Source organism: Maricaulis sp. (genome assembly GCF_048270265.1).
GTDB lineage: Bacteria > Pseudomonadota > Alphaproteobacteria > Caulobacterales > Maricaulaceae > Maricaulis.
In genome coordinates this window covers 53,698-102,411 of the sequence record NZ_JBLWTD010000006.1, presented here as the reverse complement: position 1 = coordinate 102,411, position 48,714 = coordinate 53,698, and the positions used below count along the sequence as shown (strand labels likewise).

The 48,714-nt window shown below is 63.3% G+C and carries 48 protein-coding genes and 1 pseudogene (1 of these 49 only partly in view); 27 read left to right on the top strand and 22 right to left on the bottom strand.

Features of this window, described 5'->3' with window-relative positions:
* Positions 1 to 50 precede the first annotated feature (50 nt).
* From fliE to flgB, 3 genes are read right to left on the bottom strand one after another with little or no spacing between them, the layout of a single operon-like run.
* The gene (gene fliE, locus ACN0YF_RS05100; RefSeq protein ID WP_417482150.1) at positions 51 to 362 is read right to left on the bottom strand and encodes a flagellar hook-basal body complex protein FliE; all 312 of its coding nucleotides are present in this window, start codon (positions 360 to 362) and stop codon (positions 51 to 53) included.
* A 37-nt stretch (positions 363 to 399) separates the two neighbouring features.
* On the bottom strand, positions 400 to 813 hold the full coding sequence (gene flgC, locus ACN0YF_RS05095) for a flagellar basal body rod protein FlgC (protein ID WP_417482151.1): 414 nt from the start codon (positions 811 to 813) through the stop codon (positions 400 to 402).
* Positions 814 to 828: 15 nt separating this feature from the next.
* Positions 829 to 1,245 (bottom strand): flagellar basal body rod protein FlgB, encoded by a 417-nt coding sequence (flgB, locus tag ACN0YF_RS05090; protein WP_417493576.1) that lies wholly within the window; start codon positions 1,243 to 1,245, stop codon positions 829 to 831.
* 104 nt (positions 1,246 to 1,349) lie between these two features.
* Here flgB and ACN0YF_RS05085 point away from each other — a divergent pair, with 104 nt between their 5' ends.
* On the top strand, positions 1,350 to 1,673 hold the full coding sequence (locus ACN0YF_RS05085) for a flagellar biosynthetic protein FliO (protein WP_417482153.1): 324 nt from the start codon (positions 1,350 to 1,352) through the stop codon (positions 1,671 to 1,673).
* Complete coding sequence (gene fliP / locus ACN0YF_RS05080) at positions 1,670 to 2,419, top strand: flagellar type III secretion system pore protein FliP (protein WP_417482154.1); 750 nt, start codon at positions 1,670 to 1,672, stop codon at positions 2,417 to 2,419. The genes ACN0YF_RS05085 and fliP overlap by 4 nt, the downstream gene beginning before the upstream one ends.
* 65 nt (positions 2,420 to 2,484) lie before the next feature.
* On the opposite strand, the gene ACN0YF_RS05075 is transcribed toward fliP, so the two are convergent.
* The 5 genes from ACN0YF_RS05075 to ACN0YF_RS05055 are packed head-to-tail and all read right to left on the bottom strand — an operon-like array spanning position 2,485 to position 8,783.
* The gene (locus tag ACN0YF_RS05075; protein WP_417493575.1) at positions 2,485 to 5,919 is read right to left on the bottom strand and encodes a tetratricopeptide repeat protein; all 3,435 of its coding nucleotides are present in this window, start codon (positions 5,917 to 5,919) and stop codon (positions 2,485 to 2,487) included.
* Positions 5,903 to 6,634, bottom strand: a complete 732-nt coding sequence (locus tag ACN0YF_RS05070; protein WP_417482156.1) for a MotE family protein — start codon at positions 6,632 to 6,634, stop codon at positions 5,903 to 5,905. Before ACN0YF_RS05070 ends, ACN0YF_RS05075 begins: the two co-directional genes overlap by 17 nt.
* 6 nt (positions 6,635 to 6,640) lie before the next feature.
* A complete protein-coding gene (locus ACN0YF_RS05065) occupies positions 6,641 to 7,030 on the bottom strand; it encodes a DUF6468 domain-containing protein (protein WP_417482157.1) in 390 nt (129 codons plus the stop codon).
* The gene (gene fliM / locus ACN0YF_RS05060; protein WP_417482158.1) at positions 7,027 to 8,157 is read right to left on the bottom strand and encodes a flagellar motor switch protein FliM; all 1,131 of its coding nucleotides are present in this window, start codon (positions 8,155 to 8,157) and stop codon (positions 7,027 to 7,029) included. Before fliM ends, ACN0YF_RS05065 begins: the two co-directional genes overlap by 4 nt.
* Positions 8,158 to 8,168: 11 nt before the next feature.
* Positions 8,169 to 8,783, bottom strand: a complete 615-nt coding sequence (locus ACN0YF_RS05055; protein WP_417482159.1) for a flagellar basal body-associated FliL family protein — start codon at positions 8,781 to 8,783, stop codon at positions 8,169 to 8,171.
* 255 nt (positions 8,784 to 9,038) lie between these two features.
* Here ACN0YF_RS05055 and flgF point away from each other — a divergent pair, with 255 nt between their 5' ends.
* From flgF to flgH, 4 genes are read left to right on the top strand one after another with little or no spacing between them, the layout of a single operon-like run.
* Entirely contained in the window at positions 9,039 to 9,788 is a 750-nt protein-coding gene (gene flgF, locus ACN0YF_RS05050; RefSeq protein WP_417482160.1) for a flagellar basal-body rod protein FlgF, read from the top strand.
* Between the two features lie 17 nt (positions 9,789 to 9,805).
* Entirely contained in the window at positions 9,806 to 10,591 is a 786-nt protein-coding gene (gene flgG, locus ACN0YF_RS05045; protein WP_417482161.1) for a flagellar basal-body rod protein FlgG, read from the top strand.
* Positions 10,592 to 10,603: 12 nt separating this feature from the next.
* Positions 10,604 to 11,533 (top strand): flagellar basal body P-ring formation chaperone FlgA, encoded by a 930-nt coding sequence (gene flgA / locus ACN0YF_RS05040; RefSeq protein WP_417493574.1) that lies wholly within the window; start codon positions 10,604 to 10,606, stop codon positions 11,531 to 11,533.
* A gap of 15 nt (positions 11,534 to 11,548) precedes the next feature.
* On the top strand, positions 11,549 to 12,289 hold the full coding sequence (gene flgH / locus ACN0YF_RS05035; RefSeq protein ID WP_417482163.1) for a flagellar basal body L-ring protein FlgH: 741 nt from the start codon (positions 11,549 to 11,551) through the stop codon (positions 12,287 to 12,289).
* A gap of 92 nt (positions 12,290 to 12,381) precedes the next feature.
* On the opposite strand, the gene dksA is transcribed toward flgH, so the two are convergent.
* Both dksA and ACN0YF_RS05025 read right to left on the bottom strand, forming a co-directional pair.
* Complete coding sequence (gene dksA, locus ACN0YF_RS05030) at positions 12,382 to 12,810, bottom strand: RNA polymerase-binding protein DksA (protein ID WP_417470038.1); 429 nt, start codon at positions 12,808 to 12,810, stop codon at positions 12,382 to 12,384.
* A 174-nt stretch (positions 12,811 to 12,984) separates the two neighbouring features.
* Complete coding sequence (locus ACN0YF_RS05025; protein ID WP_417493573.1) at positions 12,985 to 13,425, bottom strand: flagellar assembly protein FliX; 441 nt, start codon at positions 13,423 to 13,425, stop codon at positions 12,985 to 12,987.
* Positions 13,426 to 13,642: 217 nt separating this feature from the next.
* Between ACN0YF_RS05025 and ACN0YF_RS05020 the strand changes: the two genes are divergently transcribed.
* From ACN0YF_RS05020 to ACN0YF_RS05010, 3 genes are read left to right on the top strand one after another with little or no spacing between them, the layout of a single operon-like run.
* The gene (locus tag ACN0YF_RS05020) at positions 13,643 to 14,758 is read left to right on the top strand and encodes a flagellar basal body P-ring protein FlgI (protein WP_417482165.1); all 1,116 of its coding nucleotides are present in this window, start codon (positions 13,643 to 13,645) and stop codon (positions 14,756 to 14,758) included.
* Positions 14,758 to 15,114 carry a rod-binding protein gene (locus tag ACN0YF_RS05015; RefSeq protein ID WP_417493572.1) on the top strand — a complete coding sequence of 119 codons (357 nt, stop codon included), beginning with the start codon at positions 14,758 to 14,760 and terminating at the stop codon, positions 15,112 to 15,114. Before ACN0YF_RS05020 ends, ACN0YF_RS05015 begins: the two co-directional genes overlap by 1 nt.
* A complete protein-coding gene (locus ACN0YF_RS05010) occupies positions 15,111 to 15,560 on the top strand; it encodes a flagellar basal-body protein FlbY (protein WP_417482167.1) in 450 nt (149 codons plus the stop codon). The genes ACN0YF_RS05015 and ACN0YF_RS05010 overlap by 4 nt, the downstream gene beginning before the upstream one ends.
* Before the next feature lie 54 nt (positions 15,561 to 15,614).
* Here ACN0YF_RS05010 and ACN0YF_RS05005 read toward each other — a convergent pair whose 3' ends face one another.
* Together ACN0YF_RS05005 and ACN0YF_RS05000 are read right to left on the bottom strand one after the other, a co-directional pair.
* Positions 15,615 to 18,272 (bottom strand): hypothetical protein, encoded by a 2,658-nt coding sequence (locus ACN0YF_RS05005; RefSeq protein WP_417493571.1) that lies wholly within the window; start codon positions 18,270 to 18,272, stop codon positions 15,615 to 15,617.
* A 165-nt stretch (positions 18,273 to 18,437) separates the two neighbouring features.
* Positions 18,438 to 19,223: a cytidylyltransferase domain-containing protein gene (locus ACN0YF_RS05000; RefSeq protein ID WP_417493570.1), complete on the bottom strand. Its 786-nt coding sequence runs from the start codon at positions 19,221 to 19,223 to the stop codon at positions 18,438 to 18,440.
* A 125-nt stretch (positions 19,224 to 19,348) separates the two neighbouring features.
* Here ACN0YF_RS05000 and pseB point away from each other — a divergent pair, with 125 nt between their 5' ends.
* The 5 genes from pseB to ACN0YF_RS04975 all read left to right on the top strand — a co-directional run bounded on the left by pseB (position 19,349) and on the right by ACN0YF_RS04975 (position 23,975).
* Positions 19,349 to 20,422 (top strand): UDP-N-acetylglucosamine 4,6-dehydratase (inverting), encoded by a 1,074-nt coding sequence (gene pseB / locus ACN0YF_RS04995; protein WP_417493569.1) that lies wholly within the window; start codon positions 19,349 to 19,351, stop codon positions 20,420 to 20,422.
* On the top strand, positions 20,422 to 21,465 hold the full coding sequence (pseG, locus tag ACN0YF_RS04990; RefSeq protein ID WP_417493568.1) for a UDP-2,4-diacetamido-2,4,6-trideoxy-beta-L-altropyranose hydrolase: 1,044 nt from the start codon (positions 20,422 to 20,424) through the stop codon (positions 21,463 to 21,465). Before pseB ends, pseG begins: the two co-directional genes overlap by 1 nt.
* A gap of 50 nt (positions 21,466 to 21,515) precedes the next feature.
* On the top strand, positions 21,516 to 22,184 hold the full coding sequence (locus tag ACN0YF_RS04985) for a formyltransferase family protein (RefSeq protein WP_417493567.1): 669 nt from the start codon (positions 21,516 to 21,518) through the stop codon (positions 22,182 to 22,184).
* Positions 22,185 to 22,260: 76 nt separating this feature from the next.
* A complete protein-coding gene (pseI, locus tag ACN0YF_RS04980) occupies positions 22,261 to 23,346 on the top strand; it encodes a pseudaminic acid synthase (protein WP_417493566.1) in 1,086 nt (361 codons plus the stop codon).
* Positions 23,343 to 23,975: a pseudaminic acid biosynthesis-associated methylase gene (locus ACN0YF_RS04975; RefSeq protein ID WP_417493565.1), complete on the top strand. Its 633-nt coding sequence runs from the start codon at positions 23,343 to 23,345 to the stop codon at positions 23,973 to 23,975. Before pseI ends, ACN0YF_RS04975 begins: the two co-directional genes overlap by 4 nt.
* Here the strand turns inward: ACN0YF_RS04975 and pseC are convergent.
* The 7 genes and pseudogenes from pseC to flbT form a co-directional block, all read right to left on the bottom strand.
* Positions 23,972 to 25,138, bottom strand: coding sequence for a UDP-4-amino-4,6-dideoxy-N-acetyl-beta-L-altrosamine transaminase (gene pseC / locus ACN0YF_RS04970; protein WP_417493564.1), 1,167 nt, complete (start codon positions 25,136 to 25,138; stop codon positions 23,972 to 23,974). The two genes, ACN0YF_RS04975 and pseC, sit on opposite strands and share 4 nt — an antisense overlap.
* Before the next feature lie 112 nt (positions 25,139 to 25,250).
* Positions 25,251 to 26,081, bottom strand: a complete 831-nt coding sequence (locus tag ACN0YF_RS04965; RefSeq protein WP_417482176.1) for a flagellin — start codon at positions 26,079 to 26,081, stop codon at positions 25,251 to 25,253.
* 198 nt (positions 26,082 to 26,279) lie between these two features.
* Entirely contained in the window at positions 26,280 to 26,648 is a 369-nt protein-coding gene (locus tag ACN0YF_RS04960) for a flagellar protein FlaG (RefSeq protein WP_417493563.1), read from the bottom strand.
* Positions 26,649 to 26,753: 105 nt separating this feature from the next.
* Positions 26,754 to 27,578 carry a flagellin gene (locus ACN0YF_RS04955; protein ID WP_417482178.1) on the bottom strand — a complete coding sequence of 275 codons (825 nt, stop codon included), beginning with the start codon at positions 27,576 to 27,578 and terminating at the stop codon, positions 26,754 to 26,756.
* 344 nt (positions 27,579 to 27,922) lie between these two features.
* Positions 27,923 to 28,747, bottom strand: coding sequence for a flagellin (locus ACN0YF_RS04950; RefSeq protein WP_417482284.1), 825 nt, complete (start codon positions 28,745 to 28,747; stop codon positions 27,923 to 27,925).
* 357 nt (positions 28,748 to 29,104) lie between these two features.
* The gene (gene flaF, locus ACN0YF_RS04945; RefSeq protein WP_417482179.1) at positions 29,105 to 29,485 is read right to left on the bottom strand and encodes a flagellar biosynthesis regulator FlaF; all 381 of its coding nucleotides are present in this window, start codon (positions 29,483 to 29,485) and stop codon (positions 29,105 to 29,107) included.
* Positions 29,451 to 29,871 (bottom strand): annotated as a pseudogene (gene flbT / locus ACN0YF_RS04940) (flagellar biosynthesis repressor FlbT); the annotation flags it as partial. The gene flaF and the pseudogene flbT, both read right to left, overlap by 35 nt.
* Positions 29,872 to 30,062: 191 nt before the next feature.
* On the opposite strand from flbT, the gene ACN0YF_RS04935 reads away from it, so the two are divergent.
* The 6 genes from ACN0YF_RS04935 (at position 30,063) to ACN0YF_RS04910 (ending at position 36,572) form a co-directional block, all read left to right on the top strand.
* Positions 30,063 to 31,847, top strand: coding sequence for a tetratricopeptide repeat protein (locus ACN0YF_RS04935; RefSeq protein ID WP_417482181.1), 1,785 nt, complete (start codon positions 30,063 to 30,065; stop codon positions 31,845 to 31,847).
* Complete coding sequence (locus tag ACN0YF_RS04930; protein ID WP_417493562.1) at positions 31,844 to 32,860, top strand: hypothetical protein; 1,017 nt, start codon at positions 31,844 to 31,846, stop codon at positions 32,858 to 32,860. Before ACN0YF_RS04935 ends, ACN0YF_RS04930 begins: the two co-directional genes overlap by 4 nt.
* 61 nt (positions 32,861 to 32,921) lie before the next feature.
* On the top strand, positions 32,922 to 33,899 hold the full coding sequence (locus ACN0YF_RS04925) for a sulfotransferase family protein (protein WP_417493561.1): 978 nt from the start codon (positions 32,922 to 32,924) through the stop codon (positions 33,897 to 33,899).
* Positions 33,896 to 34,945 (top strand): hypothetical protein, encoded by a 1,050-nt coding sequence (locus tag ACN0YF_RS04920; protein WP_417493560.1) that lies wholly within the window; start codon positions 33,896 to 33,898, stop codon positions 34,943 to 34,945. The genes ACN0YF_RS04925 and ACN0YF_RS04920 overlap by 4 nt, the downstream gene beginning before the upstream one ends.
* Entirely contained in the window at positions 34,942 to 35,670 is a 729-nt protein-coding gene (locus ACN0YF_RS04915; protein ID WP_417493559.1) for a cytidylyltransferase domain-containing protein, read from the top strand. The genes ACN0YF_RS04920 and ACN0YF_RS04915 overlap by 4 nt, the downstream gene beginning before the upstream one ends.
* A complete protein-coding gene (locus tag ACN0YF_RS04910) occupies positions 35,667 to 36,572 on the top strand; it encodes an N-acetylneuraminate synthase family protein (protein ID WP_417493558.1) in 906 nt (301 codons plus the stop codon). The genes ACN0YF_RS04915 and ACN0YF_RS04910 overlap by 4 nt, the downstream gene beginning before the upstream one ends.
* Positions 36,573 to 36,578: 6 nt before the next feature.
* Here ACN0YF_RS04910 and ACN0YF_RS04905 read toward each other — a convergent pair whose 3' ends face one another.
* Positions 36,579 to 37,292, bottom strand: coding sequence for a cupin domain-containing protein (locus ACN0YF_RS04905; RefSeq protein ID WP_417482187.1), 714 nt, complete (start codon positions 37,290 to 37,292; stop codon positions 36,579 to 36,581).
* Positions 37,293 to 37,434: 142 nt separating this feature from the next.
* Between ACN0YF_RS04905 and ACN0YF_RS04900 the strand changes: the two genes are divergently transcribed.
* From ACN0YF_RS04900 to ACN0YF_RS04890, 3 genes are all read left to right on the top strand, one after another.
* Positions 37,435 to 38,322: an AAA family ATPase gene (locus tag ACN0YF_RS04900; protein ID WP_417493557.1), complete on the top strand. Its 888-nt coding sequence runs from the start codon at positions 37,435 to 37,437 to the stop codon at positions 38,320 to 38,322.
* Between the two features lie 109 nt (positions 38,323 to 38,431).
* On the top strand, positions 38,432 to 39,817 hold the full coding sequence (locus tag ACN0YF_RS04895) for a hypothetical protein (RefSeq protein WP_417493556.1): 1,386 nt from the start codon (positions 38,432 to 38,434) through the stop codon (positions 39,815 to 39,817).
* A gap of 212 nt (positions 39,818 to 40,029) precedes the next feature.
* A complete protein-coding gene (locus ACN0YF_RS04890) occupies positions 40,030 to 40,629 on the top strand; it encodes a CatB-related O-acetyltransferase (protein WP_417493596.1) in 600 nt (199 codons plus the stop codon).
* A gap of 4 nt (positions 40,630 to 40,633) precedes the next feature.
* Here the strand turns inward: ACN0YF_RS04890 and ACN0YF_RS04885 are convergent, their stop codons facing one another.
* Entirely contained in the window at positions 40,634 to 41,782 is a 1,149-nt protein-coding gene (locus ACN0YF_RS04885) for a hypothetical protein (RefSeq protein WP_417493555.1), read from the bottom strand.
* 306 nt (positions 41,783 to 42,088) lie between these two features.
* Here ACN0YF_RS04885 and ACN0YF_RS04880 point away from each other — a divergent pair, with 306 nt between their 5' ends.
* On the top strand, positions 42,089 to 43,318 hold the full coding sequence (locus tag ACN0YF_RS04880) for a parallel beta-helix domain-containing protein (RefSeq protein ID WP_417482285.1): 1,230 nt from the start codon (positions 42,089 to 42,091) through the stop codon (positions 43,316 to 43,318).
* A 10-nt stretch (positions 43,319 to 43,328) separates the two neighbouring features.
* The gene (locus ACN0YF_RS04875; RefSeq protein ID WP_417493554.1) at positions 43,329 to 44,456 is read left to right on the top strand and encodes an SO2930 family diheme c-type cytochrome; all 1,128 of its coding nucleotides are present in this window, start codon (positions 43,329 to 43,331) and stop codon (positions 44,454 to 44,456) included.
* Here ACN0YF_RS04875 and ACN0YF_RS04870 read toward each other — a convergent pair whose 3' ends face one another.
* Positions 44,457 to 45,110 (bottom strand): TetR/AcrR family transcriptional regulator, encoded by a 654-nt coding sequence (locus ACN0YF_RS04870; RefSeq protein WP_417482193.1) that lies wholly within the window; start codon positions 45,108 to 45,110, stop codon positions 44,457 to 44,459. It abuts the gene before it with no gap.
* Between the two features lie 237 nt (positions 45,111 to 45,347).
* Here ACN0YF_RS04870 and ACN0YF_RS04865 point away from each other — a divergent pair, with 237 nt between their 5' ends.
* Entirely contained in the window at positions 45,348 to 47,777 is a 2,430-nt protein-coding gene (locus tag ACN0YF_RS04865) for a TonB-dependent receptor (protein WP_417493553.1), read from the top strand.
* A gap of 106 nt (positions 47,778 to 47,883) precedes the next feature.
* A protein-coding gene (locus ACN0YF_RS04860) for a vWA domain-containing protein (RefSeq protein WP_417482195.1) crosses the window boundary here: on the top strand, positions 47,884 to 48,714 show its 5' portion. Its footprint extends 345 nt past the window's final position; 831 of the gene's 1,176 nt are visible here — the first part of the coding sequence; the start codon lies at positions 47,884 to 47,886; its stop codon lies off the right edge, out of view.

Sequence of the window (48,714 nt, the reverse complement as noted above, 5' to 3'; positions counted from 1 at the left end):
CCGCCGATAGGCTCGGGAAACCCTTTTTGTTGGTGGTCGCTGCGGCGAGCCTACATCGGCATGCGCAGGATTTCCTGGTAGGCGCGAACCACTTCATCGCGGACTGCGACCATGGTTTCCAGCGAAATCTCGGCGGCCGAAACGGCTGTCGCAACATCGATCATCTCGGCCTGGCCGGTGGCCGACGCGGCGGTCAGCTGCTCGGCATTGCCCAGCGCGCCAGAGGTCTGGTTGATGGCGTCGGCGACCAGATTGCCAAAATCGAATTCCGGCGACTCGGCCTTGTCGCTGCCACCGGCGACATTCTGGGCGGAACGGATAGCGGCCTGGTAGGCCTGTACTCCGGTAAGATCGGCTGCCATGCAATGGCTCCTTCAAACTCGTTCTGAGCGTTGTGCGCTAGCGGCGCAGAAGATCAAGCGCACGCTCCTGCATGCTGCGGCTGTTTTCAATCATGTTCAGATTGGCCTCATAGGTGCGCATCGCCTCGCGCATATCCATCATTTCGACCAGCATGTTGACGTTCGAGGTGCGGACATAGCCATCCTCGTCGGCGGCCGGATGGCCCGGATCGAATTCGAGGGTGAAATCGGAATTGTCCTGGGCGACATCGGTCATGCGCACACGATTGATCCCCGTGGCGCGATCAAGCTCGGTATCGAAGACCGGGATCTGGCGCTGATAGGGATCACCGCCCGCTTCGCGAGCGGTCGAGTCGGCATTGGCGATGTTCTCGGAAATGATCCGCATCCGGGCCGCCTGGGCTCGCATGCCCGAGGCCGAAACCTGCATTGCGTCTGAAGCGTTTCCCATGATTCAATCTCTCACTTATCGTCCGGCCTGGCGGATCGCCGTGCGGATCATGCTCAGGCTCTTCTGGTAGAGGCTCAAGGCGCTCTCGTATTCCAGGCGGTTTTCATTGGCCCGGATCATCTGTTCCTCGAGCACGACCGAATTGCCATTGACCGTGGTCTCGGAGTCCGGGGCATCCTGCGATTGCCACTGCCGCGTCGGCGAACTCAGTGCCGGTACGCTCGGACCGTTGCGGGCCGATGAGCTGGCAGCGGAGCGCGCCTGCAACTGATCCTGGAGCACGCGCTGGAACTCGTTCTGATCGAGGTCCTGGGCGACATAGCCGGGCGTGTTGGCGTTGGCGACATTCTCCGCGATCACCCGCTGGCGCTGGGCGTGGAAACTCATTGATTGCTTCAAAAGCCCCAGTACGGGCACGTCATCGGGTCGCATGGCGAATCGCTTTGTGATTGGAGTTCAGGCTGCGCCCGCACGGTTAACGCTGGCTTAACCGCATCGGCCCACAAGGCGAAGGGAAGCGACACGCGGCCCTGTCCATGAACGATATCATCGATTGGAACCAATACCTGCTCGCGCTGATGGTCCTGCTGGGCCTGCTCGGCGCGATGGGACTGTTTGGCTATGCGGTGCAGCGTGGCTGGATCCTCAGGGGCATCACCGGCCTGCGAGGCCTGACGGCGACCACCCGCCGCCTCGAGATCCGCGAGACGCTGATCGTCGATCCACGCCGCCGCGTCGTGATCATCCGCAGCGATAACCGCGAACACATTGTTCTGCTGGGCGCCGAGCGAGAGACCATTCTGGCCAGCCATGACCTGCCGGCCGAAACACCACTGGATCACGGGGATACCGGGACATGAAAAAGGCGTTCTGGCTCTATCTCGCCCTGTTTGCCATCGGCGCCGCCCTGCTGTTTGGCGGCGGTGCCCAGGCCCAGTCGATCACACTCGACACCGGAACCGAAGGCGGTCTGACCGAGCGCGTGCTGCAGCTCGTCGCCTTGATGACCATCCTGTCGCTGGCGCCCTCCATCGTCATCATGACGACCAGTTTCGTGCGCATCACCGTGGTGCTGTCACTCCTGCGCACCGGGCTGGGCCTGCAGCAGAGCCCGCCCAATGCGGTCCTCGTCAGCCTCGCCATCTTCCTGACGGCCTTCATCATGGCCCCGGTCTTCACCCAGTCCTACAATGAGGGCATCGAACCCCTGCTGAACAACGAGATCGAGCTCACGGAAGCCTTCGATCTCACCACCGGGCCCGTAAAGACCTTCATGCTGATGCATACCCGCGAGGATGATCTCGGCCTGTTCATCGGCATGTCCCAGGAGGAAGTGCCCGAGACCCCGGCCGACGCCTCATTCTTCGTTGTCGCGCCGGCCTTCATGATCTCCGAACTGCGCCGTGCCTTCGAGATCGGCTTCCTGCTCTTCATCCCCTTCCTGGTGATCGACCTGGTCGTCGCCTCGATCCTGATGTCCATGGGCATGATGATGCTGCCGCCAGTGGTGATCTCACTGCCGTTCAAGCTGATCTTCTTCGTGCTGGTCGATGGCTGGCGACTGGTGACCGGGGCATTGGTGCAGAGTTTCGGCACAATCGGGTGACGAACGGCTGACCGCCGGCATCAGGGAATCCGAGGCTATTGCCCGCAGACCTTCCCTCGCATTGATCAGGCCGGTCCACTGCCATTATTGAAGCGGGCCCGGAAGGGTTCCATGAAGGCATCGAGCGTGTCGATGCTGGCAATCCGCGCCGCCAGATCCGAGAAACGGACATTACCCGGCGGGATATCATCATCGGTCAGGACCTCGAACGCGGCGCCCCCTTCGGTGGTCGACATCGCTTCGCCGTAACGGCGGCCGAGCCGGCCCGCAGCGGCGCGGTCTCCCGACATGGAATAGGCAATGGCCGCGCGAACCAGATCGGATTGTTCCGACGGGGTCAGCGGTGCCGGATCGAGATAGCGGTTACCGAGGAGCGCCTCCAGGCGGCGGCCTGTATTGGGCCAGTCGCGCTGGGCCCAGGTCACATCGGCCCGCAAGCGGGCGGCAGCCGGCGACTGGTCATCCTGGATCAGTTCCAGCGCCTGCTCGTGACGGCCAAGTTCGGACAGCGCGCGGGCCTCGAGCAGATAGCGCTCGTCGACCAGTGTTTCGGGCAGACCGGCCACGCGTGAGCTACGGATGGTATTGAGGGCGTCCTCGTAGCGATGGTCCATCAGGTAAACCACGGCGAGATCGGTGGCGACACGCGCCCGCGCCGTCGGCTCGCGCAGGCGGTAGGTGCAATCAGTGCCCTCACTGATGCGATGACAACCGACCTGGTGCTGCAGCAGTTCTGACGCCGGGCCCAGCAGATCAAAGGCAATCAGGCGGTCGGCCAGCCGCCGGATCATGCGGTCGCCATCGGACCCGATCGGGGCAAGGTGCTGGTACTGATAGAAGATCGCGACGGCCTCAACCGGATCCATCCGGTCGGCTTCGCCATCAAGGAAGAGGCGGCGAAAGATCGAAACCATGTCCTCGCCGATCCGGCGTCCGGCCTCGGTCTCGGGGAAACGCGATTGCGCCGTACTCATGGTCTGCAGGCCGCGCGCGAAACTGCCCGACTGCACATAGAGCTCGCCCAGCAGGCGCACGGTATCAAGTTCGATCGTGTCGCCGCGCCAGCGGAAGCGAAGGTTTTCAAGCCCGTCGATCGCCTCTTCGCGGGTAATGCGTCCATCGGCGACTTCCAGCCGGTAGAGTTCGTACAGGGCCTGCGCCTCAAGCGGAGGCACGCCGGACTCGGCGAGGTTTTCGAAACGGCGGATGGCTTCATCCGGATTGCCCATTTCCGCTTCCACGCGCGCCGCAATATAGGCGGCGTCCAGCCGGGTGCGGGCATCGGGCTCACCCGCATCGACGCGGTAGAGATAATCCTGGGCGGCAGCGATATCACCCAGTTCGAGCGCGGCCCGTGCCTGGGCCACCGCGAAACGGGCCTGCCATTCCGGCGGATAGCTGCCGGCCACGGCCTGGCCGGCCAGCAGGCGCCGGCGCGCGTCCGGCCAGCGTTCCAGCCCGACAGCGACCATGCCGCGCCACAGATCGGCCGCCGGATCGAGCAGCAATGAGGGATCGGCGAGATAGTTGGCCGCATCGTCGAGACGGTGCATCTGGTAGGAGGCGACCGCCTGCAGCGCGCGCACCTGGGAATCATTGGCAAGCTGTGGCTCGCGGTCGATGGCAAAATCGAGCATGCCCAGCGCTTCCGGCGCCATATTGCGCGCCAGCAGGAAGCGCGCCAGGGCGATACGGCTCTCGGAGCTGTCCTCGAGAGCGGACTGCCGCAGGCGTGCATTCCAGGCCGGGGTGAAGGGCCCCTCGCCCCGCCATTCGGCAAAATGCATCATCGCTGGCGAAGCCAGGGCGGCGGCATTGGCACCGCTCGCGCTGAGCGGCCCGCCGGCCGGCGTCAAATCGAGGCCACCCGGACGGCCGATCGCGGCGCCGGCACCGATCAAATCAAGTTCCAGATCCTCGGCCACAACTTCCACAGCGCCGCCATGAGCCGACGGCAACAACGCCCCGCCGACAAAATCGCGCCGCGAGATCAGCCCCTGAACCGGGCCGGTCGCGGTCACCACGGCAATGCGGTCGCCGACCACAGGGTCAGGAACCCAGCGGATGGCGTGCGCGCCCTCGAGCCCGATCAGAATACGGCCCGGCCGGTCGCGGCGGGCATCGCGGCGGATCTGGACCGGGCGTGGCGGGGCATCGATCCGGTCGCTGAACACAATGATCCAGCGTCCGCCATCAATGCGGGCCTCGGCCTGGGTGACCCCGGAGGTGACCAGCCGCACCGCGGAGTAATCAGCGCCCTGGAGAACTTCATAATCGCGGACATGCGCGTGGGGTCCCTGCGGGAACTGACCCAGCTGCAGTGCCGCTGCCGCATCGAACACGATCCAGATTGCATCGCCACGCCGAAAGATCGCCGCGCCAACCGGAGCAGCCCAGGGAAACTCAGCCCGCAGATCGCCATTCGCGACGGCAAGGCTCACCTCGACGATGCCATTTTCCGGCACCGGGTCGAGGGTCGCGGCAGGTGTCACAGATTCTGCGACCTGCATGAGCGGCACTTCACCCGTCGGCGCAATTCGCGCCGGGCCGGCATCGGCGGCTTGTGTCAGCGGGTCAGTCGGTCCGGTATCAGTCGCGGCAGGATGAGTGTCTTCGTGTTCGGGCTCGGCAGGGGCCGGCGCGGACGGTGCGTCAGCCGGCGTGCCGAAGCTGGCCATTTGCGCCAGCAGAGCGGCCGCGTCGGCAGCCGCCGGGTCCGGCAGGTCAATATTCACCCGCGCACCATCGGTCCAGGCTCGCGCCTGAACGCCGGGCTCGAGCTCCAGCCGCAGGGTCCAGTCATTGCCATCGCGTTCCTGCGATGCCGTGCGCAGGAAATTCGGCGGCGAGCCGGTGAGACGGCCGAGCGCAATCTCCGCAGGTTCGCTGAAGCGCAATTCGGCGACATCGCCGTTCTGGCTGAGCTCAAACGGAACAGCATGCGGCCAGATCAGCTCCAGCCTTGTATATTCAGTGGTCTGGCCAACGCGATACTGTACCGGCACCGGATCGATCGGTGGCGGCCCCACTGGCGCGTTGGCGGCAATTTCGGCGGCCCGCGCCGCGGCGTCGCGCTCGGCCTGTTCGCGCGGCGAGATGATCGGCGCCAGTGCCGGCGTGCCCGGCGGAGCGAGATCGATCGCCACCTGGTCATAGCTGCTGGTAATATGGGTCTCGACCGGCCCTGTCAGGGCGATGCGCAAGGTCGCGCCGTCGGCGTCGAGCCGCGCCCGGGCTGCCAGCGCACCGATCTCGTCAGCCAGTGACGAGACATCGGCCTGCAAGGCCTCGCCCAGACGGACGATCAGGACAGAATATTCAACAGCGGCCGTCGCGGACGCATCCCCGACCTCGTCATCGTAATCGATAACAATGCGCGCAGTTGCGCCACTGCGCTCGACACGGACATCACCGAACGTCTGGGCCAGGGCGGTCGAGCTCAGCAGACAGGCGAGCGCCAGACCGGACAGGGAGCCGATATGTCTAGCCGCCTTCGGCAATCCGCGCCTCCAGCTCGGCCACGGTATCAGGAAGATTGCTGCGCGCGGCCATGCGCTCGGTGAGGCTGGCCGCCGCCGGCGGCGTCATTTCAGCGAGAATGCCGCCAAAGGTCCGTTGCGACATGCGCGAGGCAATCTGCAACTGGGTATCCAGATCGAGGCTGGAAATCCGCGTCGCGGCATCGCCGGCGTCCATGGCGGCATACCAGGAAACGATGACATTCATGTCTTCCGACTCACGCTCGGTCAGATCGCCGGCGAGGCTCTCGATCTGGGCGCGCAATTCATTGAGTTCCCCGATCTTCGCATCGACGCGTTGTTCCATGGCCAGCATCAGGGCTTCGCGCGTTTCCAGCTCGCTTTCGCGGCGGTCGAGTTCGACGGAACGCTCGCGCAGGCGGTAGATCACCCGCTCCTCATCGGCGGTGCGGACGCCATTGGCGATCCGGGCGGCGAATTCGTCAGACGCGCTGCTCGCGGGGGCGGGCACCGGCTCCGGTGGCGTGCCGGTACCCAGACTGATCGGCGCTGCGGCCTCCGGCTCAGGATCGTCATGCCCACTGGCCGGTGCATCGCCGGATCCCTGCTGCTCCATCGTCGTGGCATGGGCCTGCCACCAGTCGGCAGCGCCGTTGGCGACGGAAATCGCCTTGAGGGCGAACAGGCCGCCCATCAGAATAGCGAGGACAGCAAGCAGGCGCATGGGTTCACGCATCACGGACTATCTCACATCCTTGAGGCCGTTGATGACGGACGAGCCGGCACCCTCGGGAAAGATTTCCGAAGCGCGGCGGCGTTGCGGCCGGCGCGAAATCGTGTCGGCGGTGCGGTCGGCATGGCCGGTCATCAGACGCAGCTCCTCGGCCAGCCCGCGTGCCTCGAGCACACGGGCCTGCAAGACTTCGCCGGACTCCGTCGTCGCCCGCTCGAGCGCGGCCAGGCTGGCACGCGCACGGTCCGTGGCTTCGTTAAGCGCGATAACGCCTTCGCGGACGCCGTCCTGGCCGCGCTTGAGCGCATTCAGACGGCGATCGACCCGCCAGCACATGACCACGGCCACCAGCAACAAACCGGCGACAAGTGCCTCGAAAACCAAACCTGCGAGCGTCATGCGAACCTCATCATTGCTTTTTTGGCTACCGGCGAGAGCGGACCGCTCAGGCGCAGGGCTACGCTATGTCCGAGTCGGCCCATACGGCCACGCGTCAACGGCACATTGCCGCAACGCAATTCCACTTCACTGGTCGGAGAGGCATCAAGGAAGAGCGTGTCGCCAACCTTGAGATCCATCACCCGGCCCAGCGTCACACGCTGCTCGTCGAGCACGGCGTGAACTTCCATCTTGGTCGACCACAACTCGGTGGCCAGGTGGCCTTCCCAGATATTGTCGCGACCGAATTTCTCACCCATGAATTGCTGCAGCAGCATTTTCCGGATCGGCTCGAGCGTCGCATAGGGCAAGAGCAGCTCGATGCGCCCGCCGCGGTCTTCCATATCGATGCGCAGCTTGACCAGGATGGCGGCATTGGCCGGCCGGGCGATGGCGGCAAAGCGCGGATTGGTCTCGACGCGCTCGAGATCGAAATCGACCTCTGTGAGAGGCTGGAAAGCCTGCTTGGCATCGCCGAGCACGACTTCAATCATCCGCTGCACGAGCATGCGCTCGATCGTGGTGTAGGGCCGGCCCTCGATGCGCATGGCAGAGGTACCGCGGCGGCCGCCGAGCAGCACGTCGACGATGGAATAGATCAGGTTGGAGTCGACGGTCAGCAGACCGTAATTGTCGAGCTGTTTGGCGCGGAAGACGGCCAGGATGGCCGGCAGCGGGATCGAGTTGAGATAGTCGCCGAAACGGATCGAGGAAATATTGTCGAGGCTGACCTCGACATTGTCCGAGGTGAAATTGCGCAGGCTCGTTGTCATCAACCGGACCAGCCGGTCGAACACGATCTCCAGCATCGGCAGCCGCTCATAGGAGACGAGTGCCGAATTGATGATGGCGCGGATACCCGACTTGTCGGCCGCATCATCATCGGAGAGCGAAAAGCCGAGCAGGCTGTCGATCTCGTCCTGGTTGAGGATGCGTTCAGCCGCGCCGCCATTCTGGGGCATGTCCGATGAATCGTCATCGCCGCCAACCATGGCCTCCCATTCGGAAGCCAGGTCGAGGTCGTCGCCGTCCTCGGCCATCGCTTCCCATTCGGCAGCGAGCGCATCTTGGTCCATATCGTCAGACATGCAGTTCGGTCCTAATCGACAATCATGAATTCCTGGATCAGCACGGCATCAGCGTATTCAGGCTCGATTGCCAGGTTCACGCGCCGCAACAGTTCCAGACGTACCCGGTGCATTCCCGCCGAGCCGTAGAGATCGTCCTCACGCAGTTCGCGCAGGAACATGATGAACTGGTCCATGATCGGATCGATGTGGGCATCGACGACCTGACCGAAGTCCGGGTTTGAGGATTCCAGCGTGATCTTCAGCATCACCGTTACCGGGCGGCCATCGACCGAACGGATATTGGTGATGATCGGATCCTCGGCACCATCGGCATCGCGCAGCGGGAAGTAATAGGCCTGCGCCTCGTGCTCCGGTTCCGGCGCACCGTGCGCACCGGCCGCTGCCGCCATCACGGGCTGGCCATGCGAGTCGAGCACGGGCTGTCCGTGTTCGTCGAGCACCGCTTCCATGACAGCTTCATCACCGCCGCCACCAGCAAACATCATGAAGCCGGCCACGCCGGCCAGCAGCAGGATGATTGCAGGCAATCCAATGAACAGGCCCAGTTTGAGCATGCCCATTTTCGGCTTGGCTTTGGCTTCGCCGCCGTCTTCATCTTCATTTTGGTCGGCTTCGTCGGCCATGACGGTCTCCAGCAAGGGAATCGCTTTCCATGATTAACGGCCAGCGCGGTTAACACTCCGTAGCCTTGGCGCCTGAACCGGCAATTCCTGCCCAGTTGCCCGGACAGGTTTGCCCCTGCATGGCGGGACCCTGATGCCACTACCCGCACCAAGCCATTGATTTCGCCAGATATTAACCTTGGCACGCCGGATGCAATGGATGTGGCTGACGCCGCAGACCGTGGCGAACTTCGGCATCCAGAATGGAATATGCCCATGGATAATGCCCTGATGATCGGCCTTTCGCGCCAAATGGCCCTGCGCCAGGCGATGGATGTGGTCGCAAACAACATCGCCAACGCCAATACGGCGGGCTTCAAGGTCGAATCACTTTTGATCGAGAACATCGCTGCCCCGACGGCCCAACAGGCCGACGGCCCCACCGACCTCCAATATGTCGATGTCTGGGGCATGGGCCGCGATTTCCGCCAAGGTGCGCTGGAAGCCACCGGCCGGCCCCTCGATGTCGCGATTGACGGCGACGGCTTTTTTGCCGTCGAGGTGAATGGCGCCGAGCAATACACCCGCGATGGCCGCTTCCATCTCGACAACAATGGTCAGCTTGCGGCCCATGACGGCGCACCGGTACTTGATGCCGTCAGCCGCAGCCCGATCGTGCTCGACCCATCGGCTACCAGCACCACCATCACCGAAGGCGGCGCCGTCATGCAGGACGGCATCGAAGTCGCCCGGCTCGGCGTGTTCGAGGTCACCAATCTGGCAGGCCTGTCGAAACAGGGCAGTGGCCGCTACGTCCAGACCGACAATGCCGATGGCAGAAATACACCGGAGGCGGCCTTCGCCCCAACCGTCAGACAAGGTTTTGTCGAGGCATCCAACGTCCAGCCCGTGGTCGAAATGACCGACATGATGAGCGTGATGCGCAGCTACCAGTCTGTGTCGAAATTCATCGAACAAACCGAAGACATCAACCGCCGCGCCATTGAGCGCCTCGGCAAAGTCTAAGAGGAAAGAGAACCGATATGCGCTCTCTCATGACAGCAGCCACCGGCATGCAGGCCCAACAGCTCAATGTCGAGGTGATCTCGAACAATCTCGCCAACATGAACACCACCGGGTTCAAACGTCAGCGGGCCGAGTTCCAGGACCTTCTCTACCAGAATGTCCAGCAGATGGGCATCAGCTCCTCCGACGCCGGCACCATTGTCCCCACAGGGATCCAGGTCGGGCTCGGCGTCCAGACCGCCTCGATCTATCGCATCACCGAGCAAGGCTCGCTGGCCAATACCGGCAACCCGTTCGATCTGGCGATCAATGGCGACGGCTATTTCCGTATCGAGATGCCCGATGGCAATGACGCCTATACCCGTGCCGGCAGCTTCGCCGTCAGCCCGGAAGGCGAGATCGTGACCGCCGATGGCTATACCGTCGCGCCCGGCATCGTCATCCCCGAAGGCGCCCGCAGCGTTGCCATCAACGAGCAGGGCCAGGTCCAGGCGTTGATCGACGGCCAGACCGATCCGCAGACGGTCGGCCAGCTCGAGCTTTCGACCTTCAATAATGATGCCGGCCTGGAAGCGATCGGCAACAACCTCTTCCTCGAGTCCGCCGCCTCCGGCTCTGCCGCCACCGGCACACCGAGTTCGCCGGGCTATGGCTATGTCATGCAGGGTTTTGTCGAGGCCTCCAACGTCAATGCGGTGACCGAAATCACCTCGCTGATCCAGGCCCAGCGCGCCTATGAAATGAATGCCCGCGTCATTACCGCGTCCGACGAAATGATGTCCGCCACCTCGAACCTTCGCTAGGAGGACCGATAGATGATCCGCGCAAGCCTCATTGCCCTCGCCTGCCTCACCACGGCACCGGCCCTCGCATCAGAACCCGTCTTCCTGCGCGAAACGCTGGTCGTCGAAGGCCCGCAAATCACGTTGGGCGATCTGTTCGAGTTCAACGGACCGGAAGCGGCGACCGTGGTGGCCCGTTCACCGGCGCCCGGTTCGCGGGTCGCGCTCGACGTCAATTATGTCAGCCGTATTGCCGCCGATCACGAGCTCGACTGGGCCAACGCCTCCGGCCTGCTGCGCCTGACGGTCTCCCGGGCCAGCCGCGTCGTTGATGCCGGCGAACTGACCGGCATGATCGAGGGCGAACTGTTTGCCCGCGAGGGAGGCCAGCACGAAGTCCAGCTGGCCAATTCCAACCTTGCCCTGCACGCACCGGTCGACACGATCGGCGGGCCACAGATCGATTCCATCAACTACGATCCGCGTTCGGGCATGCTCAGCGCCGACATCACGCCCTATGACGGCGCCGAGCCGGTCCGCGTAACGGGCCGCGCCTTCGAGACCATCGACATTCCGGTCCTGGTCCAGCCCGTCGCTGCCGGTGACGTCGTCCGCAACGACAATATTCGCTGGGTATCCCTGCGCAGTGACCGGATCCGTCCGGACTCGGTGCTCGACCCCGACGCCATCATCGGTCACCAGGCCCGCCGCGCCCTGCGCGCCAGCGAACCCCTGCGTGGCTATGACCTGCAGGAGACCATCCTCGTCAATCGAGGCGATCTGGTCACCCTGATGTTCGAGGCCCGTGGCATCCAGCTCAGCGTTCGCGCCCGCGCCATGGAAAATGCCGCCGACGGCGAGCTTGCCCGCTTCGTCAATCTGCAATCCAACCGCACTGTTGAAGCCATGGTGGACGGCCCCGGCCGCGCCCGCGTCTTCGCCAGCCCTGCCGCCAGCTTCTAGGTTCGGGAGAACATCATGATCCGCAAAATCGCCGCCATCGTCGTCGCCTCACTCGCCCTGCAGGCCTGTGGTGCCACCACGCGCCTGTCACAGGTCGGGCAGACCCCGCCGATGACCCCCATCGAGAACCCGGCCGTGCTGGCCGGTACCGGACCGTCTCAAATTCCGATGCCCGTCATGCCGGGCCGTCTGCCGGCCACCCAGACCAACTCGCTGTGGAGCGCCAACTCGCCGACCTTTTTCGGTGACCCGCGCGCCGCACGCATCGGCGATATCCTGACGGTCAATATCGACATTTCCGACAGCGCCCAGCTGAACAACACGACCAGCCGCTCACGCACCGCCGCGGAAGATGCCGACCTCACCGAATTCTTCGGGATCGATCTGACCGGCTTCTTCAATGACAGTATCGACCCGTCCTCGCTGACGAGCCTCGGATCCAGCTCCTCGACCTCCGGCACCGGAACAGTCAATCGCGGCGAATCGATCTCGCTGACGATCGCCGCCATTGTCACCCAGGTTCTGCCCAACGGGAATCTGGTGCTGGCCGGGCGTCAGGAAGTGAGGGTCAATAATGAAGTGCGTGAATTGCTCATCAGCGGCATCGCGCGTCCACAGGATATCGGGTCGGACAACACGATCAGTCACACCCAGATTGCCGAAGCCAGAATTTCCTACGGCGGACGCGGACATCTCTCGGAAGTCCAGCGCCCCAGCTATGGTCAGGAACTCTACAATATCCTGATGCCGTTCTAGGACGAAATCCCGCCACCATCGGGCACATCTGGGCCGTCACGACTACTCGTGGCGGCCCTTTTTTTGGGAGAAAATGGAAGGCTTGGGGCCGGTCAGTCGTCGCGGTGGACGCGTTCCTTGCGCTCGTGGCGCTCCTGCGCCTCGAGGCTGAGCGTGGCGACCGGGCGGGCATCGAGACGGGCCAGGCTGATGGGCTCTCCGGTCTCTTCGCAATAGCCGTAACTGTCATCCTCAATACGGCGCAGGGCGCTGTCGATCTTGGAGATGAGCTTGCGCTGGCGGTCGCGGGCGCGCAGTTCGAGCGAACGGTCGGTTTCAGTCGAGGCACGGTCGGCGATATCGGGCAAGGCGCCCATGTCTTCCTGCAAATTGGTCAGCGTCGACTTGCTCTCGCGGAGGATGTCTTCCTTCCACGCGAGCAATTTCAGACGGAAATATTCCTTCTGCCGCTCATTCATGAACGGCTCGTCGTCGCTGGGCATATAGCCCGCGGGGAGTTCGATCGGTTCGGATTCCATCATCGCCCTCTACTCAATTTTAACAGCCAACAGGCGCTCCCCCAGAAAGCGGGCGGAGCATATGCACGGTGTTCGGCAAGTCAACGCGGTGACGCTGTTGGCCCGGAACGGACCACTAGCAAATATCTGACCAGTTTGACGGAATGGTGTCAGCGGCTGCCGGAGGCGGTGACGCAATCAGCCGAATTTGGCGAGTTCCACAGCGGCCCTGATCTCGACTTCATCGAGCGCCGCTTCAAGCCCGGCATCATTGGTGTCGTCGCGCCGCGTCTGCAGCAGATCCATCAGCGCAACCAGCTTGGCTTTCGGCAGGCCGCCTTCGAGCAGGGAAAGTTTGAGTTCGTCGAGCACGTCCAGCAGGTTCATGGCACGGCCGGTCGCCTGCTTGCGCGCCTCGGTGAAGTCGCCAACCGATTGCAGTGCCAGAATGGCATCCACGGAATTGATCCCCGACATCGGCGCGGTGGCCATCGCAGAGGCGGATTGCGCGGCCTGTTCCAGCGTGAAGCTGTCACCACCGGCGCGGGATCCGGAGGTCCGTTTGCTGGATGATACTGAGCTCGCTGAGCGTGGGCCGGTGACTTTCATGACGAGAATCGCTTCCTGTTGGACTACCATCAGGGATGCGCCGCCGCCGTTAACAGAGGCTTAACCCGCCACCCCAGCCCGGCAAATCCTGCCCGGCGATTGTCGCAACCGGTCACATTTGCCGCCTCGCCTCGGGAATTGCCGACCGCCAACATGCTGATTTTACGCGCATAATTTTATATACCCTCGAATGGCAACTGGCACAGGCTTCGCAATGCACTGAGCGTATCATTCCGGAGACTGCAAAATGCGTCTGTTCATCGCCCTGCTGACCGCCTGCCTGATGTCGGCGCCTGCCCTCGCCTCGTCCCGAATCAAGGACATGGTTGATGTGGAGGATGTCCGCGACAATCACCTGGTCGGTTACGGCCTTGTGGTCGGCCTCGACGGCACCGGCGACTCGCTGCGCAATTCCAGCTTCACCAATCAATCGCTCAACGCGATGCTTGAACACTTCAACGTCAACACCCGCGACGCCAGCCTCAACACCCGCAATATCGCCGCTGTGATGGTGACCGCCACCCTGCCGGCCTTTTCGTCCCAGGGTTCGCGCATTGATGTCACCGTCTCGGCGATCGGCGATGCAGGCAGCCTGCAGGGCGGCACGCTCATCGGCACGCCCCTTTTCGACAGCCATGGCCGTGCCTGGGCCGTCGGCCAGGGCACACTGACCATTGGCGGCTTCTCTGCCGGCGGCGACGCAGCCTCGGTGACCCGCGGCGTTCCGACCAGCGGCCGCATCGCCAATGGCGCGCTGGTGGAAAACCCGTTCGACGGCACCGGCATGGATCCATGGCAGGAAATCGCCAACCGCACCTCGCTGCGGCTGTCGCTGCGCAATCCCGACTTCACCACCGCCCGCCGCATGGCCGATGTCATCAATGCCTTCATGGGTGCCGAGGCGGCACGGGCGACCAACCCGTCGACCGTCGAGCTGACCCGTCTGGCCTCCTACAATGGCGACATGATCGACCTGCTTTCGGAGATCGAACAATTGCGCGTCCAGCCCGACCAGCCGGCGCGCATCATCATCGACGAGAATACCGGCACCATCGTGATGGGCGAGAATGTCCGCGTCTCTACCGTGGCCATCGCCCAGGGCAATCTGACGATTACCGTCCGCGAAAGCCCGATCGCGAGCCAGCCGGCCCCCTTCTCCGACGGCGAGACCGTGGTCCTGCCGCGCACCGACGTCTCGGTCGCCGAGGACAATACCCAGCTGGGCGTCCTTGATGGCGGCGTCTCGCTCAGCGAGCTGGTCGACGGGCTCAACGCTCTCGGCGTCACGCCGCGCGACATGATCACCATCCTGCAATCCATCAAGGCAGCCGGTGCGCTGCAGGCAGAAATCGAGGTGCTGTAATGGAAGGCTTGCTCGACCTTCAACTCAACCAGGCGCTCAGCGCATCGCGCTCGAGTGGCGTCACGGCCCAGACAGCGGGCACCACGCCGGAGGCCGCCCGCGCGGCTGCCGAGGACTTTGAATCGGTCTTCCTGGCGCAAATGATGGAAGCGATGTTCGCCCAGGTCGGCGAGAACGATCCTTTCGGTGGCGGCCCAGGCGCCAATGCCTTTCGCGGCATGCTCAACGAGGAATATGCCAAGGTGATGGCGCAGTCGGGCGGGCTTGGCTTGTCGGATCGCCTGACCTCGGAAATCCTGCGCTACCAGGAAGCGGCCGACGGCCAGGGCGGCGCAGAGGGTGGAGACAGCGAATGACCGAACTTGCAGCCAGAAACGGGAATGAGCGCGCCGAGGCCCTGCTGCGGCTGACGGCCCGCCTGACCGAACTCATCCAGAGCGAAACCCGCATGTTCCAGCGCCGGCGCCCCCAGGACGCGGTCGCGCTGCAGGATGAAAAGTCCAAGCTGGCCAACATCTATCGCGCCGAAGTCGCCCGCGCCCGCGCCGAACCCTCGCGCTTTGCCGGCGCCTCGCCGGCCGCAAAGCAGGCGCTGCGCCAGGTCACCGAAAGTTTCCACGCCGCGCTGGCCGAGAATTCACGCGCGGTCACCGCGATGAAGATCATTACTGAGGGTGTGGTGCGCGCGATTGCCGACGAGGCAGCCCGCCAACGCAATACGGGCAATGGCTATGGGCCCGGAGCGGCACAACGCCCCCAGCGCACAGGCCATGTCTCCATCGCCCTGAACCAGACGGCCTAACGCCGTTCAGGCCCGGCCCGCGGCTGCGGCGGTCACGCCGGTGGCCTGCCCGTCCTAGAAATATCCGCTACTGGTCGTCGCACTGCCCAGCCGCTCGAGTCCGGCCGTGTAGTTCGCCAATTGCTTGGTCAGATAGGCCGGAACCGTGCCACCGGTCTTGCCGGGGCCATCCTTGAGCAAATTCTTCAACGCCGCGGGCGTCGTCAGCTCGCGATAGGCGCGCTGCACGATCGTCATGGCATGGCTGATCGCATCGAAGGCGGTCTTGGCCGTGTCCTTGTCGGTCAGGTTCAGCAATGAAGGCAGATCCATCGCGAACAGGGGCGGCGCATCGGCCGAACCGTCGGTATCGAGGACCGAAGCCTTCTTCACGATCGCACCGGGTTCCATCCCCAAGGCCTTGAGCAGGTCGCGGCCCTCCGAGCCGGCGAAGAGTTCGATCGTCGAGCCTTCCTTCGGCGCGATACGCAGGGCATCGCCATTGCTGACCCGGCGGACATCGGCGGTGCCGTCGAGGACCAGGGCTGCATTGATCTTGAAGGTCAGCGAACGCATCGTGTCATCGCTATCGACCGAGATCTTCTCGCGGCGCCCGCCATTGACCGAAATATAGAAGAAGTCGCCATCGCGAGCAGCGGTCCGGTCGGTGATAACGCGGCTGTCCGAATAGGTCAGCGCCCCGGCGGGCAGGCCGAGGGCGTCCAGCACGGAATCACCGCCTGCAACGACAGAGACGCCGGTGGCCTCACTGACACCGTTGCGCCCGCTCAGCTGCACAGCCCAGTCCAACGCGCCGTCGGCGGCATTGAAACTGGCGGCAAAGGCATCGCGCTCACCGATCAGGCTCTGGCCCGGCAGGGAACCGGTCGTCTTGCCGGCGAGATAGACCTTGTCGCCATCAAGCGTGATGGCATTGGCGGTCTCGTCCTTGTCGGAGCCGAGGAAGGTCGTGTAATCGACCGTCGCCGCAGCGCCGTCAGTCAGCTTGACCAGGAAGGCATCGCGCTCACCGCCGGAATAGGCATTGAGCGGCGCGCTCGGCGCGAAGGCTGCGCTGGCCGAACCGGCGATATAGATATTGCTGCCGTCCACGGCGATATCGCCGATACGCCCGGCACCAAGATCGCCAAGCGACTGCGTCCAGAGCGGTCCGGCCGCCAGGTCGCTCGTGTCGAACTTGCGGATCACGCCGACGCCGTCTTCCTGGCTGGCAACGATCAGATTGCCGTCCGAGGCCATGGTAATCGCCGACACCGCTTCCTCGCCGACATCGCCGAGACGCGTGGTCGACAGGGTCGTGCCGCTGGAATCGATTGCGCGCAAATAGCCGTCCGTGGCTCCGCCGAGATGGCTGGCACCCCCGAAGGCCGAGGCGGCCTTGCCGGCAACATAGATCGTGCCATCGCTGGCGATGGCGACGGCATTGGGCTGATCATTTCCGGTGCCGCCGAAACGCGACAGCCACTGCTCGACACCATTGGCATTGTACTTGGCGACAAAACTGTCCGTACCGCCCACATCCGTGGTCGTGCCCAGCCCACCTTCGACGACACCGGCGACGACGACATTGCCGCTGTCATCAACGGCGACACTGGTCGCTTCGGCATCGGCGGCAGCACCAAGCACACGGCTCCACACCATCTTGCCGGTGGAGTCGTACTTGGCGAGGACCATGTCCTGCTCGCCCTTGATCTCGGCGCCTCCCAGCGCGGCCGACGTGGTGCCGACGACAAAAACACTGCCATCGATCGCGGTGGCGCTGGCCTTGATCTCCAGCGGATTGGTTTCTTCCTTGGTGCGGGTCTCGCCATCCTCACCACCGACGATCGCGACTTCGCTCGTGTCCGGATTGGCTTCGAGCCGCGTCGAGAAGGCCGTTGTCGGCGTCGCCGCGCCGAGATCGGTCAGCTTCACGACCTGACCGGCCGCGCTGTCGTTAAGGCCGGACGTCCCAGCCAGATAGATCGCAGGGCTGGCCGAGGCCGCACTGAAGCTGACAACCTCGGTCGAGATTCCGGCAATCTTGAAACCGAAATCGCTGCCGGCAATCACCCCGTCCTCATCGGCCGTGCCGATCTTGACGCGGGAGAAGCGGGTCAGCACACCGACGGCATCGAGGGCGGTATTGATGTGGTCGGCGACATTGTCGAGCGAGCGGGTCGTCGCGCCCATGTCGGCCAGATTGATCGCGATATCCTGGGTAATGCCGTTTTTCTTCACCGAGACGGTAAACTGCACGTCCCCGGTCAGGCTTGCCACTTCGGCATCATAATCGCCGGTGTGTACGGTGCCGGTTACATAGACAGACTCGCCACGGCTGATCGCTACCGCGCTCTCGGCACTCGACACCTGCTCGCCCTTGAGCAGGGTGAGCCCGTCGAGATCCATCGAGTCATAAAATGAATCCAGCTGCGAGAGGCCCTCGCCGAAACGCCGGTCGAGAAAGCTGCGGTCAGTCGCGGAAATGGTCTTGTCCATGGCCTTCTCGGCCACCGCCGACAAGGTTTTGAGCCCGACATAGAGATCGAACAGTGCCTTGTAGTCATCCGGCGCGTCGAGATCGGAAAACCCGCTGCCCTCGAGATTGAAAAACGCGCCGTTGGCCAGGACGCCCCGCCGCAATTCTTCGATCGATCCGGTCGTGCTGGAGACATCCCAGGGCGGGGTGATATTCGCGGCCGCCGTCTCGGCAGCGGAACGGGTCTGCGGCACAGCACTGGAGGCTTGTGATGAGTATAGCTTGGACTGGTACCAGCTACTCAATACCGATGAATCCAACCCGTAAACGGCCACGACGCGAATTCCCTTTGGTCCAAAGCGTCAAACTAGTCCCAGAGTGCGAAGAAAGTCTTGCCAGAAAGGGACAAAGGCGTCCGGTCAGGCGGCGGCGCGAAAACGGTAGGGCGCGCTGACGATCTCGGCCTGTTCGCAACCATCCAGACGGCGCTGATCGAGCCGGCCGGCATTGATCGCCACCAGGTCCGGGCGGCGCAGGCACAATGCAGCCAGCTCGGCCGTCGAAGCCGTCGCCGCCGCTTCGCCAAGCTCGGCATAAACCGCCTGGAAAAACTCGAGGTCTTCGGCGTAATCCAGCGTCCAGCGCAATCGCTCCAGGCCCTGCCCGGGTCCGGTGAGACTGGCATGGCTCAGGTGCGGATGCTGCCGCAGCCAGGGCGTGACGTGCTCCCGGTCTCCCGGCTCGCGTGCCAGGCGGTCTGCGCGATAGAGCAGGACGGCGGGAAAAACCTCGCAGTCCAGGCCATGCGGGAAGAGCGGCGGCATCGAGTTGGACGCATAGTCGGCATGCGTATCCTGCAAGAGGGCAATCACGCGCTCGCAAATCTGCGGGTCGATGAACGGGCAATCGCTGGTGACGCGCATAACATATTCGGCGCCGCAATCACGCGCCGCCTTCGCATAACGCGACAGCACGTCATCTTCAGAGCCGCGGCTGACCGCATAGCCTGACTCGCGGGCCGCCTCGGCGACGGCGTCGTCAGCGTCGGTTTCCGGGATAGCTGCGATGACATGGTCAGCCCCGCCTATGCGGGCGCAGCGATCGAGGACCCGGGCCAGCGCCGTTTTCTCCCCAAGCGGATTGAGGATTTTGCCCGGCAGGCGGGTCGAGCCGAAACGGGCCTGAATGATGATGGCGAGGGTCATGAGCGGCCTCGGTAAGTCGCGCGATGAAACAGGGTTGATTCAGTGTCAGCGCCGCCCTCCTAACGGCTCGTTAACCGCACCACTCCAGCGTCGTATGCAATAGGCGAATCGCGAGACCCGATAACATGGCCAAGACCCCGACCGAAGATGATGCTCTCGAGCAAATGGTGATGAGCCGTACCTTCCGCGAACCGCGCATCGACCTCAACGGGAAGTCGGTCCTCATCACGGGCGGCACCGGCTCCTTCGGCAAGCGCTTCGTCGAGACGATCTGCCGCGAATACAAGCCGAAGAAACTGATCATCTTCTCGCGTGACGAGCTGAAGCAGTACGAAATGGCTCAGGAATTCTCGCCGCAGCAATATTCCTTCCTGCGCTATTTCATTGGCGATGTGCGCGATGAATCGCGCCTGGAACAGGCCATGCGCGGCGTCGACATCGTCATCCATGCGGCGGCGCTGAAGCATGTGCCGATTGCCGAATACAATCCGTTCGAGTGCATCAAGACCAATGTGATGGGTGCCGAGAACGTCGTGCGGGCCACGATCAAGTGTGGCGTCAAACATGTCTGCGCCCTGTCCACCGACAAGGCTGCCAACCCGATCAATCTCTATGGCGCCTCGAAACTGGCAGCGGACAAGATCTTCACCGCCGGCCAGCATATGGGCGGCGCCGACGGGCCGATCTTCTCGGTCGTGCGCTATGGCAATGTGGTCGGGTCACGCGGCTCGGTCATTCCCTTCTTCCGCAAGCTGATGGAAGACGGCACCGACCATCTCCCCATCACCGACCCGCGCATGACGCGCTTCTGGATTACCATCGAACAGGGCGTGAATTTCGTGCTGTCCACCCTGGCCATGGCGCGGGGCGGCGAAGTCTTCGTGCCGAAAATCCCGTCGATGAGCATGGTCGACCTCGCCCATACCATCGCACCCGGCCTGCCACACAAGGTGATCGGCATCCGGCCCGGCGAGAAGCTGCACGAGATCATGGTGCCGTCCGACGATTCCCGCTCGACCATCGAGCTGGAAGACCGCTACGCCATCCTGCCGGCCTATGCCGGCGAACTGATGGCGCGTTATGTCAGCAAGGGCGCGCGCCGCGTTCCCGATGGCTGGTCCTACTCCTCCGACAACAATGCCGAACAACTCGACGGCCCGTCGCTGCGCGAACTGATAGGCGAAGCGAACGCCGCCTGATGCCGGACGCGGCTGGTTCCTGCCACGTGCTGTTCCGGGCCGATGCCCGCCCCGAGCTGGGCGGCGGGCATATCATGCGCTGCCTGTCACTGGCCGCCTCGCTCAAGGCCCGCGGAGCCAACATTGCCTTTGCCTGCGCACCGGGCAGTGCCGAACTGGTTCCCGCCCTGTCCCGTTCCGGCCACCCGGTGATGACCGCGCGGTCCGCCGCTGATTTCGACCTTCCCGAAGCATGGAACGGCCAAGCCGACGCGATTGTCGTTGACCTCTACTCATCAACCCGCGCCGACGAGAGCCGCATGCGCCGGATCGCGCCCGTAATCGCGGTGCTGGAGGACCTTCCGGAACGGCTCCATGATTGCGATCTGTTGGTCGACCAGGGGTTTGACCTCCTGCCCTCCGATTATGCCGCGCGGGTACCGCCCGGCACCACCCTGCTGCTCGGCCCCGACATGACACCGCTGCGGCCCGACTTCGCCCGCTTGCGGGCAGCTTCGCTCGCCCGGCGCGGCGACGATGGCGAATTGTCACGCGTGCTCGTGTCGATGGGACTGACCGATGTCGGCGGGATCAGTGCGCAAATCGTCGCTCTGGTGCGCGCCTGCCTGCCAGCCGTCACCATCGACGTCATTCTCGGCCCACGCGCGCCGAGCCTGCCCGGCTTGCAACAAGCAGCCGAAGGTGACCCCAACCTCAATATTCTTGTCGATGTCGACCGCATGGCGGAGCGCGTCATGGCCGCCGACCTGGCGATTGGTGCCGGTGGTGGCAGCGCCCTTGAACGCTGCGTCCTCGGCGTGCCGAGCATCGTCATTGTGCTGGCCGAAAACCAGCGGCCCGCGGCACGGGCCATGGCAAGGGCAGGCGCAGCCCTGACCATCGAATCGCCCGAAGCTGTGACGGCGCTACTGCCCTCCCTGCTCCGCAGCGTTTCGGCCCGGCAATTGGCGGACCTGTCGGGCAAGGCTGCCGGATTGTGCGACGGCCAGGGCGCCAAGCGCATCACGACGGCCTTGCTGGACCTGATCGCCCGGCGCCCGTGAATGCGCGACTGACAAGACTTGCTTAAGCTCCGCCCAGCAGAGTCGGCCCGATGCACGTCCTGATTCTCTCCCCCTATCCTGACGCACTGATCGCTCCGATCGAGGCGCGAGGCGATCGCGTCACCGTGCGTTCGGATCTGGTGAGCGAAGCCGAATTTGAAGCCCTGCGCCCGGACTGGATCATCAGTTACGGCTATCGGCGTCTCATCGCGTCCCCGGCACTGGAAATGTGCGCAGGCCGGATTGTGAATCTCCACATCTCCCTCCTGCCCTTCAATCGCGGTGCCGACCCCAATTTCTGGTCCTGGGTCGACTACACGCCCAAGGGCGTCACGCTGCATCTCATTGATGCCGGCATGGATACGGGGCCGATCCTGGTGCAGCGCGAAGTCGAACTCGACCCGGATACCGAAACCCTGAAATCAAGCTATCTGCGACTGCGCCGGGAGATCGAGGAGCTGTTTGCCCTGCATTGGGACGACATTGTCTGCGGCGGCCTGCAGCCGCGCGTCCAGACGACCTCTCTGCCGATACACCGCGCCGCGGACAAGGCGAAGCTGTTCGCCATGCTGCCCCTGGGCTGGGACAGCCCCGCCAGCGCCGTCATGCGCCTGCCACGCATCGCGCAGGACGGATTGGTGGGTGAGGCGCCGGATCAAGATTGCCCACGCGGCACTGGCGCCCACGATCTCGCCGCCCCGGATCGAACGGCAAATTAAGTTTCGCGGCCGAGTGTCGGGCATAGTCTTCACTGGTGATTCGCTCTATGCGCAACGCCGCTGCCCGGGAAATCTCATGCCTACCGCAAACGATCCCACATTCGATTTTGCCGGCCGCCCGGTCGGGCCCGATCATCCACCGCTGGTGATTGCCGAAATCTCGGCCAACCATCTCGGGCGTATTGATCGCGCCATCGAGTCGATCGAGGCGGCTGCGGCCTGCGGCGCCGATGCGATCAAGATCCAAACCTATACCGCCGACACCATCACCATTGATCATGACGGCCCCGGCTTTGTGATCGAGGGCGGATTGTGGGACGGGCGCTCATTGCATGACCTGTACAGCGAGGCCCACACACCGTTCGAATGGCATGGCGAGCTGTTCGCCCGGGCGCGCGAACTGGGTGTGCCGCTGTTCTCGGCGCCCTTCGACCACACGGCCGTCGACCTGTTGGAATCGCTCGACGCGCCCGCCTACAAGATCGCTTCTTTCGAGATCACCGACCTGCCCCTGATCGCCCGCGTGGCGCGCACCGGCAAGCCGATGATCATGTCGACCGGCATGGCCAATCTGGCCGAGATCCATGACGCCGTCCGCACGGCCCGCGAAAACGGCGCCGAAGGGCTGGCACTGCTGCACTGCCTCTCCTCCTACCCCGCCCCGATCGACCAGGCCGATCTGCGCACGGTGCCGCATCTGGCCGAGGCCTTTCACGCCGTCGCCGGCCTGAGCGACCACACGCCGGGCACGGCCTGCGCCGTCGCCGCCGTGGCCTTGGGTGCTCGGGTGATCGAAAAACACTTCACCCTCTCACGCAGCGATGGCGGACCCGATGGCTCCTTCTCGCTCGAGCCGGATGAGCTCAAACGCCTGGTCGAGGATTGCCACAACGCCTTCGCAGCACTGGGCTCGGTGCGCTACGAACTGGCCGGGTGCGAACGCGGCTCGGTATCCTTGCGGCGCTCACTCTACGTCGTCCGCGATATCGCCGCCGGGGAGCCGCTGACGGCGGAGAATGTCCGCTCGATCCGGCCCGGTCACGGACTGGCACCGAAATTCTGGGATACAGTGATTGACCGGCGCGCCTCTCGCGCCCTGAAGCGTGGTGATCCGCTGGCGATGGACATGATCGACTGGCGCGCCTCTGGAGATGAAGCATGACCGACACCACGCAGCTCGACGCCTGGCGCGGCGAATTCGGCGACCGATATGTGGACCGCAATGAAACCCTGACCGATGTGCTCAGGATGCGCACGCGGATGTGGGCCGAATTGCTGAAGGGCACTTACGGCGCCGAGCCGGAGAGCATTCTGGAAGTCGGCTGCAATATCGGCCTCAACCTGCGATCGATCGACCGGCTGTCCGGCGCCTCGCTCCACGCCGTCGAGCCCAACGCGAAGGCCCGGGAAAGACTGATCCGCGACAAGGTCCTCCCCGCCGGGAACCTGCATGATGCGGGCGGCCAGAACCTGCCTTTCGACGATGCCAGCATGGACATGGTGTACTCTTGCGGTGTCTTGATTCACGTCCATCCGGACGATCTCGGCGCCGTCGCCGACGAAATGCACCGGGTGTCCAATCGCTGGCTTCTTGTTGCGGAATACTTTTCGGCCAAGCCGGAATCCATCCCCTATCGGGGCCGCGACGACCTGTTGTTCAAGCGCGATTTCGGCGGCTTCTTTCTCGACCGTTTCGACGATCTCGAGATCGCCGCCGATGGCTTCCTGTGGCAACGCACCACCGGCATCGACGACATCACCTGGGCCCTGTTTCGCAAGAAAAGCTGCTAGACGCCAAGCACATCATTGAGCGCGGCCACCACCCGTTCCGGATCATCTTCCGCCATGTCCGCAAACAGCGGCAGGCTCAGTGTGCGCTGATAATAGGCCGCGGCACCGGCCGGGGTCTGATTGCCATAACGCCGGCGATACCAGGGCTGCGACGGTACCGGGATATAATGGACCTGCGAGCCGATACCCCGGTCCCGCAATCTGTTCATCACACTGGCCCGATCCGTGCCCGCAGCGACAAAATCGATCCGCACCGGATAAAGATGCAGGCAGGGATCGCAATCGGGCGTCCGCGCCAGGGCGCCGATGACGGGATGCCCCTCCAGAGCCGCGTCATACGCCGCTGCGAGCGTCTTGCGCTTCGCGGCGAACACATCGAGCCGTGAGAGTTGCGAGCGCGCCAGTGCCGCCTGCACGTCGCACAGGCGGTAATTCCAGCCCAGCTCCTGCATTTCATGCCACCAGGGCTCGTCCTGGCCCTGTTCCATGCGCGCCGGATCGCGCTCGATGCCGTGACTGCGCAGCCGCCGCAGTCGAGCGGCCAGCGCGGCATCATTGGTCGTCACCATACCGCCCTCGCCGGCCGCGATCGTCTTGACGGGGTGAAAGGAGAAACAGGCCGCATCGGAATTGTCGCCCGCTCCAACGGGTTGCCCGCGCCAGCTTGTGCCCAGCGCATGGCAGGCATCCTCGACCAATTTGGCGCCGGCAGCCGTCGCAATCTCCCGCAGCGCCGCCATGTCTTCGCACTGCCCTGCCAAGTGCACCGGCAGCACCGCCTGCAGCCGCCCGCCTGACACGCGCCCGATGGCCTGACGCAGCGTATCCGGCGTCATCAGGCCGGTCTGCGCGTCGACATCGGCAAACACGACATCCGCGCCGCAATAGATCGCGGCATTCGCCGTCGCCATGAAGGTGATCGCCGGCACGATGCAGACATCGCCCGGTCCGACATCCAGGCCTGCGAGCGCCAGATGCAGGGCGGTCGTGCCATTGGAGCAGGCAATCGCGTGCCCGGCGCCGGTCGTCGCGGCAAAATCCGCCTCGAAGGCGTCGACTTCGGGCCCAGTGGTGAGCCAGTCGGAGCGCAGGACGCGGGCAACAGCCTCGATATCACTGTCGTCAATGGACTGGCGGCCATAGGGCAGGAAGGGTTTGGGCATGGGGTGTCCTCAAAGCACGCCACATCATGACGCGAGTCGCTCAAACGAAAACGGCACCCGCTTGGGGTGCCGTTCCGCAGCAAGGCTGCCGTGGTGGGGCAGGCTAACGAGTCTACTGGAAGAGGTTGAGAATGATCTGCGGCTGCGAGTTGGCGATCGAGAGGGCCTGGACGCCAAGCTGTTGTTTGACCTGCAAGGCCTGCAAGTTCGCACTCTCCACGGCCAGGTCGGCATCAACCAGACCGCCGACCCCCTTGGTAAGCGCATCCACCAGTTTGGTGACGAAGCCGGAATGCGCCTCGATCTTCTTGGTGTCCGAGCCCAGATCGGCCAGCGCCTGATTGACGTTGTCGAGGCTGGCCTGGATCGTTGCCATCACCGAGGTTGCCAGGGTGGCCGTGCCGAGGCTCGCCGTTGTCGGGATGGTGAGGATGGCCCCGCCAATGCTCATATCCTGGGACTTCAGCGTCACCGTGCGGGCGGCGTCGGCATCGGCCAGGAATTCGACACCGTTGGTCACGGAACCGTCGAGCAGATTGGCGCCGTCAAACTCGGCATTTTCGATGATGACCCGGACCTGGTCGAGCAGGGCCTTGAAGTCGGAATCATAGGCCTGGCGGGAATAGGAATCGAGCGAGGGGTCCATCGCCGCCGTGGCCTTCTCGCGCATCTCGATCAACAGGTCGGAGATCGTCTCGCCGGCGGCAAGAGCGACATCGCCGATCGTGGTCGCCCGGTTGAGACCGGTCTGAACCGCGTCCAGAGCGCCGATATCAGCACGCATGCCCTGGGCAACCGCGTAGATGGCGGCATTGTCCTTGGCGCCGGAAATCTTCAGCCCGGTATTGATCCGGTTCTGAACATTTTCCATCTGATCATTGGTCTTGTTCAGGTTTTGCAGCGCGACCATCGCGGCGGTATTGGTGTGGACACTCAAGGTCATGCGATATTCTCCCGCAATTCACCGCGCCACTCTTGCGTGACGCCTCGAATGTGAGAGCGCAAATGCCGTGCCGAACCGATGCCCACATATTATGTGGCATTTTCAATCGGTTATGATTTTCTGCAAAGTGGCGCCCGACGGCAAAAGTCGCAAATTGCCGAGTCGTGAAGGCCAGACCGGTCAGTTTTGCCCAGCGGGTCAGGCTGTGCGGTTGACCAGGCCAGCCCGGTAGGTGCGCAGATATTCCACCAGATCGCCATGCGACTCCGGCGGCCATCGGCGAATGGTTTCGCCGGTATCCTTGTCGATCATCAGATAGATGAAATCACCCGTCGGACTCTCGCGCTGAATGCTGAGTCTGGAATTACTGAGGACATCGCGGGCCAGGCGCTCCAGCTCGGCGATGAACTCGCCTGAGGGCCGGTAGGCCGTGTCCGGTGTTGCGGCCTGTTTTTCAACCGGCGTGACGCGGGTTGGATCGGGCCGGGAACGAACGCTTAAAGCGTCGCGCGCTTCCAGGAGCGGATTGGCCACAAAGGGTGGCCGAGTATAATTGGTGTCAGCCATTTTCTTGTCGCCGACGCAGAGGCGTCGGTGCCTCCAGAACCTCCCCGTTCAGTGCCCAGGGAAGGTGGATGGCGGGCCGGAAGGCCCGCCATCCGGTTCCGTGGATTAACGGAAGTAGCCCAGGATCGTGCTCGGAGCACTGTTTGCGATCGACAGAGCCTGAACGCCAAGCTGTTGCTTGACCTGCAGGGACTGCAACCGCGCGCTCTCTTTTGCCAGATCCGCGTCGACGATATTGCCGATACCCTGCGTCAGGGAGTCAGCCAGCTTGCCAACGAAATCCTTGTGGATACCCAGAGATTTCGAAGCCGTACCCAGGCGAGCCAGGGAGCTGTTGAGGTTGTTCAGCGAGGTCGAGATGGTGCCGGCAAGAGTCGCGGCGGTACCAGCCGAATCCATCGAAGCGGTCGCGGTCAGCGTAACTACGCCGCCACCGAGCGACAGGTTCTCGTCGACGATCGAAATCGTGGACGAGCCCGATGCATTGGCGAGAGCCGAGATCGAGGTCACCGAGTTGTTGATCAGGTTGGTGCCGTTGAACGAGGCGTTCGAAACGATCTTGCCGATCTGGTCACGGAGCGCCTTGAAGTCTTCGTTCAGGGCGGAGCGCGATGCCGTATCGAGGCTGGTGTCGGAAGCGGCCAGCGCCTTCGACTTCATTTCGATCAGCAGATCGGAGACGGCTTCACCGGCAGCCAGAGCAACATCAACCGTAGAGGTCGCGAGATCCAGGGAGCTGCTGACAACGTCATAGGCCTGAACATCGGCACGCATTTTCTGGGCGATGGCAAACTTGCCGCCATCATCCTTGGCGGAGGCAACTGCAAGACCGGTGGTGATCCGGCTCTGGACAGTTTCCAGGTCGCGGTTGGTCTGGTTCAGCTGCTGCAGTGCCACCATGGCACCGGAATTCGTGTTGATTGTAGCCATTTCTTGGCCCTTTCCGTTCTGGTTTATCTCGGGCGTTTTGCCCGGCGGATCTTCTGATCCACGGAAAACCTCGCAAGCTACGGGCCAGAAACTGCCTGCTACAACAGGTTAATCGGGGGAAGATTGGCGCAACTGGTGATGTTCGCGAATCACGACCAGCGGCGGTAACCATTCAATCGGCAATATTTGCCGCCTCAACCGGGCGGGAGCTCGGCAAAACTTGCCGCGGGGAATATTTTTCTGATTTACGAAAGGTTAATTCCGGATTGCGGGCATGCTTACGGGCCCCCGCTCGCGGAACCAAAAAAATCGGGGCCGCCCGAAGGCGGCCCCGATCGACGAGGCTACTGGAAGAAGGAAAGAATGGTCTGCGGATTCTGGTTCGCGATCGAAAGCGCCTGGACCCCCAGCTGCTGCTTGACTTGCAGCGACTGCAGGCGTGCGCTTTCCTTCGCGAGGTCCGCGTCAACAATATTCCCGATACCCACTTCAAGGGCGTCGGAAAGTTTTGTCACAAAATCCCCGTGAATATCCAAAGATTTCGAAGCCGTGCCGAGGCGCGCCAACGCAAGGTTCAGATTGTTCAGCGAGGTCGAGATCGTTCCCGCGATAGTATCGGCAGCACCGGCCGTCGCAAAGGATGCCGTCGCGGAAAGGGTCACGATTGCGCCCCCCAGCGACAGATTCTCGTCGACGATCGAAATCGTGCTGCTGCCGTCCGCATTTGCCAAAGCAGAGATGGACGTCACGGTATTGTTGATCAAGTTCGTGCCATTGAATTCGGCGGTACTGACCATCTTCGAGATCTGGTCACGCAGGGCCTTGAAGTCTTCGTTCAGGGCCGTCCGGGACGCAGAGTCCAGAGAAACATCAGATGCCGCCAGTGCCTTTGCCTTCATCTCAATGAGCAGATCCGAGATGCCCTCGGCCGCCGCAAGCGCGACGTCGACGACGGACCCGGTCCGGTTCAGACTGTCCGTAACAACGCCATACCCGCCCACTTGGGCACGCATACGCTGGGCGATGGCGAACTTGCCGCCATCATCCTTCGCGCCGGCCACATCCAGGCCGGTGTTGATCCGGTTTTGAACCTCTGTCATCTGAGCGTTCGTCTTGGTCAGGTTCTGCAGAGCCACCATGGCTCCGGCGTTGGTGTTCACTGAAAGCATAATCATTCCTCCATTCTGGAAGTGGTGAAGTCAGTCGATTGACTTGGACTTTTTGTCCTGCACACCAGGTCGCAATTCGCGTGCCAGCGACCACACGCCCAACGCATTGCTTTCAATGATCTTTTTTACCTGACAAGCGATGACAGGAGGGTCTTCGAGCGAATGTGCCGCCCAAATCTGCCGACCCGGCAGATGCTGCCCCGTCACAGTCCGGACGCGAGGAAATGTACGCCAGGCGCGCCGCTCAGCCGGCGGTGCCGCAGGCATCGCGCAGCACGAAAAAGCCGGACGCATGGAAGTGCGCCCGGCTTGCCGGTCTCTGTCGAAAGGGGAAGGTGTTACGCCGCAGCGGGGCAGCTAGGCCGCGTTGTGGGCCATGTTTGGCTGCGGTTGCGGTGCCAGCCCCTGCATGATGGTCCGGTTGAGATCAATCAGCACCTCGAACTCTCCCGTCCCCCGCATCACCTGCGACGTGTATTTCGCGACGAAAATCGAGAGGGAAATAATCGAGGCCCGCAATTGATCCGGCAATTTGTTCTCGGCGCTCGCACAATCGGACCCGAGATTCGACCAGAGGCGCCGGTTCCAGTCCAGCGCGTCAATCCGGGTGGCAATCTCCAGCCGGTCAGTCTCCGACGCCTTCATCAGGGCGCGCGTGACCTGGGCAAACAGCCGGTATTCCGTCGAGCGCGGATCTTCCACGCGCGTCGACGCTTTCTGATAGGCCTGAAAGGACATTATTTTAGGCGCTCCTCTTCAAACGCGATCAATTTCTTGCAGCGCATCAAAGCCTTGTAATATTCTCCGGCCATGACATCGCGGCTGATCGTGACGCAGGACGCCAGCACGTCGGTCGCCGAAACGGCGCCCATGAATTCATTCATCCGCAACACGAACTGCTCGTATTGATGCTCGTCGGCCTGATCTGACAGATACATCATCATGATCGGGAAATAGATGTGCCGGGCCGGCGTCGTCACTTCGCTGGCCTGCATGATGTCCTTCTCGCGAAGTACCGATGCCCGGTTCTGCAACAAGAGCGTGGCCCGGCGATCACCGTTTTCAACCACGGCACCGTTGAGCACGAACTTCTCGCCGGGCTTGAGCGAGATTTTCAGGGCCATGATGTGTCTCCAGTCAGCGAAATCCGGGGCTTCATGCCGTCGACTGCACGTTGGCAAAGCCGGATGAATAAATGGTTTCGGCCATGAGCGACACGCAGCGCATCGCTTCGCGGGCCCGTTAGCAAGTTTTAAATCGAATCCCGGCCAGCTGAAGCTGATTCCTCCACCGCCCCGGACCCGATAGGCTTGGTATGACTGATGCAGCCCTGAGTGACGAATTTCAGGCCGAGGCCGAAGCCGCCAAGAATGAAGCGGTTGGCGCCCGCGGCGCGCGCGGTCGCCTCTCCACGGAATTGCGGCTGGGCGTCGTGCCCAAGGCGCAGCGGGACAAATATCGCAAGGCCTCCAACCTGGTCGCCCGCGGTATCAAACTGTCCGATGAGGGCGACCACCAGGAAGCATCCAAATACATTCTGCGCGCCCTCGATATCGCCCCCGATGCCGCACTGACAAATCATGCCGTCGGGCTGGTCCTGTTCCGCGTCGGGCGATTGTCCAAGGCTCTGGAGTATTACGAACGCGCCTGGAAGATCGATCCGAAGGATGCGGAGATCTACCTCAATATGGGCATTGTCGCGTGGAAGCTCGACATGCTGCCGGCGGCTGAAAAATTCTATCGCCTGTGCGTCCAGCTCGATCCGGGCAATCTGAACGGCGTCATCAATCTCGCCAGCGTCCTGCGCGACCAGGCACGCATTGATGATGCCATCGAGATCTTGCGCACCGCGATTTTCCAGTACCCGGAAAATGTGGAGCTGTGGAACTCGCTCGGCACGGTGCTCGCCGAATCCGGTGATCCGGCCGGCGCGACAACCTTCTTTGCCGAGGCCCTGCGCCTGAAACCCGACTTCGCCCGCGCCCACAACAATATGGCGAACATGTACGAACTGATCGGCGAGCCCTTCAAGGCGGTCGAGCATTTTGAGCAGGCGTTGAAGAATCCGCAGGACCCGGTCGACCGCGCCACGATGGAACACGGCCGCTCCCTGCTCCTGCTCGCCTGTGGGCGCGTGGCCGAGGGCTGGAAGGCCCAGCAATCGCGGCTCGACCTGAACAATGCCCAGGCCACTGTCTTCGCGATGAACTGCCCGCGCTGGGAGAGCCTTGACCTCGCGGACCTCAAGGGCAAGACGGTCGTGCTTGTTGGCGAACAGGGGCTGGGCGATGAAGTCCTTTTCCTCAACACAGCGCAGGAATTGATCGACGCGGTGGGCCCCGAGGGCGAGTTGCGGATTGCCTGCGAATACCGGCTGGTGCCGCTGGTCCAGCGCTCCCTGCCCAAGGCGAAGGTCGGCAATCACACCTCGGTCAAGCTGGAGGGCCGCGATGTGCGCACCGCCAACCATCTCGATGACGGCGCCGATTACTGGACACCGATGGGTGATCCGCTCAATGCGCTGCGTCCAACGCTGGAAAGCTTTCCAAAGCGCCCCGCCTTCCTGACCGCTGACCCCGAACGGGTCGCCGCCTGGCGCGACTATCTCGGTCAGGTCGGTGACGGCCTGAAAGTCGGCATTCTCTGGAAATCCCTCAAAATGAACGTCCGCCGGGCCCGCTTCTTCTCTGAATTCGAGGACTGGAAATCGATCTTCGCCGTTGACGGGGTCGATTTCATCAATCTCCAGTACGGCGAAATCTCCCGCGAGCTGAAACAGGCCAAGGAGCTGTTCGGCGTCGATATCCATCAACCCCGGGGCATCGACCTCAAGATGGATCTCGACGATGTCGCCGCGCTCTCGTCGACCTGCGACCTGGTCATCGGCCCGATGAATGCCACCAGCAATCTCGCTGCCGCGACAGGCGGTCTGGTCTGGTTCATTCACGCCCGCTCGACGACCTGGCCACTGCTCGGCTCCGACCACATGCACTGGTATCCCCAGACCCGTTCCTATTTCGGCAAGGGCTTCCGCGAGTTCGACACGCTGATGCCGCGGGTTGCCGCTGACCTCGAACAACTCGTCAAAGACCGGAAATGACCAGGCCGGCCGCCAGCCTGGCCATCCGCGCCGACGGCGATTCCCGGATCGGCCTGGGCCATGTGATGCGCTGTGCTGCCCTCGCGCACGCCCTGCTCGACGCCGGGCACCGGGTCATCTGGATCAGCCGGACACCGCAGTCCATCCCGGCAAGACTCGCCGCCCGGATCGACATCCGCAACATGCCCCCCGACACCGTCGAGGCCGATAGCCTCGTGCCGGCGCTCGCCGCATTACGGGTCAACGGCCTCATCGGCGACTGGCAGACCACCGACCCTGATCTGTGCCGGCAGCTGCGCCAGTCCGGCATCTGGCTGGCCCTGATCGGCAATCATCTCGGCGGCGCCGAGGCGGACCTGCTCGTCCATCAGGGTTTCGGGCAGACCCCGGCCGACGATACCGCGGGCATATGTTCGGGCAGCGCGCACATCCTGCTTCCGCCCGGATATGCCGGCCTGCCGGCCCGCACGGTCAAGCCACAGGTGAAACGCCTGCTCATCTCACTTGGCGGCAGCGAAACCACCATTCTGGACCGGGTACTCGGTGCCCTGGCGGGAATGCCCCGGCTTGCCAATGTCGACCTCGATATCCGCCGCGCCGCGCCGCGCACCACAGCCTTGCCTGAATGCGGATTGCTCGATGCCCTGAGCGCGGCTGATCTCGGCATTCTGGCGGCGGGAACCACGCTGCACGAGGCCGCCGCCACCGGGCTGGCCGCCATCGCCCTGCCGATCGCCGCCAACCAGAATGGCCGTGCCCGGCAATACCAGGCCCTCGGGCTCGGCCTCAGCCTCGACCCGGCCGAACCCGGTTTCGAAACCCGGTTGCAAGGAATACTGGGGGATCTGCTCGACGCAGCAGACCGGCGGCAGAGCTTCAGCGCAGCCGGGCAGGCCTGCGTCGATGGCGAGGGCGCCGCCCGTGTCGCCGCCCGCATCGACGCCATGATTTCGCGCGTACCGGCACAGCCGGACGCAAGCCTTTCAACGGCAATTGCTGGTCCGCCATCCTGAATCAGGATCAGTATTTGCGTGCATGACAGCCCCGCCAGCCGGGGCACAAAGGGAGAGCCGCGTGAGTCACGTGCCAGCAGACCAAGACGCCCGCCCGGAAGCGCCGGCCGCAGCCGGCTGGCCGGATTTTCTGGTGATCGGAGCGCCGAAATCGGGCACGACTTCGCTCTATCACTACCTGCGCCAGCATCCGGACATCTTCCTGTCGCCGACGCGCAAGGAGGGCCGCTTCTTCTCCGACATCTGGAAGGGTGAGGTCTACTGGCCGGAATTCTATCATTTCGACGCGCCCAGCTCGGCGGCCGACTACCAGGCCCTGTTCGCGCAGCGCCGTGACGAGGCCCGCGCCGGCGATGTCTCGCCGGACTACCTCGCCTATGCCGATATCGCCGCGCCGCAGGCGCTGAAACTGTGCGGGCCGCAAACCCGGGTCATCGCCATCCTGCGCAACCCGGTCGACCGGGCCTGGTCGCACTATCTGCAGAATGTCCGCCGCGACGCCGAATTCCTCTCCTTCGGCAAGACGCTGGAGATCGAGGCGGAACGCAAGGCGGCCCATTGGGGCTTTCAGTGGCTCTATACCGATACCGGCAGATATGCCGCCAAGCTGGCGCCATGGCTCGACCGTTTCGACCGGACGCTGGTCCTGCTGCAGGACGAACTCGACCGGGACGCGCCGGACACGGTGCGCCGGATATTCGACTTCCTCGCAATCGATCCCGATGCACCGGTCTCGCTGCAGGAGCGCTTCAATACCGGCGGCATTCCGGCCGCCAAACTGCCGGTACTGGCCGGCGCCTATGACGATCGCAGCGGCGAAAGCTTCGAGGCCCTGCACGCCGAACTGGTCGCGCCGGTGACCGGGATCTCCTCGGCATCAACCGCCGATGGTGTTTACCCACCGCCCGGCGCCGCACCGGTGAAGGTCCCGCCCATGGACCCCGCCATCCGCGCCCGGCTCGAGGCGCGCTTCGCACCGGAGATTGACGCGCTGGAAACCCGGCTCGGCCGCTCGCTCGACATCTGGAGACCGGCATGATGCCGCACGAACTCTCCAGCGGTGTCCTCGTGACCGGCGTCGGCGCGCCGCCCGGGCTGGGCACGGTGCGCTCGCTCAAGGGCGCCGACAGCGCGCTGAAAATCGTCGCCGCCGATCTCAATCCCCTCGCCGCCGGCCTGTTCGAGCCCGGCGTTGAAGCCCGGCTGCTGCCGGCCGCCAGCGACACCGATGCCTATCGCCGCACGGTGCGCGAGATCTGCGCCACGCACGGGCTCGACATCGTCATTCCCGGTTCGGAAGCCGAAGCCGCGGCGCTGGCGCCCGTGGCGCGGGAATGGGCAATGGATGGCCTGCGCGTGCCTGTGCCCGATCCGGAGGTGCTTCGCTTCGGCATCGACAAGGGCCTGCTCCTGACACGCATCGCCGAGGCCGGCCTGCCTGTGCCGCAAACCCTGCAGCCCGACAGCACAGCCGATCTGGACCGCTGGGATGGTGATTTCCCCTGCGTGCTCAAACCACGCTGTTCGCGCGGCGCGCGCGGCGTCAGTTATCCGGCTGACATGGCGACCCTCAAGCGCGACTGGCCCGAGACCGTCGCCGCCCACGGGCCCAGCCTGGTGCAGCAACGCATCCCTGGCGGGCCGGAGACGATCTACACCATCGGCACGCTGTGGAATCGCGGCGAGCTGATCGTCTCGACCCTGCATCGCAAGCTGCAGACCAATCCGCCCAGCGGCGGCGCCGCCATCGCCGGGGAGACCGTGGTCGACCCGGGCCTGACCGAGGCCGGTCTGGCGATCCTGCGCGCCACCGGTCCCTGGCACGGCCTCGCCGCCGTCGAGCTGAAACGTCCCTCACCCGATGCCCCGGCCTATCTGCTGGAGATCAATCCGCGCATGTGGGGGTTTGGCTATCTGATGACGCTGGCGGGTCTCAACGTGCCCGCCCTGCTGGTGCGCATGCTGTCCGGACCGGAGCATCTCGCCGGCCATATCCCGTCAACCTTTCCGCCCTATTCTCCCAAGCGAATGGTCAGGTCCTGGCAGGACATAGAGATCCCGCTCGATTGGAAAAGCGTCACATGAAGCGTTGCGTTGCCGTCATCCAGGCCCGGATGGGCTCCAGCCGTCTGCCCGGCAAGATCCTCGAGCCCCTGCACGATGATGTCTCGCTGCTGGCCTATCAGTGCCGCCGCCTGCGCCATATCGAAGGCGTCGACGAGCTGTTGATCGCCACCACCACCGCGCGCCGTGACAATGTGATCGCCGATCTGGCTCAGGCCGAAGGTATCCGGGTGTGCCGCGGTTCCGAGCACGATGTGCTGAGCCGTTTCGTGCGCGCCGCCGATATGAGCCTTGCCGACACGCTGGTGCGCATCACCTCGGACAGCCCGTTTCGCGACCCCGGGGTGATTGCCCGCTGCGTCGCCGAACACCGCGCCCATGGCGCCGAATACACCCGGCCGGAAGCGGGGCATCTGCCCAAGGGTCTGCGCGCGGAAATCGTCGAGACGCGCGTATTGCGCCAGATCGACAGCGACAGTGCGACCACGGATCGCGAGCGCGAGCATGTCACCCTGCGGATCCGCGAGAACCCCGGTGCCTATCGCTGTCTCACCGTCGCTTTTCCTGACGAGCTGCACCATCCCGAATTCGACCTCTCGGTCGATACCGCCGACGAGCTGGAGTTTGTCCGCATGATCCATTCAAGCCTTGAGGCGCGCGCCTGGCCCGCCGATATCGGGCATATCTGCGCCCTGCTGGCCGAAATGGCGCAGGGCCGGCAGCAACAGCAAAGGATCGCATCATGAGCGCCGCCACCACACTGATCGCCGAAATCGGCTCCAATCATGGCGGCAGCCTGGATGAAGCCAAACGCTATATCGAGGCCAGCGCCCGCGCCGGCGCGCAGATCGCCAAATTTCAGTCGCTGACCCGCGAAGGCCTGATTGCCCGCAAGGCGAAGGATGCCGCCACCGGGGAATGGATCGACAATCCGCGCTATGCCGCCTTCACCAATCAGGGCCTGCCCGATCACTGGCTGCCACAGCTCAAGGCCTGCTGCGACGAGAACGGCATTGAATTCATGTCGACGCCCTTCGACCTGGAGGCCGTCGACATGCTCGAGGCCATTGGCGTCAAGCGCTACAAGATCGCCTCGGGCGATCTGACCTTCACACCGCTGCTGCAGAAAGTCGCCGCCACCGGCAAGGCCGTCATCATGTCGACCGGGGCGAGTTATCTGGAAGAGGTCGCGACCGCGATCAAAACCCTGCAGACCTCTGGCTGCAGCGATCTGACCGTCCTGCAATGCACGGCGAGCTATCCGCCCAGCTGGGACGATCTCAATCTCAATGCCATCACGACGCTGAAATCCACCTTCGGCCTGCCGGTTGGTCTGTCGGATCATTCACCGGGGCATGTCGCACCGATCGCAGCGGCGGCGCTCGGTGCGACGGTGATCGAGAAACACGTCACCTTCGACCGCACGAGCGCGGGCCCGGATCATCCCTTTGCGATGGAGATGGATGAATTTGCCAGCCTCGCCCGCGATCTGGCCGCTCTGGCCACAGCCCTCGGCGATGGTGAAAAACGCCCCGCCGCGAGCGAGATCAATCGGCGCAATAATCTGCGCCGCGGCGTCTATGATCCGGACACGGGACTGCCGACCGAGGCCGCGAACGGCGTCTGGCTGCGCCCGCAATACAAATAGCGAAAATCAGGCGGTACGGATCTTGTCGATCTTGTTGGCCGAGACCCCGTCAACCATGGTGCGGTTGATCATCGGGTGATCCTCGTCCTGCGGGCCGAAATCACTGTCGGGATGATAGGCGATCACGCGCATCTCGCTGTCGAAAGTGCGGAATTTGTGATTCCCCTCGAACGGGATGCGGAACATCACGCCCGGCTCAAGCGGAATGATGCCCTCCGGCGTCACGCATTCACCGCGGCCCGAGAACACGACCCCGATACGATCGGATGGATGCGTGTGCGGAGTCTGGTCAATGCCTGGCGGGAAATAGAGCAGGTTGAGACAGGCATCGCCCATCCGTACCGGCGGGATCAGCAGGCTGTCGGTGCAGCCATCAATATATTTCAGCCGGCCCTTGTCCTCGACCGGACCGCCAAGCATGAAAAAGCCCTGGGCGCGATCGCGGGCGATGACGATGCCGCGTCCGCCTGAAATCGTCACCTGGTCATTGGCGGAGAAATACATGCCCGGCTTCAGCGTGAAGCGGCCGGAGGCGCATTCGATCACAGCCTCGCCTTCCTGGACGAAACCGAAAAAGGCCGTTTCCGGCTGTAGCAGATCGAGCGCCTCACCATCCCAGGCATGCAGCGTCGTCGGGAAGTTGGGATCGCAATCGGCGATCTTTCCGGTCTTCCAGTCGAAGCTGTAGAAATTGCGGGTTGGCGTAAGCTCGATCGGCATGGAACGCACTCCTGATTGAATCATGTCCCCATGCGGCGGGGATTCGCTTTATGGATTGTTAATGGCACATCGAAGCTGCCGCTTTTGCCGGAGCTGAATCGCGCCCCTACCCTCGCTTGCATAATCGCGCTAAGTCGATGGCATGCGTTTTCAAGGTACAGACAGTTACGTCGCTGACAGCGAATTGAGCGCCGCGGTTAACGCCGCGATCGCTCTGGAGCGTCCGCTGCTCGTCAAGGGCGAGCCGGGCACGGGGAAAACCGAACTGGCGCGCCAGGTGGCGGATGCCCTCGGCATGCCGTTACTCGAGTGGCACATCAAATCCACGACAAAGGCACGCCAGGGTCTGTATGAGTATGACGCCGTCGGGCGTCTGCGCGACAGCCAGCTCGGCGATGAGCGCGTGCACGACATCTCCAATTATATCCGCAAGGGCAAGCTGTGGGAGGCCTTCACGGCCGAGAAGCGCTCCGTCCTGCTGATCGATGAAATCGACAAGGCCGATATCGAATTCCCCAACGACCTCCTTCAGGAGCTCGACCGGATGGAATTCCATGTCTACGAGACCGGCGAGACCATCAAGGCCGTTGAACGCCCCGTCGTCATCATCACCTCGAACAATGAGAAGGAATTGCCGGACGCCTTCCTGCGCCGCTGTTTCTTCCACTTCATCGCCTTCCCCGACGAAGAGATGATGCGCGCCATTGTCGAGGTCCACTTCCCGGGCCTCAAAAGCCGGCTGCTCGCCGAAGCGCTGAAGATGTTCTACGAGATCCGCTCGGTCCCCGGCGTCAAGAAAAAGCCCTCGACCTCCGAATTGCTCGACTGGCTCAAACTCCTCCTGATCGAGGATATCGACCCGGCCCTGCTGAGCGAGAAGGACCCGCGCAAGCTGATCCCGCCGCTGCATGGCGCCCTGTTGAAGAATGAGCAGGATGTGATGCTGTTCGAGAAACTGGCCTTCATGGCGCGCAGAGCGCCGGCCGGTGGACCGGGGCGCGGGCCAGGTGGTGGACCGGGCGCAGGCTAAAGGGCGAATTCGCCCAAAGCGCACGCCTGCCTTGCATTTGCCCGATTGAGGCAGGAGACTTTCTCCTTGGCGGCCACATTTTGCGGTCAGCCCGGATCGGGGGATCGTCATGCTTCGCACGCTAGCGCTTTGCGCACTCATCGGATTTTCGCTCCAGTCGACAGCCGTCGCGCAGGACACGACCGAGGCGCAAAACAGGATAAACGCCGCGATCACGCTCGCCCAGAGTGGCGATCTCAATGGCGCTGCGGCTGAAACCGAACGCGCCATTGCCGCCGCGGAAACCCTGCAGGACCGGTTCGACGGCCTCTATGTGCTGGCGCAAATCCGGGACGGGCAGGAACGTCATCGTGAAGCCGCCGAAATGGCCGAACGCGCCGCCGCCCTGGTTCGCGATGAACCCGATGCCGGCGAGCTGCTGCAGGCCGCGCTCGGACTGGCGGAACAGGCCTATTACCGCGCGCAGGACCGGGATTCCTGGTTTCGGGTCGGGCAGGAGCTGCGGGCGCTGAGCGATATCGAGCTCGCCCTGTTCTGGCGCGACCTGGACAGCAATCCGGAACATGTCTTCACGGCCGCCCATTGCCCGACACGGCTCGGTGGCGCCGTTCGGGCCTATATGAGCAACCTCAATGCGACCGGCACGGATGAAGAATGTCAGTATATGATGGGCGACATCCCCGCCCCCCGCATCACAGTCTTCATGTCCCGGATCACCAGCACCGACACGCTGGACGCCCTGTATGACGGAACCGTCGAGCAGATCAACGTCGCCTTCAATCACCCGCGCGAAGTCAGTTCAGACCTGCTGGATTTCGCCGGACTTCCAGTACGGCGCGGAATATTCGCCCAGGGCACCACGCGAACCGGCCTCTGGCTTTCGCTCGTCCACGGCTGGTCGCTGAAACTCCGCCTGACCCATGATGGCGAACTCACGAACGACCAGATTGATGCGATCGCGGCCGACTTGTTTGCGGACCTGCCCGGGATTGAAGCCCATCTGGCGCATTGCGACGCCCTGGCAGCAGGCGATGCAGCCGAACCCGGAACACCCGGCGTTGGCGATGCGGTGATGCTGCAGCTCCACTTCGAACAGGCTGAGCTGGCAGAAGCACGGCAATGCTTTCTCGGTCTGCCGGAGTTCAACAATGGCCGCCACACCCTCGCCTGGAGCGATCTGGGAGCCGATGGCGAAGTCCTGCGCTATATCGCTGCCAGCCGCGATCCGGGCTCGTCCTACCGCGTTATCCTCGCCCCCGGCCTTTCCCTGACGGGACCTGGCAGCGCACCCTACTTGCTGGCCAGCCGCAACCAGGAAGGCCTGTTCCTCCTCGGGGCATTCGATTCGCTCCCCTCGCCGCAACAATTCATCGACTATGCCGAACGGGCAGCCGCTGGCCAGCTGACCAACTATGCCTCGGTCACGGTCGATGCGGACGGCCAGACCCAGATCTCGGTGACCGATGCCATCCTGGGCGGATCGGAGACCGAATAGTGCCCCTTGATCACAGGGCGGGGCGGACTGTATGTTGACTGCCAGACCAATGGAGAGCGACATGGACCAGCGCGGCTAAGCCGCGCCGCTCGGGAGACCGGGGGCGCATTTCACCCGATGATTTGTGAAATTACGCCCGGAGTCCGCTCATGCCTGCTTCCACACCCACGTCCGCCATCCACCCTGCCCTCGATCCGATGACGCTGCATCCCATGCCGGCGGCGCCGTCGATGGCCTATCTCAAACCCCTGCTCGCCGATCATCCCAAGATCGAGGCGGGGGATTACAGCTATATCCATTCCTTCACCGATCCGGCGCGCTTTGCCGACCAGGTGAAATACGCCTTCGATTTCATCGATGACCGGCTCGTGATCGGCAAATTCTGCTCGATCGCCGCCGATGCCAGCTTCGTGCTCAATGGCGGCAATCATTTCGCCGACCGGCTCTCCACCTATCCCTTCCCCATCTTCGGCTGCTGGGGCGAGCCCGATCCCGGGCCCTGGCCCAACAAGGGCGGTATCACGATTGGGCATGATGTCTGGATCGGCTGGGACGCGACCATCATGCCTGGCGTCACCGTCGGCCATGGCGCGATTATCGCCACCAAGGCGGTCGTCACCAGCAATGTCGAACCCTACACCATCGTCGGCGGCAATCCGGCACGGACCATCAAGCGGCGCCTGCCGGAGGCCGATATCGAACGCATGCTCGCACTGGCCTGGTGGGACTGGCCGGTCGAGCAGATCGCCGCGGCATCGGACGCGCTGATGCAGGCGGATGTCGCGGCACTGGAGGCGCTGGCCCCCGTCTGACGGATCAGCGCGACGGCGGCGACAGGGTGTAGGTGGAAGCCGTGGTCCAGTCCGCCTCGGGGCTGGCGCGGCGCTCTTGCACAATGACGGCACCCTCCGCATCCAGGCGCTGCCAGACCCAACGATCCAGCGCCGCCGCCGGCGCACCGCGCAACCCGGCATAATAATTCTCTGTCGGCGAAGCGATCGTCGCTCCGGGTGCATCGAAGAATACCGCGCCTTCGCCGCCAGACGAAGCGATCGCATAGCGATGCCGCTCGCCGGGGGCATCGGAGAGGCTGAATTGGGTCCAGAGCTGCAACATGGATGACCAGCTCCACGCCAGGAAGGTCTCCCGGCCGGAGATGTCCAGCACGCCTGCGATGGCGCAACCATCAAGCAAGCGGCCGGCGTCGAGATGACCGTTGACCGGCTCGCCGTTCGCGTCCGCGCCGGAGACGGTCCATCGCCCCTCCAGCACGTCAAATGCACCATGCGGCGCCTCGCTACAGATCCGGCCGGGCTGAAAGCCGGGCCACGGCCCACCCCGCGGCGTGCTCACAGCGTCCTGCCCCAGGCGATAGAGGTCGATCACGGTCCAGGTCGACCAGCTATCGCCACCATCGCCCGTATTGGCGCCTTCCCAGCGAAAATGGTCCGGCTTGATATCGGTGAATGTATAGCGCCGGGTACTGGTCGTTTCCGGCGTCGAGCGTGCCGGGTCATGGCTGTAGAGCTCGATGCGGCCATTTTCTTCCGGACCGATCAGCTGGTCCATGAAGGCGACACCATCCCAGCCCGGACGCGGCCAGTGCTGGGCCATGATCCAGTCCCCCGTCTCGCCATCGAGATAACGGATCGAAATACCCGAAGCGCGCCCGGCCGCGTCGGTGGCCTCCAACGGCCAGGCCAGCTCGACCACAGCCTTGCCCCCGAGCATGGTGAAGACCTGTTGATGCACCTGCTGGCCCTCGGCGGCAAAGCCCAACCCGTCCGGATCGCGCAGGCGCCAGTTCGAGCGCCATTCCCCGATCCAGAAATCAAAGGCGCGGGCCTGGGGTGTTTGCAGCGCGGCGGCAAAGTCCGTCTCCGGCGCATCACCCCAGTCGTCCGGCTCTGACACGGGTGTCTGCACCAGCATCAAACCGGCGATCACACTCAGAAAACCGAACATGGCCACTCCCCCTGATTTTCGCGGTATTGGACCCGATGATGCGGCGACAGGCGTCCGGACGGCCAATCACAAACCGGTGAGCCCGGCAGCGGCGTGCGGCGGCGCCCCGGCCGGGGCCATGCGCCACCACACCTTCACCTGCCGACGAGACCGCCGGGGTCACCGACCTGTCAAAAAATCAGAAAATGTTTCTGTTTCCGATTGTGTCCCTTCCCGGAATGTGGAATTTTCGCTGTCAGGGCAATCCATGTCGCTATGCGGCAGGGATGCATAGGTGGATACGGGGAAATCGGGATGAAGACGACAATGCGGAACATGATCTTGGGCGCCGCCGCGCTGACGCTGGCTGCCTGCGGCAACCAGGTCGACACGTCGCGCGACCTGTCAGCGGCGGACAGCGACTACCAGACAGTGCTGCTGGAGCAGTTGATCGACGCCCAGCCCGGCGATGTGATCGAGATCCCGGCCGGGGTCTACAGCTTCACCCGCTCGCTCAGCCTGAATGTCGATGGCGTCACCATTCGCGGTGCGGGCATGGACGAGACCATCCTGAGCTTCCAGAACCAGATTGCCGGCGCTGAAGGCCTGATCGTCACCGGCAATGACTTCACACTGGAAAACCTCGCCATCGAAGACACGATCGGCGATGGCCTCAAGGTGAATGGCGGCGAGAACATCATCATCCGCGGCGTGCGTGTGGAATGGACCAATGGCTATGCGACCGAGAATGGCGCCTATGGCATCTATCCGGTCCAGACCACCAATGTCCTGATCGAGAACACGGTCTCGATCGGCGCGTCGGATGCCGGCATCTATGTCGGTCAGTCGCGCAATGTGATCGTTCGCAACAGCCGCGCCGAATACAATGTCGCCGGCATCGAGATCGAGAACTGCATCGGCGCCGATGTCTATGGCAATACCGCCACCAACAATACCGGCGGCATTCTCGTCTTCAACATGCCCAACCTGCCACAGCCGGGCTATCACACCCGCGTCTACGACAATGACGTCTTCGCCAACAATACCGAGAATTTCGGCCATGCCGGCACCCCGGTCGCCAGCGTTCCGGCCGGCTCGGGCATCGTCATCAATTCCAATGACCAGGTCGAGATTTTCAACAACCGGATCTCCGACAACAACACCGCCAACATCATCATCTCCAGCCTGCACTCGACCGGCTATTCTTCCTACTCGGTGCAGGAGGATTTCGATCCCTATCCGGAAGCAATCTGGATCCATGACAACACCTATTCCGGCGGCGGCACGTCACCGGACGGGCTGGATCTGACGGCCCTGAAAGTCGCGATGTTTGGTCTTAATGGTGCCCTGCCGGATGTGTTGTTTGACGGCTATGTCGATGAGGGCAAGTTTGTCGATGGCGCGATGCCCGCCGAGCTGCGCATCTGCAATAGCGACCCGGTCGAGGTCCTCAATGCCGACGGCCCGAATGGCTATGCCTCGCCGCGGCTCGACACCGAGGCCTTCAGCTGCGCCCTCGAGCCGCTGAGCGGCGTCGAACTGGCCTTCGCAAACTAGGAGCGTGATCATGAGTGTGTTGCGCGGATCCCTGCTGCTGCTGATTGCGATCTCGCTGGCGGCCTGTTCGCCGGGGCGCGCGACACCGCAATATCACGCCACCGGCAATCCCGGGCTGCTCTCCGAATGGGGGCAGCTGGGCGTGGCCGGCGGTCAGATCCACCTGGCCGAGGGCGTGGTCCCCTACGATCTCAACACACCGCTCTTCACCGACTACGCACTCAAACTTCGTACCATCTGGATGCCGCCGGGCACGCAGGCCACGTATCGCGAAGGCGCTGCGCTCGACTTCCCGGTCGGCACCGTCATCACCAAGACCTTCTATTATCCGCTCGCCGACACCCCCGGCATGGTCGCGGCCGGCGACGGGCACAGCATGACCAATGCCGATGGCAGCCTCGACCTCTCGCGCGTGCAATTGATCGAGACCCGCATCCTGGTCCACCGCGAGGATGGCTGGTCGGCCATCCCCTATCGCTGGAACGAGGACCAGACCGACGCAGTCCTGCACCGTTTCGGCGATATTGTGCCGTTGCAGATGATCAGCGCCGATGGCGAGCAGATCGACTTCGATTACGTCATGCCCGACACCAATCAATGCGCCAGCTGTCATGCCCCGGATTCCAATACACGCGCCATCGCTCCGATCGGTCCGAAACCGCGCCATCTCAATCGCGATTTCGACTATCCTGACGGAACACGGAACCAGCTTGAATACCTCACCGAAGTGGGCTTCCTCACCGGCGCGCCGGACACAGCGGATGCGCCGCGCAATGCCGACTGGGAAGATGTGACGGCGCCGCTTGAAGCCCGCGCCCGCGCCTATCTCGACGCCAATTGCTCGCATTGCCACAGCCCGGTGGGACCGGCAGACACCTCAGGTCTGGACCTGGAACCGGGCGTGCCGCACAGCCCCGCTGCCGGCTTCTGCAAGCCGCCCGTCGCGGCCGGTGCCGGGACCGGTGATCGCCCCTTCGATATCTTCCCCGGCCAGCCGGACAATTCGATCCTGCTCTTCCGCCTCGACAATATTCATCCCGACCAGATGATGCCGGAGATCGGGCGCTCGACCATCCATACCGAAGGCGTCGCCCTGATCCGGGAATGGATCGAGAGCCTGCCGGGTGATTGCGGCTGATCAGTCCTGGCCGGGGGCCAGATAGGGCTCGAGATAGCGCTGCAGCGCCATCAGGGCTTCCGTGAAATAGGCCTCGCCCTCTTCCGGCTTGTCCCGCGCCTCGAAGATCAGGATCTCGGCCGCGCAATAGATCTCGACCGCCATCCGGGCGACGACATCCGGATTGCCACCATGGAAGCCGTCCAGCCCGCGGCGCCAGCGCGTCGCGAGCACACTGGCTAGGCGCAGATTCCAGGCCTGCCGCACCGCACGCAGTTCATGCGTCATCAGGGTGAGACGGAAAACAGCGCCATAGGACGGATTGTTGGCGACCAGTTCGCGCAGACCGAAAATCATGCTGGAGAGGCTCGCCTCCCAGTCCTGCTCCTCGGGATCCTCCAGGATGCTGGACACGATCCGGTCGGTCTCGATCTTGAATTCCTCCAGGATCGTGCGGTGGATCGAATAGATATTCGGGAAGTAACGATAGACAGAGCTGACCGGCACATCGGCCTCTGCCGCGACGGCCGTGGTGGTGATGGTATCGGCCTCATCACGCTCCAACAGACGTTTGGTTGCCGCGACAATCTTTGCGATCCGCACTTGCGAGCGCTTCTGTTGCGGTGCCGCCCGACGCTCCAGATCAACCATTTCTGTGGGAGCACGCTCGTTCACGGTCAGCCTCTTTGATATCACACTGCAAATTCGCACATCATGCCGTTGAAACAAGTGTGACCAATTTACGTCAGACAGCTGACATCGCAAGAACAGCCATGCAGGCCACTTGAATACCTGAAAAAAATTCTGTTTCGTTTATATCGCAAAAGAAGCCGATTTACCAAGCGCAAAACGGCTGGCGCCGCACGTTGCGCGGCGTCCGGCCGTGAACGGGCCAATGCCCAGGGGGAAAGAATGAGACTCACCACTTCAACACGCCGGAATAGCCTGCGCTGCCTGCTGGCCTCGTCGGTCGCGTGCATTCTCGTAGCGCCCGTGATGGCGCAGGATACGGCTGAAACCCAGGACGTCATCACCGTCACGGCCCAACAGCGCGCCCAGTCCTCCCAGGACGTACCGATTTCGCTGCAAGTGCTCGACAGCGAATTCATCGATTCCGTTGCCGCCGATGATATGGGCGACCTGGAAGCTTTCGTCCCCGGCCTTGATGTCTCCAATGGCAGCCCGACCCAACCGCGCTATTCGATCCGCGGCATCACAACGAGCGATTTCGGTGTCGGCACCGACCCGGCGGTCGGGATCTATGTCGACGGCATTTATGCGGCCCGCTCCGGCGCATCCCTGCTCGCCTTCAATGATATCGAGCGCATCGAGGTCCTGATGGGGCCACAGGGCACACTGTTCGGGCGCAATTCCGCTGCCGGTGCCGTCTCGATCATCACCCGTCAGCCGAGCGATGAGCTGGAAGGACGGATGGCGCTGCGAATTGGCAGCCATAACCGCGTACGCACCGAGGGCATGATCAACATCCCGATCACCGACAATCTCGCAATCCGCGCCAATATCCTGCGCAACAAGGCCGATGGCTGGCTCACCGATACCGTCACCGGCGAGGACTACCGCCGGGAGAATGGCTCGGCCGACCGGATCACGGTGCGCTGGAACGCGACACCGTCAACGGAGATCCTGCTGCGCCACAGCCGCGACAATATCAGCCAGGACGCTCGTCCGGCGATCGGCATTGTCGACCTTCCCGCCTATCCGGCTACGCCTGCATTGCCGGTAGACAGCACCACCTTCCTCAACCCGTTCAGCGCACCGATCCGCAATGATGTCGCCATCAATCGCGAGTCGCGTGACCTGGCCGAAACGACGCTGACCATCCATCAGGAGATCGGCGACATGACGCTGACCTCGCTGACCTCCTATCGCGAGTTCAGCACGATGAATCGCGAAGACGAGGACGGGACCAACCGAATCGACACCTATTTCGACACCAGCAATGTCGAGGAGAATGAAGCCTTCTATCAGGAACTCCGCCTGGCCGGCACGTCCGGACCGGTCGATTGGCTGATCGGTGCGAGCTATTATGATGAGTCCGCTTCTCAGGTGTCCGAGACCCACACCTATACCGATACGGTCAACACGGTGCTGGGCAATATCGGTGCCGGCACGCCCTTTACCGATCTCGAATACGGACTTCTCGTGCCGTTTAATCTGGCCTTCTCCATGCTCGGCCACCCGTGGTCGGAGAATATGTACAATGAAGGTGAGTTCACCGCCCGCGCCATCTATGGCGACATGATCTGGTCGGTCACGGACCGCATGAATCTCTCCTTCGGCCTTCGCTATACCGAGGATGAGAAGAGCTTCCAGTGGCTCAATGGCTCGCGCCAGGCTGACAGTCTCGACCAGACCCTGGCGGCCCTGGACAGTGCCGGCATCCTCGGCCTTGCCGGCGCCTCACCGTCCGACTTCCTGTTTGACTTCGTGTTCGACCTCTCGCCGCTGGCCGGCGTGGCCTGCGACAACGGCGTCAATGTCGCGGAGAATGTCGCCTGCATCCAGCGCGACAGCTGGAGCAATCTCAGCCCGCGCCTCGTCCTGGACTACCAGCTGACCGATAATGTCATGGTCTATGGCTCCTACAGCGAAGGCTACAAGGCCGGAGGTTTCAACTCGGTCGAGGTCGGCTCGCGCTTCCAGAACGAGAATGTCACGAGCTGGGAATTCGGCTTCAAATCCGATTTCATCCATCCCGACCTGATCTTCAACATGTCGGTCTTCTCCTATCTGTATGAAGGCAAGCAATCCGTGCGCCTGGTCGTGCCAACCGGCGGCGGCATCCCGCAATATCTCGTCCAGACCTCCGATGACGAGGCCATTGGCGTCGATCTCGAACTGGACTGGGACGTCTCCGAAGCGCTGCGCCTCTACGGCAATGCGCAATGGCTCGACTCGACCCACAAACGCCGCGTCGACAGCAACGGCGCCGATCTGTCCGGAGAGCCCACGGGCGAGCCCTACTGGAATCTCGCCGTCGGTGCGGAATACGTGATCGACTGGGGCGGCAATGGTGACCTCACCCTGCAAGCCAACCATTCCTATCGCGGCGAAAGCCGGTGCAACAGCCAGTCGATCCTGCAGGGCACTTGCGGCGGTTATGCCGCATTCGAGACCGGCGAAGCGCGCAACCGCACCGATCTGCGGCTGCGCTGGACGGCACCAAATGAGAACCTGACAATCAGCGCCTTCGCGAACAATCTGTTCGATAACCAGTATGTCGAGGGCGTCAATAATCTCACCGCCGACACACTCGGCACGCCGTTCGCAACAATCTCGACGCCGCGCGTCCTGGGGGTCGAGATCGGCTACGACTTCTAGAGCCTGCTTCCCGTATGACTGGACGGCCCCGCCTTCGGGTGGGGCCGTTTTGCCATGGGCACATGGCCGCCTTTTCCTGCGGGGAGAAGACCGCTAGGTTGCCGCCATGCTCCATCATTTCTTCACCCAGCTGCGCGCCGCCAAGATCCCCGTCACGACGCGGGAATACCTGACGCTCCTCGAGGCCCTCGACAAGGGCGCCATCGATCCGGATATCGGCCATTTCTACGCCGTCAGCCGCGCTGCCCTGGTCAAAGACGAGAAGGCCTTCGACAAGTTCGACCAGGTCTTCGCCCATGTTTTCAAGGGCGTCGAGACGCTGGGCGATCTGTTCGGCGAGAACGAGATCCCCGATGAATGGCTCAAGGCCATGATGGAAAAACTCCTCACCGAGGAAGAGAAGGCTGCGATGCAGGCCCTCCCCTTCGACGAGTTGATGGAGACCCTGAAAAAGCGCCTCGCCGAGCAGGAAAAGCGCCATGAGGGCGGATCGAAATGGATCGGCACCGGCGGCACATCGCCATTCGGCCATGGCGGCTATAACCCGGCCGGCGTTCGCATTGGCGGTCCGGGCAAGCATGGCCGGGCGGCCAAGGTGTGGGAAAAGCGGCGTTACAAGGATCTCGACGGGGACCGAGAACTGGGGACACGCAATCTGAAGGTCGCGCTGCGCCGCCTGCGCAAATTCGCCCGCGACGGCGCCCAGGAAGAACTCGACCTCGACAATACGATCAGCGCCACCGCCCGCCAGGGCTGGCTTGATGTCGTGATGCGGCCGGAACGGCGCAATGCGATCAAGGTTCTGGCCCTGTTCGATGTCGGCGGCTCGATGGACCCCTATGTGAAGCTGTGCGAGGAATTGTTCTCGGCCTCACGTTCCACCTTCAAGAACCTGGAATATTTCTACTTCCACAATTGCCCCTATGAGGGCGTGTGG

Coding starts and splice junctions, on each gene's coding strand:
- ACN0YF_RS04890 (WP_417493596.1), top strand. CDS start 40,030: ATGCCGGCGGCGCCGTCGATGGCCTATCTCAAACCCCTGCTCGCCGAT.
- ACN0YF_RS05025 (WP_417493573.1), bottom strand. CDS start 13,425: ATGGTAGTCCAACAGGAAGCGATTCTCGTCATGAAAGTCACCGGCCCA.
- ACN0YF_RS04895 (WP_417493556.1), top strand. CDS start 38,432: ATGCTTCGCACGCTAGCGCTTTGCGCACTCATCGGATTTTCGCTCCAG.
- flgF (WP_417482160.1), top strand. CDS start 9,039: ATGGATAATGCCCTGATGATCGGCCTTTCGCGCCAAATGGCCCTGCGC.
- ACN0YF_RS04905 (WP_417482187.1), bottom strand. CDS start 37,292: ATGCCGATCGAGCTTACGCCAACCCGCAATTTCTACAGCTTCGACTGG.
- ACN0YF_RS04950 (WP_417482284.1), bottom strand. CDS start 28,747: ATGCTTTCAGTGAACACCAACGCCGGAGCCATGGTGGCTCTGCAGAAC.
- dksA (WP_417470038.1), bottom strand. CDS start 12,810: ATGATGGAATCCGAACCGATCGAACTCCCCGCGGGCTATATGCCCAGC.
- flgH (WP_417482163.1), top strand. CDS start 11,549: ATGATCCGCAAAATCGCCGCCATCGTCGTCGCCTCACTCGCCCTGCAG.
- ACN0YF_RS04865 (WP_417493553.1), top strand. CDS start 45,348: ATGAGACTCACCACTTCAACACGCCGGAATAGCCTGCGCTGCCTGCTG.
- flgA (WP_417493574.1), top strand. CDS start 10,604: ATGATCCGCGCAAGCCTCATTGCCCTCGCCTGCCTCACCACGGCACCG.
- ACN0YF_RS04935 (WP_417482181.1), top strand. CDS start 30,063: ATGACTGATGCAGCCCTGAGTGACGAATTTCAGGCCGAGGCCGAAGCC.
- ACN0YF_RS04915 (WP_417493559.1), top strand. CDS start 34,942: ATGAAGCGTTGCGTTGCCGTCATCCAGGCCCGGATGGGCTCCAGCCGT.
- ACN0YF_RS04975 (WP_417493565.1), top strand. CDS start 23,343: ATGACCGACACCACGCAGCTCGACGCCTGGCGCGGCGAATTCGGCGAC.
- ACN0YF_RS05010 (WP_417482167.1), top strand. CDS start 15,111: ATGACCGAACTTGCAGCCAGAAACGGGAATGAGCGCGCCGAGGCCCTG.
- ACN0YF_RS04955 (WP_417482178.1), bottom strand. CDS start 27,578: ATGGCTACAATCAACACGAATTCCGGTGCCATGGTGGCACTGCAGCAG.
- ACN0YF_RS05065 (WP_417482157.1), bottom strand. CDS start 7,030: ATGACGCTCGCAGGTTTGGTTTTCGAGGCACTTGTCGCCGGTTTGTTG.
- fliP (WP_417482154.1), top strand. CDS start 1,670: ATGAAAAAGGCGTTCTGGCTCTATCTCGCCCTGTTTGCCATCGGCGCC.
- ACN0YF_RS04965 (WP_417482176.1), bottom strand. CDS start 26,081: ATGACCTTGAGTGTCCACACCAATACCGCCGCGATGGTCGCGCTGCAA.
- pseB (WP_417493569.1), top strand. CDS start 19,349: ATGGCCAAGACCCCGACCGAAGATGATGCTCTCGAGCAAATGGTGATG.
- ACN0YF_RS05070 (WP_417482156.1), bottom strand. CDS start 6,634: ATGCGTGAACCCATGCGCCTGCTTGCTGTCCTCGCTATTCTGATGGGC.
- ACN0YF_RS04885 (WP_417493555.1), bottom strand. CDS start 41,782: ATGTTCGGTTTTCTGAGTGTGATCGCCGGTTTGATGCTGGTGCAGACA.
- ACN0YF_RS05085 (WP_417482153.1), top strand. CDS start 1,350: ATGAACGATATCATCGATTGGAACCAATACCTGCTCGCGCTGATGGTC.
- ACN0YF_RS04985 (WP_417493567.1), top strand. CDS start 21,516: ATGCACGTCCTGATTCTCTCCCCCTATCCTGACGCACTGATCGCTCCG.
- flgG (WP_417482161.1), top strand. CDS start 9,806: ATGCGCTCTCTCATGACAGCAGCCACCGGCATGCAGGCCCAACAGCTC.
- ACN0YF_RS04960 (WP_417493563.1), bottom strand. CDS start 26,648: ATGGCTGACACCAATTATACTCGGCCACCCTTTGTGGCCAATCCGCTC.
- ACN0YF_RS05015 (WP_417493572.1), top strand. CDS start 14,758: ATGGAAGGCTTGCTCGACCTTCAACTCAACCAGGCGCTCAGCGCATCG.
- fliE (WP_417482150.1), bottom strand. CDS start 362: ATGGCAGCCGATCTTACCGGAGTACAGGCCTACCAGGCCGCTATCCGT.
- ACN0YF_RS05000 (WP_417493570.1), bottom strand. CDS start 19,223: ATGACCCTCGCCATCATCATTCAGGCCCGTTTCGGCTCGACCCGCCTG.
- ACN0YF_RS05055 (WP_417482159.1), bottom strand. CDS start 8,783: ATGGCCGACGAAGCCGACCAAAATGAAGATGAAGACGGCGGCGAAGCC.
- ACN0YF_RS04920 (WP_417493560.1), top strand. CDS start 33,896: ATGATGCCGCACGAACTCTCCAGCGGTGTCCTCGTGACCGGCGTCGGC.
- ACN0YF_RS04930 (WP_417493562.1), top strand. CDS start 31,844: ATGACCAGGCCGGCCGCCAGCCTGGCCATCCGCGCCGACGGCGATTCC.
- ACN0YF_RS04875 (WP_417493554.1), top strand. CDS start 43,329: ATGAGTGTGTTGCGCGGATCCCTGCTGCTGCTGATTGCGATCTCGCTG.
- flgC (WP_417482151.1), bottom strand. CDS start 813: ATGGGAAACGCTTCAGACGCAATGCAGGTTTCGGCCTCGGGCATGCGA.
- flgB (WP_417493576.1), bottom strand. CDS start 1,245: ATGCGACCCGATGACGTGCCCGTACTGGGGCTTTTGAAGCAATCAATG.
- pseI (WP_417493566.1), top strand. CDS start 22,261: ATGCCTACCGCAAACGATCCCACATTCGATTTTGCCGGCCGCCCGGTC.
- pseG (WP_417493568.1), top strand. CDS start 20,422: ATGCCGGACGCGGCTGGTTCCTGCCACGTGCTGTTCCGGGCCGATGCC.
- ACN0YF_RS04880 (WP_417482285.1), top strand. CDS start 42,089: ATGCGGAACATGATCTTGGGCGCCGCCGCGCTGACGCTGGCTGCCTGC.
- ACN0YF_RS04910 (WP_417493558.1), top strand. CDS start 35,667: ATGAGCGCCGCCACCACACTGATCGCCGAAATCGGCTCCAATCATGGC.
- pseC (WP_417493564.1), bottom strand. CDS start 25,138: ATGCCCAAACCCTTCCTGCCCTATGGCCGCCAGTCCATTGACGACAGT.
- fliM (WP_417482158.1), bottom strand. CDS start 8,157: ATGTCTGACGATATGGACCAAGATGCGCTCGCTGCCGAATGGGAAGCG.
- flaF (WP_417482179.1), bottom strand. CDS start 29,485: ATGTCCTTTCAGGCCTATCAGAAAGCGTCGACGCGCGTGGAAGATCCG.
- ACN0YF_RS04900 (WP_417493557.1), top strand. CDS start 37,435: ATGCGTTTTCAAGGTACAGACAGTTACGTCGCTGACAGCGAATTGAGC.
- ACN0YF_RS05020 (WP_417482165.1), top strand. CDS start 13,643: ATGCGTCTGTTCATCGCCCTGCTGACCGCCTGCCTGATGTCGGCGCCT.